Source organism: Rummeliibacillus sp. TYF005 (assembly GCF_003844195.1).
Lineage (GTDB): Bacteria > Bacillota > Bacilli > Bacillales_A > Planococcaceae > Rummeliibacillus.
The window spans coordinates 1-57,671 of record NZ_ML122558.1 but is presented as its reverse complement, the minus strand read 5'-3'; the positions used below and the strand labels follow the sequence as shown (position 1 = coordinate 57,671).

The 57,671-nt window shown below is 35.3% G+C and carries 58 protein-coding genes, 1 pseudogene and 1 riboswitch; of the genes and pseudogenes, 12 read left to right on the top strand and 47 right to left on the bottom strand.

Going from position 1 to position 57,671, the window contains the following annotated elements; all coding sequences use genetic code 11:
• Nucleotides 1-11: 11 nt before the first annotated feature.
• Nucleotides 12-1,556: an L-glutamate gamma-semialdehyde dehydrogenase gene (pruA, locus tag CW357_RS10205; protein WP_119416887.1), complete on the bottom strand. Its 1,545-nt coding sequence runs from the start codon at nt 1,554-1,556 to the stop codon at nt 12-14.
• A 137-nt stretch (nt 1,557-1,693) separates the two neighbouring features.
• On the opposite strand from pruA, the gene CW357_RS10200 reads away from it, so the two are divergent.
• Entirely contained in the window at nt 1,694-3,001 is a 1,308-nt protein-coding gene (locus tag CW357_RS10200; RefSeq protein WP_124217960.1) for an AAA-type ATPase lid domain-containing protein, read from the top strand.
• 44 nt (nt 3,002-3,045) lie between these two features.
• Here CW357_RS10200 and yugI read toward each other — a convergent pair whose 3' ends face one another.
• Nucleotides 3,046-3,423 (bottom strand): S1 domain-containing post-transcriptional regulator GSP13, encoded by a 378-nt coding sequence (gene yugI, locus CW357_RS10195; RefSeq protein WP_119416885.1) that lies wholly within the window; start codon nt 3,421-3,423, stop codon nt 3,046-3,048.
• A 344-nt stretch (nt 3,424-3,767) separates the two neighbouring features.
• Here yugI and CW357_RS10190 point away from each other — a divergent pair, with 344 nt between their 5' ends.
• Nucleotides 3,768-4,007 (top strand): helix-turn-helix domain-containing protein, encoded by a 240-nt coding sequence (locus CW357_RS10190; protein ID WP_367269470.1) that lies wholly within the window; start codon nt 3,768-3,770, stop codon nt 4,005-4,007.
• A gap of 172 nt (nt 4,008-4,179) precedes the next feature.
• Here CW357_RS10190 and CW357_RS10185 read toward each other — a convergent pair whose 3' ends face one another.
• Nucleotides 4,180-4,440 (bottom strand): DUF1871 family protein, encoded by a 261-nt coding sequence (locus tag CW357_RS10185; protein ID WP_119416884.1) that lies wholly within the window; start codon nt 4,438-4,440, stop codon nt 4,180-4,182.
• 81 nt (nt 4,441-4,521) lie between these two features.
• Between CW357_RS10185 and CW357_RS10180 the strand changes: the two genes are divergently transcribed.
• A complete protein-coding gene (locus tag CW357_RS10180) occupies nt 4,522-5,703 on the top strand; it encodes a MalY/PatB family protein (RefSeq protein ID WP_124217959.1) in 1,182 nt (393 codons plus the stop codon).
• A gap of 170 nt (nt 5,704-5,873) precedes the next feature.
• Here the strand turns inward: CW357_RS10180 and CW357_RS10175 are convergent, their stop codons facing one another.
• Together CW357_RS10175 and CW357_RS10170 are read right to left on the bottom strand one after the other, a co-directional pair.
• Nucleotides 5,874-6,077 (bottom strand): hypothetical protein, encoded by a 204-nt coding sequence (locus CW357_RS10175; protein WP_124217958.1) that lies wholly within the window; start codon nt 6,075-6,077, stop codon nt 5,874-5,876.
• A gap of 15 nt (nt 6,078-6,092) precedes the next feature.
• On the bottom strand, nt 6,093-6,683 hold the full coding sequence (locus CW357_RS10170) for a peptidylprolyl isomerase (protein WP_119416881.1): 591 nt from the start codon (nt 6,681-6,683) through the stop codon (nt 6,093-6,095).
• Between the two features lie 408 nt (nt 6,684-7,091).
• On the opposite strand from CW357_RS10170, the gene CW357_RS10165 reads away from it, so the two are divergent.
• On the top strand, nt 7,092-8,948 hold the full coding sequence (locus CW357_RS10165) for a transglycosylase domain-containing protein (RefSeq protein WP_124217957.1): 1,857 nt from the start codon (nt 7,092-7,094) through the stop codon (nt 8,946-8,948).
• 48 nt (nt 8,949-8,996) lie between these two features.
• Here the strand turns inward: CW357_RS10165 and CW357_RS10160 are convergent, their stop codons facing one another.
• The 3 genes from CW357_RS10160 to CW357_RS10150 form a co-directional block, all read right to left on the bottom strand.
• Nucleotides 8,997-9,557, bottom strand: coding sequence for a DUF5366 family protein (locus CW357_RS10160; protein WP_124217956.1), 561 nt, complete (start codon nt 9,555-9,557; stop codon nt 8,997-8,999).
• Nucleotides 9,558-9,733: 176 nt separating this feature from the next.
• Nucleotides 9,734-9,916 (bottom strand): hypothetical protein, encoded by a 183-nt coding sequence (locus CW357_RS10155; protein ID WP_369973817.1) that lies wholly within the window; start codon nt 9,914-9,916, stop codon nt 9,734-9,736.
• A 61-nt stretch (nt 9,917-9,977) separates the two neighbouring features.
• The gene (locus CW357_RS10150) at nt 9,978-11,489 is read right to left on the bottom strand and encodes a leucyl aminopeptidase (RefSeq protein ID WP_119416877.1); all 1,512 of its coding nucleotides are present in this window, start codon (nt 11,487-11,489) and stop codon (nt 9,978-9,980) included.
• Between the two features lie 335 nt (nt 11,490-11,824).
• On the opposite strand from CW357_RS10150, the gene CW357_RS10145 reads away from it, so the two are divergent.
• Nucleotides 11,825-12,295: a divergent PAP2 family protein gene (locus CW357_RS10145; RefSeq protein WP_124217955.1), complete on the top strand. Its 471-nt coding sequence runs from the start codon at nt 11,825-11,827 to the stop codon at nt 12,293-12,295.
• A 61-nt stretch (nt 12,296-12,356) separates the two neighbouring features.
• Here CW357_RS10145 and CW357_RS10140 read toward each other — a convergent pair whose 3' ends face one another.
• From CW357_RS10140 to CW357_RS10125, 4 genes are all read right to left on the bottom strand, one after another.
• Nucleotides 12,357-12,686: a YuiB family protein gene (locus CW357_RS10140; protein ID WP_124217954.1), complete on the bottom strand. Its 330-nt coding sequence runs from the start codon at nt 12,684-12,686 to the stop codon at nt 12,357-12,359.
• A gap of 102 nt (nt 12,687-12,788) precedes the next feature.
• The gene (locus CW357_RS10135; protein ID WP_119416874.1) at nt 12,789-13,280 is read right to left on the bottom strand and encodes an NUDIX domain-containing protein; all 492 of its coding nucleotides are present in this window, start codon (nt 13,278-13,280) and stop codon (nt 12,789-12,791) included.
• 145 nt (nt 13,281-13,425) lie between these two features.
• Nucleotides 13,426-14,646 (bottom strand): NAD(P)/FAD-dependent oxidoreductase, encoded by a 1,221-nt coding sequence (locus CW357_RS10130; RefSeq protein ID WP_124217953.1) that lies wholly within the window; start codon nt 14,644-14,646, stop codon nt 13,426-13,428.
• A 264-nt stretch (nt 14,647-14,910) separates the two neighbouring features.
• Nucleotides 14,911-15,273, bottom strand: coding sequence for a HesB/IscA family protein (locus CW357_RS10125; protein WP_119417430.1), 363 nt, complete (start codon nt 15,271-15,273; stop codon nt 14,911-14,913).
• Nucleotides 15,274-15,417: 144 nt separating this feature from the next.
• On the opposite strand from CW357_RS10125, the gene CW357_RS10120 reads away from it, so the two are divergent.
• Complete coding sequence (locus CW357_RS10120) at nt 15,418-16,101, top strand: DUF2225 domain-containing protein (protein ID WP_119417429.1); 684 nt, start codon at nt 15,418-15,420, stop codon at nt 16,099-16,101.
• A 106-nt stretch (nt 16,102-16,207) separates the two neighbouring features.
• On the opposite strand, the pseudogene CW357_RS10115 reads toward CW357_RS10120, so the two are convergent.
• A pseudogene (locus CW357_RS10115) lies at nt 16,208-16,506 on the bottom strand (NifU family protein).
• A 25-nt stretch (nt 16,507-16,531) separates the two neighbouring features.
• On the opposite strand from CW357_RS10115, the gene CW357_RS10110 reads away from it, so the two are divergent.
• Nucleotides 16,532-16,858 (top strand): YuzD family protein, encoded by a 327-nt coding sequence (locus CW357_RS10110; protein WP_124217952.1) that lies wholly within the window; start codon nt 16,532-16,534, stop codon nt 16,856-16,858.
• A 36-nt stretch (nt 16,859-16,894) separates the two neighbouring features.
• Here the strand turns inward: CW357_RS10110 and CW357_RS10105 are convergent, their stop codons facing one another.
• The 4 genes from CW357_RS10105 to CW357_RS10090 all read right to left on the bottom strand — a co-directional run bounded on the left by CW357_RS10105 (nt 16,895) and on the right by CW357_RS10090 (nt 20,961).
• Complete coding sequence (locus CW357_RS10105) at nt 16,895-17,629, bottom strand: ABC transporter ATP-binding protein (protein ID WP_124217951.1); 735 nt, start codon at nt 17,627-17,629, stop codon at nt 16,895-16,897.
• A gap of 3 nt (nt 17,630-17,632) precedes the next feature.
• Entirely contained in the window at nt 17,633-18,475 is an 843-nt protein-coding gene (locus CW357_RS10100) for an ABC transporter permease (protein WP_124217950.1), read from the bottom strand.
• Between the two features lie 13 nt (nt 18,476-18,488).
• Complete coding sequence (locus CW357_RS10095) at nt 18,489-19,475, bottom strand: aliphatic sulfonate ABC transporter substrate-binding protein (RefSeq protein ID WP_119417413.1); 987 nt, start codon at nt 19,473-19,475, stop codon at nt 18,489-18,491.
• 421 nt (nt 19,476-19,896) lie between these two features.
• Complete coding sequence (locus CW357_RS10090) at nt 19,897-20,961, bottom strand: NAD(P)/FAD-dependent oxidoreductase (protein ID WP_124217949.1); 1,065 nt, start codon at nt 20,959-20,961, stop codon at nt 19,897-19,899.
• 186 nt (nt 20,962-21,147) lie between these two features.
• Here CW357_RS10090 and CW357_RS10085 point away from each other — a divergent pair, with 186 nt between their 5' ends.
• Complete coding sequence (locus tag CW357_RS10085; RefSeq protein ID WP_124217948.1) at nt 21,148-21,384, top strand: YuzB family protein; 237 nt, start codon at nt 21,148-21,150, stop codon at nt 21,382-21,384.
• A 48-nt stretch (nt 21,385-21,432) separates the two neighbouring features.
• Here the strand turns inward: CW357_RS10085 and CW357_RS10080 are convergent, their stop codons facing one another.
• Together CW357_RS10080 and CW357_RS10075 are read right to left on the bottom strand one after the other, a co-directional pair.
• Nucleotides 21,433-22,197 carry a TIGR01457 family HAD-type hydrolase gene (locus CW357_RS10080; RefSeq protein ID WP_119416371.1) on the bottom strand — a complete coding sequence of 255 codons (765 nt, stop codon included), beginning with the start codon at nt 22,195-22,197 and terminating at the stop codon, nt 21,433-21,435.
• Nucleotides 22,197-22,646 (bottom strand): type VII toxin-antitoxin system HepT family RNase toxin, encoded by a 450-nt coding sequence (locus CW357_RS10075; protein ID WP_119416370.1) that lies wholly within the window; start codon nt 22,644-22,646, stop codon nt 22,197-22,199. Before CW357_RS10075 ends, CW357_RS10080 begins: the two co-directional genes overlap by 1 nt.
• A gap of 88 nt (nt 22,647-22,734) precedes the next feature.
• On the opposite strand from CW357_RS10075, the gene CW357_RS10070 reads away from it, so the two are divergent.
• The gene (locus CW357_RS10070) at nt 22,735-23,001 is read left to right on the top strand and encodes a DUF3055 domain-containing protein (RefSeq protein ID WP_119416369.1); all 267 of its coding nucleotides are present in this window, start codon (nt 22,735-22,737) and stop codon (nt 22,999-23,001) included.
• A 93-nt stretch (nt 23,002-23,094) separates the two neighbouring features.
• Here the strand turns inward: CW357_RS10070 and CW357_RS10065 are convergent, their stop codons facing one another.
• The 15 genes from CW357_RS10065 to gltB form a co-directional block, all read right to left on the bottom strand.
• The gene (locus tag CW357_RS10065; protein WP_124217961.1) at nt 23,095-23,520 is read right to left on the bottom strand and encodes a YutD family protein; all 426 of its coding nucleotides are present in this window, start codon (nt 23,518-23,520) and stop codon (nt 23,095-23,097) included.
• A gap of 28 nt (nt 23,521-23,548) precedes the next feature.
• Complete coding sequence (lipA, locus tag CW357_RS10060; RefSeq protein ID WP_119416368.1) at nt 23,549-24,466, bottom strand: lipoyl synthase; 918 nt, start codon at nt 24,464-24,466, stop codon at nt 23,549-23,551.
• A gap of 110 nt (nt 24,467-24,576) precedes the next feature.
• Entirely contained in the window at nt 24,577-25,389 is an 813-nt protein-coding gene (gene yunB, locus CW357_RS10055) for a sporulation protein YunB (RefSeq protein WP_119416374.1), read from the bottom strand.
• Nucleotides 25,390-25,439: 50 nt separating this feature from the next.
• Nucleotides 25,440-26,543 carry an HD-GYP domain-containing protein gene (locus CW357_RS10050; protein ID WP_124217947.1) on the bottom strand — a complete coding sequence of 368 codons (1,104 nt, stop codon included), beginning with the start codon at nt 26,541-26,543 and terminating at the stop codon, nt 25,440-25,442.
• Nucleotides 26,544-26,587: 44 nt separating this feature from the next.
• Nucleotides 26,588-27,946, bottom strand: coding sequence for a bifunctional metallophosphatase/5'-nucleotidase (locus CW357_RS10045; RefSeq protein WP_124217946.1), 1,359 nt, complete (start codon nt 27,944-27,946; stop codon nt 26,588-26,590).
• A gap of 18 nt (nt 27,947-27,964) precedes the next feature.
• Nucleotides 27,965-28,789: a sulfite exporter TauE/SafE family protein gene (locus CW357_RS10040; protein WP_119416365.1), complete on the bottom strand. Its 825-nt coding sequence runs from the start codon at nt 28,787-28,789 to the stop codon at nt 27,965-27,967.
• Nucleotides 28,790-28,791: 2 nt separating this feature from the next.
• On the bottom strand, nt 28,792-29,640 hold the full coding sequence (locus tag CW357_RS10035) for a DUF72 domain-containing protein (RefSeq protein ID WP_119416364.1): 849 nt from the start codon (nt 29,638-29,640) through the stop codon (nt 28,792-28,794).
• Between the two features lie 204 nt (nt 29,641-29,844).
• A complete protein-coding gene (locus CW357_RS10030; RefSeq protein WP_119416363.1) occupies nt 29,845-30,216 on the bottom strand; it encodes a VOC family protein in 372 nt (123 codons plus the stop codon).
• Between the two features lie 362 nt (nt 30,217-30,578).
• Entirely contained in the window at nt 30,579-31,976 is a 1,398-nt protein-coding gene (sufB, locus tag CW357_RS10025; RefSeq protein ID WP_119416362.1) for a Fe-S cluster assembly protein SufB, read from the bottom strand.
• 32 nt (nt 31,977-32,008) lie between these two features.
• Nucleotides 32,009-32,446, bottom strand: a complete 438-nt coding sequence (gene sufU, locus CW357_RS10020) for a Fe-S cluster assembly sulfur transfer protein SufU (RefSeq protein WP_199670748.1) — start codon at nt 32,444-32,446, stop codon at nt 32,009-32,011.
• Nucleotides 32,433-33,665 (bottom strand): cysteine desulfurase, encoded by a 1,233-nt coding sequence (locus CW357_RS10015; RefSeq protein ID WP_119416361.1) that lies wholly within the window; start codon nt 33,663-33,665, stop codon nt 32,433-32,435. The genes sufU and CW357_RS10015 overlap by 14 nt, the downstream gene beginning before the upstream one ends.
• Nucleotides 33,665-34,972, bottom strand: coding sequence for a Fe-S cluster assembly protein SufD (gene sufD / locus CW357_RS10010; RefSeq protein WP_119416360.1), 1,308 nt, complete (start codon nt 34,970-34,972; stop codon nt 33,665-33,667). The genes CW357_RS10015 and sufD overlap by 1 nt, the downstream gene beginning before the upstream one ends.
• 18 nt (nt 34,973-34,990) lie before the next feature.
• On the bottom strand, nt 34,991-35,782 hold the full coding sequence (gene sufC / locus CW357_RS10005; RefSeq protein ID WP_299513711.1) for a Fe-S cluster assembly ATPase SufC: 792 nt from the start codon (nt 35,780-35,782) through the stop codon (nt 34,991-34,993).
• 504 nt (nt 35,783-36,286) lie between these two features.
• Nucleotides 36,287-37,768 (bottom strand): glutamate synthase subunit beta, encoded by a 1,482-nt coding sequence (locus CW357_RS10000; RefSeq protein ID WP_124217945.1) that lies wholly within the window; start codon nt 37,766-37,768, stop codon nt 36,287-36,289.
• 13 nt (nt 37,769-37,781) lie between these two features.
• Nucleotides 37,782-42,302, bottom strand: coding sequence for a glutamate synthase large subunit (gene gltB, locus CW357_RS09995; RefSeq protein ID WP_124217944.1), 4,521 nt, complete (start codon nt 42,300-42,302; stop codon nt 37,782-37,784).
• Between the two features lie 123 nt (nt 42,303-42,425).
• On the opposite strand from gltB, the gene CW357_RS09990 reads away from it, so the two are divergent.
• Nucleotides 42,426-43,328: a LysR family transcriptional regulator gene (locus CW357_RS09990; protein WP_119416356.1), complete on the top strand. Its 903-nt coding sequence runs from the start codon at nt 42,426-42,428 to the stop codon at nt 43,326-43,328.
• Between the two features lie 122 nt (nt 43,329-43,450).
• Here CW357_RS09990 and CW357_RS09985 read toward each other — a convergent pair whose 3' ends face one another.
• From CW357_RS09985 to CW357_RS09940, 10 genes are all read right to left on the bottom strand, one after another.
• Entirely contained in the window at nt 43,451-44,281 is an 831-nt protein-coding gene (locus CW357_RS09985) for a MetQ/NlpA family ABC transporter substrate-binding protein (RefSeq protein ID WP_119416355.1), read from the bottom strand.
• A gap of 53 nt (nt 44,282-44,334) precedes the next feature.
• Nucleotides 44,335-45,003: a methionine ABC transporter permease gene (locus CW357_RS09980; RefSeq protein WP_119416354.1), complete on the bottom strand. Its 669-nt coding sequence runs from the start codon at nt 45,001-45,003 to the stop codon at nt 44,335-44,337.
• Complete coding sequence (locus CW357_RS09975) at nt 44,996-46,021, bottom strand: methionine ABC transporter ATP-binding protein (protein ID WP_124217943.1); 1,026 nt, start codon at nt 46,019-46,021, stop codon at nt 44,996-44,998. The genes CW357_RS09980 and CW357_RS09975 overlap by 8 nt, the downstream gene beginning before the upstream one ends.
• A 124-nt stretch (nt 46,022-46,145) precedes the next feature.
• Nucleotides 46,146-46,249: riboswitch (SAM riboswitch) on the bottom strand.
• A 57-nt stretch (nt 46,250-46,306) separates the two neighbouring features.
• The gene (locus tag CW357_RS09970) at nt 46,307-46,615 is read right to left on the bottom strand and encodes a thioredoxin family protein (protein WP_119416352.1); all 309 of its coding nucleotides are present in this window, start codon (nt 46,613-46,615) and stop codon (nt 46,307-46,309) included.
• Nucleotides 46,616-46,627: 12 nt separating this feature from the next.
• A complete protein-coding gene (locus tag CW357_RS09965) occupies nt 46,628-46,969 on the bottom strand; it encodes a toprim domain-containing protein (RefSeq protein WP_119416351.1) in 342 nt (113 codons plus the stop codon).
• Between the two features lie 123 nt (nt 46,970-47,092).
• Nucleotides 47,093-47,473 (bottom strand): glycine cleavage system protein GcvH, encoded by a 381-nt coding sequence (gcvH, locus tag CW357_RS09960; RefSeq protein ID WP_119416350.1) that lies wholly within the window; start codon nt 47,471-47,473, stop codon nt 47,093-47,095.
• Nucleotides 47,474-47,550: 77 nt separating this feature from the next.
• Nucleotides 47,551-47,907, bottom strand: a complete 357-nt coding sequence (locus CW357_RS09955) for an arsenate reductase family protein (RefSeq protein ID WP_119416349.1) — start codon at nt 47,905-47,907, stop codon at nt 47,551-47,553.
• Between the two features lie 140 nt (nt 47,908-48,047).
• Nucleotides 48,048-49,832 carry an acyl-CoA dehydrogenase family protein gene (locus tag CW357_RS09950; protein ID WP_124217942.1) on the bottom strand — a complete coding sequence of 595 codons (1,785 nt, stop codon included), beginning with the start codon at nt 49,830-49,832 and terminating at the stop codon, nt 48,048-48,050.
• A 57-nt stretch (nt 49,833-49,889) separates the two neighbouring features.
• The gene (locus CW357_RS09945) at nt 49,890-51,062 is read right to left on the bottom strand and encodes an acetyl-CoA C-acetyltransferase (protein ID WP_119416347.1); all 1,173 of its coding nucleotides are present in this window, start codon (nt 51,060-51,062) and stop codon (nt 49,890-49,892) included.
• 29 nt (nt 51,063-51,091) lie between these two features.
• Nucleotides 51,092-53,479, bottom strand: coding sequence for a 3-hydroxyacyl-CoA dehydrogenase/enoyl-CoA hydratase family protein (locus tag CW357_RS09940; RefSeq protein WP_124217941.1), 2,388 nt, complete (start codon nt 53,477-53,479; stop codon nt 51,092-51,094).
• A 267-nt stretch (nt 53,480-53,746) separates the two neighbouring features.
• Between CW357_RS09940 and CW357_RS09935 the strand changes: the two genes are divergently transcribed.
• Both CW357_RS09935 and CW357_RS18255 read left to right on the top strand, forming a co-directional pair.
• Nucleotides 53,747-54,064, top strand: a complete 318-nt coding sequence (locus tag CW357_RS09935) for a thioredoxin family protein (RefSeq protein WP_119416345.1) — start codon at nt 53,747-53,749, stop codon at nt 54,062-54,064.
• Nucleotides 54,065-54,207: 143 nt separating this feature from the next.
• Complete coding sequence (locus tag CW357_RS18255) at nt 54,208-54,375, top strand: hypothetical protein (protein ID WP_164489578.1); 168 nt, start codon at nt 54,208-54,210, stop codon at nt 54,373-54,375.
• A 91-nt stretch (nt 54,376-54,466) separates the two neighbouring features.
• Here CW357_RS18255 and CW357_RS09930 read toward each other — a convergent pair whose 3' ends face one another.
• The 3 genes from CW357_RS09930 to CW357_RS09920 form a co-directional block, all read right to left on the bottom strand.
• Nucleotides 54,467-55,324: a 5'-3' exonuclease gene (locus tag CW357_RS09930; RefSeq protein ID WP_241155072.1), complete on the bottom strand. Its 858-nt coding sequence runs from the start codon at nt 55,322-55,324 to the stop codon at nt 54,467-54,469.
• 181 nt (nt 55,325-55,505) lie between these two features.
• The gene (gene hutH, locus CW357_RS09925) at nt 55,506-56,984 is read right to left on the bottom strand and encodes a histidine ammonia-lyase (protein ID WP_124217939.1); all 1,479 of its coding nucleotides are present in this window, start codon (nt 56,982-56,984) and stop codon (nt 55,506-55,508) included.
• Nucleotides 56,985-57,137: 153 nt separating this feature from the next.
• Nucleotides 57,138-57,635: a CarD family transcriptional regulator gene (locus CW357_RS09920; RefSeq protein WP_119416342.1), complete on the bottom strand. Its 498-nt coding sequence runs from the start codon at nt 57,633-57,635 to the stop codon at nt 57,138-57,140.
• Between the last annotated feature and the right edge of the window lie 36 nt (nt 57,636-57,671).

Below are 57,671 nucleotides of genomic sequence, written 5' to 3'. Positions count from 1 at the left end.
ATGCTAGTCTATTAAAGTGTTTCCGATACTGATTTAGCCTGCATGTGTAAAGTTAAGAAATCTGGTCCACCTGCTTTTGAGCAAGTCCCCGACATATTGTAACCACCAAATGGTTGATACCCTACAATGGCCCCTGTGCAACCTCTATTAATATAAAGATTTCCAACAAAGAATTCCTCACGTGCTTTCTCAATATGATTACGATTTGTGGAAATTACAGCACCTGTTAAACCGTACTCTGTATTATTTGCAACTTCAATTGCTTCATCGAAATCTTTTACTTTAGAAATGGCTACAATTGGTCCAAAAATCTCCTCTTGCATCAACCTTGCATTAGGTGCAACATCTATCACTACAGTTGGATTGACGAAGTAGCCCACTGAATCATCAGCAGTCCCCCCTGCTACAATACGCCCTTCCTCATTGGCAACTTCAAAGTAGCTCGTTACCTTTTTATATGCAGCCTCATCAATGACTGTTGCCATGAAGTGATTATAATCTGTTGGGTCTCCAACTTTTAATGCATTTGTCAATTCGACTACACGCTCAACAACCTGATCATAAACATCCTCTACAATTACTGCACGGGAACATGCTGAACATTTTTGACCACTAAAGCCAAAAGCAGATTTAACAATAGATTGAGCAGCTAATTCAAGATCTGCCTCTTTATCTACAACAATCGTATCTTTTCCACCCATTTCAGCAATTACTCGTTTTATCCATAGTTGCCCTTTGTTTTGAACAGCTGCACGTTCGTTAATACGAAGACCTACATCGCGCGATCCTGTAAAACTGATAAAACGTGTACGAGGATGGTCTACTAAATAATCCCCCACTTCCGAACCGGAACCTGGTATGTAGTTTACAACCCCCGTCGGTAACCCTGCTTCTTCGAGAATTTTCATAAATTTATACGCAATAATTGGTGTTGTAGATGCCGGTTTCAATAAAACCGTATTTCCCGTTACCAAAGCTGCTACAGTCGTACCAGCCATAATTGCAAAAGGAAAATTCCAAGGTGAAATAACTACGCCTACCCCTAATGGTATATATCTATACTTATTATATTCACCAGGACGACTTTGAACTGGTTTCCCATCTTTAAGTTCCAGCATTTGACGACCATAGTATTCCATAAAATCAATAGCTTCTGCTGTATCTGCGTCTGCTTCAGTCCATGGTTTTCCAGCTTCAATTGTCATCCACGCTGACATTTCATGACGTCGACGTTTCGTAATAGCAGCTGCTTTGAAAAGAATATCTGCACGTACTTCTGGTTCTACTTTACTCCATGTTTTAAATGCCTCATCAGCCACCTTCATGGCTTTTTCAGCAAGCTCCTGGTTTGCTTTCGACACGTTTCCTACAACCTGATTTTTCTTTGCAGGATTATAAGATACAATTTTATCCTCTGTTGTTATGCGTTCCCCACCGATGATTAAAGGATAGTCTTTACCAAGCTCACTTTGTACTTTTTTTAATGCCTCTTGGTACGCTTGTCGATTTTCCTCAACGGAAAAATCAGTTAATGGTTCTGTTGTGTACGGAATCATTTCATATCCTCCTTTGTGAATAAAGGTGCAAAAAATATTTGCATTACTTTGTAGTTTACACTTATAATAATGCAAAATATTATTGCGTTTTTCAAGTGATATTTATCAAAATAATCTAAATTTTTTCAGGTGATAAAATGGATAAAAACAAAGAGGAATTATTGACCTTTTACAAATTTGCTACTGAACATGCATCTGTTGGAATACATGCTATCGATACAATGGGTAAAACCATTATTTACAATAAAAAAATGAAGGACATCGAAGGACTTCATCTAACAGATATTCGAGATCGTTCAATTTTGGAAATTTTCCAATTTGAAAAGGAAGACAGTACTTTACTGAAAGTATTGCAAACAATGAAACCAATTTTCAATATTAAACAAACCTATTGGAATCATAATGGACAAGAGATTACAACGATTAATGACACTTATCCCATAATAAAAGACGATCAACTAATTGGTGCGGTAGAAATAACGCGTGATATTACTACATTAGAAAAACTTTTATACCAACCTCTTAGACGCTATGGAGAACCTATTACATTTAATGTAATCACTGCAGTTTCCGAAGCAATGCAAGAAGTAATCGAAACAGCAAAAAAGGCTGCAACTACTAGACTACCTGTACTACTAATAGGTGAATCCGGTACTGGAAAAGATTTAATCGCAGAGGCTATGCATTACTTTACAACTTCCAATACTGAAAACTTTAAGACATTCTTTTGCCATCGCTCAGATAAAGCTATCATTGAACGATTAAAAGGACAATTGAATGTAAATGACAACAGTACAATCTTTTGTGAAAGAATAGAGTATTTGTCACTTGAACTGCAAAAAGATTGTCTAGCATTACTGGAAGAACATCGACAAAGTTCACATCTTTTTATCGCAAGTATCGGCGGAGATCCAATTGACTTAATAGCCTCTGGAGAATTATTGAAAGAGCTATACTATTTCTTCGCTTCTGTTTCAATAAATGTTCCACCACTTCGCAATCGGAAAGAAGATATACAGCCATTTGTAGATGATTATTTAACACGATATGCACATCGTTTTGGGATAAGATTAGAGGGATTATCAAAGGAAGTTAAGCAATTATTTATGAATTATGAATGGCCAGGAAATTTAAAGGAATTAGAAATTTTACTGGATGATATTATGTCTATGGTGACAAATGAAGAACAAATAACATATGAACTATTACCAATTCATTTTAAATGGAAAATGCAATCATATAAATCTTCTACAAAAAGCCCTGAAGATTTTGTTTTTCAGAGTCATAAGGAACTGTTGCCACTCGATGACTATTTAAGAGAAGCAGAAGAATATTATTTAAATAAAGTTCTTGATAAGTACAATCATAACGTCACAAAGGCTGCAGAAGCACTTGGCATGAGCCGACAAAACTTACAATATCGGATTAGAAAAATAAGAAAGTAAAAACAAAAGCTATTTCGCTCAGATTTGCGAAATAGCTTTTGTTTTTACTTAATACCTGATTCTTCAATCCAATCGCGCAACTTGATTTTCAAAGAATTAAATCCAACAGAATCTTTTTCATCTACACGATCTTGCAGGGATTTTCGAGGTGGTAAATCTTTTCTTTTCATTGGCGGGCGTTCTTGTAAAGCACGAATCGATAAACTTATTTTTTTAGCGTCTTCATCTACTTCAAGCACCTTCACTTGAACTTCATCGCCAATCTTCATAAAATCAGTGATGTTCTTTACAAAACCATACGTAATTTCAGAAATATGCACTAGACCTTGAATGTTCTCATCTAATGCAACAAACGCGCCATATGGCTGGATACCAGTTACTTTTCCAGTAAGGACATCTCCTACTTCGAATTTTTTTACCATTTGCCCTTCCTACTTTCCATTGCTACTATATACGTGTTTTCACGGTAATTATAGCATAGTCCCATACTACGGGCAAAAATTCCAGAATATAAAATATAATGAATAACAGAGATAGCTCTATAAACGATTAGAAAATTTTAAAAATTTAATCAAGCATTCACCTCAACAACAAATCGTTCATAATTAAAATAATAAAAATATTCTAATTTTTGTCACTAGTACTTAATTTTTCTGTTCTAAAACATGATATAATGTACTTCACAATACTACTTATTTTAAAGCGGTGTACCGTGCTTCTTATGTATGAAAATACATTAATCATTAAATTAAAGGGGTGCTTTATTATGATGAAAGAGAATCTTCAGACTCAACTAAAGATGCTACGAAAAGAGCGCAATCTTACTTTAGATGAGTTATCATTAAAAGCTCGTGTAGGGGTAGAAAAACTGGCCCGCTACGAAACAGGCGAAGATATACCTTCAGAACAAACATTATTAAAGCTTTCAAATGCCCTTGAAGTGCCAGTTTCAAATTTAATAGATGGAATTCCAAAAAAGGCAGGTAATCATCACGATATAGTCTAACTATGTATTGATGTTTCTATTAAATTTCATATTACCCTAATATAATATCTCGGCGATAAGCACCTTGGTACGAACTGAAGATGCCTATCGCTTCTTTTATTTAATTTGATAGTTTGATACAGAAATAAAGACAATTCTAAATACGCAAAATATTCTATAAAAATTATTTATATTACAATATGCATTTAGCTTCGAACTTGATAGCTAATAATTTATAAGATATATCTATGCATTTTTCAATAGGTATCCATTGATCAAAAGATTGTTCATATATATTTTGTATGAATTTACCCAATTCTGAAGGATCATCTATATACTGTAACGCTGCTACTACGTCTGCCGCTTCTGTATCATAACTAAAATCAGTTAAATTAAAAGGATTCCAATTTTCTAAAGTGCGTATGGCATTTCTATTCATCTCAATATTTTCCATCGAATTCACCTTATTTGCTTTCCTATTATATTCGTTATGATAACATAATTGAAAAAGATAAAAAAGAAAAGAGGGATTCGATTGAATAATTTTGATCATGTAGAAAATAGATTAAATACAAATTCTATTAAATGGGATAAAATTTCGACTGTTTTCCACCTAGAAGATGCAACTAATGTACTCCCCATGTGGGTTGCGGATATGGACTTTGCCGCTCCACCAGTACTTATTAATGCGCTTAAAAAACGATTAGATCATCCTGTATTTGGCTACTCCTTTGAAAGTAAATCTTGTACAAATGCATTCACTAATTGGATGGAAAAGCGTCATAATCTGCATGTAGAACCAAAATGGGTTTTATATCATGAAGGAGTCGTACCAGCAATTGCTTCCATCATTGAAACCTTTACTATGGAAAGTGATGCTATTCTCGTAACACCACCTATTTACCCTCCTTTCTTCACGGTGCCTAAAAGGTTAAATCGTATTGTAAAAGAATGTCCTTTGCTAGAAAAAGAGGGGGATTATTCTTTTGATTTTGAAAAATTTGAGAAAATCACACAAGAGGCAGATGTAAAACTATTCATCTTATGCCATCCTCACAATCCTGGTGGCATTGAGTGGTCAGAACATACTCTAAAGAAAATAATCCAAATCTGTGTCAAAAATGATGTCCTTATTTTATCTGATGAAATCCATGCAGATTTAATGCTTGATGGTCAAAAACATACCCCCCTTGCAAAAGTTGCAGGAGAATTGCAAAATCACATCATTACTTGTTGCGCTCCTACTAAAACATTTAATATTGCAGGAATTCAGGCTGCTATGATAATTGTTCCAGATCAACAAAAAAGGCTACAATTGAAAAAAAATGCAGCTAAACATGCAAGAATGGGATTGTCAATCTTTGCAGCAACTGCAGTAGAAGCTGTCTATTCAGATGAAGGTGAACAATGGCTAGATCAACTTTTGGAATATATCTCATCGAATATGGATTTAGTCATTCAAAGTTTAACCGCAGCAATTCCAGGCATTAAAATTCAAAAGCCACAAGCGACATATTTATTGTGGATAGACTATCGAAATACTGGTCTAACGGAAGAAGAAGCGATGAATCGATTACTTACAATCGGGAAATTAGCACTTGAGCCCGGCACAAAATATGGTGAACAAGGCAAGGGTTTTTTACGTATGAACGTAGGATGTGCCCGTTCAGTCGTAGAAGATGGAATAAGTCGTTTTATAAAAGCGTTCAAAGCATAGTAGAATGTGACTTTAAAAAATTGTTTAAGCCGAACATCATCTGCTACAAGTAGAGAAAAAACAAAGCCATGAAAATTTTACTGATTGTAAAATCTCATGGCTTTTCATTTTAGTTTTTTAATGTTAATGGAAGAAAATATTCTAAACAGAATTAGATCGATGGAATAGATTCACTTATGAGAAGAATTTTTTTCTTTAAAAATTTTTTCTTCAATTTCTCTTGTTTTTTCTAAATCTCTTTTTGCTTTCTTTCTAAAAAAATTAAAAACAAGGATACATAAAATAAGAATAATTGCCATTTCTAGTACTGCAGGAATATATTCTGCTTTATTGTCCGGAAAGTATAAGAATTCATTTAAAATCCAAAGATTCATAATTCATACGTCTCCTTATTTTTCAATAACTTTAATAGACTCAATAACAACATCTTCCAATGGTTTATCTTGGAAACCTTTTTCAACATTAGCGATTTTATCAACAGTATCCATGCCTTCTACTACTTGACCGAATACAGTGTGTTTTCCGTCTAACCATGGAGTACCACCATGTTCTTTATATGCATTAATCACTTCTTCTGGGAAACCTGCATCTTGCATTTGTCCAATCATATTCGCAGGAACTTCAGACATTTGAACGATAAAGAATTGACTACCATTTGTATTTGGACCAGCGTTTGCCATAGATAGTGCTCCGCGAAGATTCATCAATTCCGGTGCAAATTCATCTTCAAAAGAATGACCATAAATACTTTCACCGCCCATACCAGTACCAGTAGGGTCGCCGCCTTGAATCATGAAATCTTTTATAACACGGTGGAAAATGATTCCTTCATAATAGCCATTTTTTGCATGTGTTAAGAAGTTTTCAACTGTTTTTGGTGCTTGTTCAGGGAATAACTTGATTTTGATGGCACCAAGTGTTGTTTTCATTTCTACTAATACTTCATTTTCGGCTACTTCAGATGATAATTGTGGATACATAATTACATCTCCTTTAAATTTTATATTATTTAATTTAGCTAATTTCATAAATAGATTTTTATTTTAAATACGAATTATTTCAAGTTTCGCTGCAGCCAGCTTCCACAGGCCTGGTATTGATGTAAAATTGCATTATGAAATTAACTTAATTGTATCGAAAAGTAAAGATATATGGTTTCAGAAGGTTATTTAAACAAGATATCCATTCTTTTCATAACTACATCTCGTCCTAGTCTAACATAAACGAAAGCTTTTTTCATTTTCGAGACTTAAGACAGTTATGCTCGTTAAATTGAAATCACCTCATTCGCTGTTAAAAATTCCTTTTTTTCTCACCATCCAAATAAAAATGTGCTATTCTGTTAGTTGATGATGAAATATACATAGAAATGAATGAGGAGGATACTTTTGAGAAAAGTAGTAGGTAGCCTTATTATAATTTGTAGTCTTCCTCTGCTATTTTTTCTTTTTGGAAAAATTTCAACTGAATTACAAACCGCCAAAGCTTTTGAAAAACAATTTACAGCAAACATTCAATTAGATGCTCCTAATGTGTTAGTTCCAACAATTCTTAAGGATCGCAATCGAAAAGTCTTTTCTGAAGAATATACAGAATGGAGAAAACCATTAAAACTTGCCGATATACCTGAATTTGCTCAGAAATTATTTATCTATAGTGAAGATGAAGATTTTTATCAACATATTGGTTTTGACCTGACTGCTATAGCTCGAGCATTTATGGCCAATAATGCAAGCGGAGAATCATCTCAAGGTGGTAGTACAATTACGCAACAACTTGTTCGTATGCGATATCTATCTTCAGAAAAAACATATGAACGTAAAATGCTTGAAATTTTTTATGCTTATGAACTTGAGCGTAAGACTACTAAAGATGAAATTTTGAACATGTATTTAAATGAAATGTATTTTAGTAATGGCACTTATGGTATAAATGGCGCTGCTACTTATTATTTCAACAAACCAGTTGCTCAATTATCTAAAGCACAAATGGCCTTTTTAGCCGCCATTCCTAATAATCCATCACTCTATGATCCATTGAGACATTTCAAATATACGAAAAAAAGACAAGAGCGTTTGATTGATAAACTAGTAGAAAAAAGTGTTTTATCAAAAAATGAAGCTGAGACTATTAAAAAAGAAAAAATTGTTATCAAATTGAAGAAGAAAAAACAACTGTACCCTGCTTATAGCACATATGTAATGAACGAATTCCGTTCACTTGTTGCATCAAAAGAAGGCTATACTAGACAGTTGCAATCTGCAAAAACTTCACAACTAAGAAAAGCTATTAATACAAAACTTACAAAACGAGTTAACACTTTACTAAGTGAAGGTCTTACGATTGAAACAGCATTGTCACCAACTAAACAAGCTATCGATACATCAAATATCGATCGTATTTTGGCAAACAGAGGGAATTTGCAAGCTTCTGCTGTTGTCATTGATAATGAAAAGCGTGAAATTATAAGCATCTATGCTGGTAAAGGCTATAAAAAATATGATTATAACCGATCGTTCCAAGGAGCTCGTCAGCCCGGCTCATCTTTTAAACCACTGATCGACTATGCACCTTATTTTGAAGAAACAAAGGCTACACCCTATACATATGTTAGTGGTGCTCCTTTCTGCAAAGGAACCTATTGTCCTCAAAACTATGGTGGACAAATTCTTGGAAATGTAACAATTCAACAAGGTTTCCGTAACAGTTATAATACGGTTGCTATGCGATTATTTGATACAATCGGCTTAAATAGAGCCTTCTCTTATTTAAAGCCATTCCAATTTGATTCTTTAACAAAACAAGATCGTACTTATGCTGCTGCAATTGGAGGATTAACACATGGTGTTACATCAGCAGAATTAGCTGATGCTTATACTAGTTTTATCGATGGAGATTATTATCCTACACACACGATTCGTAGCGTAAAAGATAGAAACGGTAACGTTCTATATAAATGGGGTAAACATTCTCGACAAGTTTGGTCCCCTAGTACAGTTTCACATATTAGATTTTTAATGTCTGATGTTGTTCAACATGGTACAGGTGTTGGCATTCACGTTAACGCACCATATGTTGGCGCTAAGACAGGAACAACCAATGACTATCGGGACTTTTGGTTAGCAGGATTAACAGATCGTTATACATCTGCTGTTTGGATTGGTTTTGACCGACCGCAAAATATGCAAGGACTTGAAAATGCAAAAATTCATCATCGTATTTTTTCAAGTATCATGAATGATTAATAAATATAAAAAGCTATTCGAACTAATAATTCGAATAGCTTTTTATTGTTATGAAAATGGTAAGCTCGATACAATGCCGTTATACAATTTAAATACGACATAAATGATTAACGTTAAAAAGACAAACCATATGACAATTTCGAATAGCATAACACCTACTGTAGCACCAAAAGTCATATAATTACTTAGTTTATAAATAACATATACAAAGTAAATAAACGTTGTGGCAATAAAAATTATTAGCAAGATCCAAAATGACTGAATGCCAATCGCTGAAGCTAATGCTCCAAAGAAAAAGATGACATTCCCACCACGAGCTTCATGAACAGTTTTTCCCTCTAAATCTTTTGAGAAAAAGAGCATAGCTAGCTCATGAATAGTCTCTCCTATTAATTTTAATGCTGAGAATAACATAAAATAACATAATGCAAAAACTATTAACAAAAAGATACGCATTTGAATTTCAGATAAAAATTCTCGCATTCCTGAATATACGCCGATAGATTTGAACAACACAATAGACTCTGTCACGGTAAATAGGCCAAATGTTAAACTAAACAGAATAATTGTGATGAGCGGCAAATATCCGTAAAGATATGGATTTTTCATTGCTTTGTTTCCTCTTTTTTATGTATTTCATTCCTATACCATAATAGCTAAAAACTAGGCTAACTATCAAGAGCAACTAAGGAATATTTCTAGTAAAATAGCTCATCTCATGACATAATCTCCTCTAAGATAAAAAGCTCTTACCCACTAAGCGAGAGTAGGTAAAAGCTTTTTTATTACCAATAAGGTCTATAAGGTCGGAACGGTCTTCTATAATATGGTGGATAGAATGGCCCTCTATTATAATAATAAGGGGGGTATGGACGAAATGCTGATCCGACTAATCCTCCTAAAAAGCCGCCAAAAAATGGTCCACCAAAACCTCCGAAGCCTCCACCATATGGATAAAATGGATACATTGTCATCCTCCTCTCGCTCTATCCTATGTATGAATAGGCGAGAAAGCTAGGACGTTGCCTATTATTTCAAATCTTCTTGTGCTAGACGTTCAACAAAGGTAGCAAGTGTACGTACCATAACCCCTGTTCCACCTTTTGGTCCCAAGTCGTATTCACTTAAAGCGTCAGAAGTACCTGCAATATCCAAGTGAATCCATGGAGTATCTCCCGCAAATTCTCCGATAAATCCACCACCAAAAATCATATGCCCATCTCTACCTGGGGAATTATTCAAATCAGCTACATCACTTTTGCGTATACGTTTTTTGTCGTTTTCTGTTAATGGTAATTGCCATACAAACTCGCCCGTTTCAATAGATGCCTCTAAGAATGCATCAAAGAATGCTTTGTTATTTGTAAGAGCACCAGTTTTATCGTAACCAAGAGCTGTAATAACTCCACCTGTTAATGTAGCCAAGTCAATTAAATAATTTGCCCCTTGTTGTTTAGCATAAGCAACAGCATCCGCAAGGACTAAGCGTCCTTCTGCATCAGTATTTAAGATTTCAACTGTTTTTCCACTAAATGTTGTGATCACATCATCAGGTTTAAATGCATCACCAGAAATCATATTATCCGTTGATCCTATTACACCAATTACATTTTTGTTTGGTCGTAATTCACCAATGATACGCATTGCACCTAAAACTGCAGCTGCTCCACCCATATCACCTTTCATACCTACTAAACCAGCTTTAGATTTGATGGAATAACCTCCAGTATCAAAGGTAACTCCTTTCCCAACAAATCCTATAACATCTTCCCATTTTTCTGTAGCTTTATATTTGAGCGTAATCATACGTGGCTCTTCTTTAGAACCCTTATTGACAGCAAGAATAGCACCCATTCCAAGTTCTTCAAGCTGTGCTTTATCCAAAATTTCAACTTCAAAGCCGTATTGCTCTGCAAGTTCAACAGCATAGTCAGCTAATTTAGCAGAAGTAAGCATATTTCCAGGTTTATTGATCAATGTACGAGCTTCGTTTACTGCAGATGCATAAATTTCTCCAACTTCAAAACCTGCTACAATTTCATCGATATCCTTGTCAGTGATGAAAGATACATTTTCTAAAGCAACATCTACAGCATTGGATGTTGTTTTGTAATTTTCTACTTTATAAGAACCCATTAGAATACCTTCTGCTGCCATAATCACTGCATCAGAAGCTGGGATTTCATCTGTCTCGAAGGAATCCACCCAGATATTCATAGAGCTTACTTTCAATTTACTTAGTGCTTTCCCTACATGTCCAAATGCTTCACGTAATACTTCAGGTGTTAATGTTTTGCGATTTCCTAAACCAACGAAAATAAAACGTTTTACTTTGGTGTTTGATGTAAATACCGGAATCTTGGTAATCGCCTTTTCACTTGTTTGAATGTCACCATCTTTAATCCATTGTTCAATTGGTTGACCAAAGAATTCAACAAATTTATCCCAATTAGATATGTTGTTTTGATTTTTAGATACACCAACAATTAATACTTCTGCATCAGCAGATTCAAAACTTTTGACACTTTTATCGATAAGCATTTTTTTACCTCTTTCCCGTATTATTATTTATATTATACCAAACTAATTCGGCATTCGAAATATTTGTTATTAGAAAATTCAACGATTTCTTAAAATAGATTTGAACAGTTTCCTCTCAATCCTAATCATTATCATCTATTCTTTGAAATATAATTCGTTTTTCTCTCCAGGGTAACTCAGTTCACTAAAACTTTGCTACCTTCAAAAATGATTACAAATTATTTAAAAGATGAACCATCATTTCCTCTATGCTATATTAAATGCAAGTAACAGTTCTGATAGTAAATACAATTGCTTAATCGTTTTAAAAGTAAAAGCTGAAAGGTGCTGATATTATGGAACTTCTACACAACACCCCTTTGCTAGCTGCACTATTCGGTATTTTAATTGCACAGTTTGTGAAAATCCCAATTCATTTTATCGCTACTAAAGAAATGGATTGGGGACTCTTTACCTCAACAGGTGGTATGCCAAGCTCTCATTCAGCAGCCGTATCTGCGCTAACAACAAGCATTGGCTTTGAGTATGGACTTTCGTCTCCACTGTTTGCTATATGTGTTATTTTTTCTGTTATTGTCATGTTTGATGCAACAGGTATTCGTTACCAAGCAGGTCAGCAAGCCGTTGTGATCAATCAAATGCGTAAAGACTTTCAAACGTTTATCATAAAATCTAAGGAATCCCCTGATAAAAACCCCGTTCAAAAGATTGAAGATTTAAAAACTTTACTTGGTCATCGTCCAATCGAATTTTTTTTTGGTTGCTTAACTGGTATACTAATTTCCATCATCATATATACAGTTTGAAACTCTATTCCCTACTCATAAGAAAAAAGCAGTGAGCCAAATAAATGCCCACTGCTTTATGTTAAAACATTTGATAACCCATTCTACGTAAAATTTTCATTACAACACCAGAAATAATCGCTCCCACTAGACCGCTAGCAAGAATAAGTATATCTGCAGGTTGCAATGAAATTAGTTTATGTCCTAAAGCTGAAAATGCTGTACCAGCTTTAAAGAAATAATCTAAGAAACTAACATCATCCACAATGAAAATTACGACGATTGGATATAGAATAGCCATAAACCAAGTTGATCGAAGTAACATATTTAATAAGAATCCAATTCCAAAGAACATAACTAAGAAAATTAGCATGGATAGGATTAATTGGATAATAGAAAATCCACCTGTCATATGTTTGAAACCTCCATATTCTCTCACATTAGTGTAACTGATTGAGACAAGGCTTTCAATGACTAGGTATGTTTTTCTATGACTTTGTCAAAAATCTGTAAATTAGAAGAATAGTTTGTAGTCAGTATATCCAAATACATTTTCTCTATCTATTCCTTCCATCGTAGCAGGTAAAGCTCTTAGTGGAAAATCTACTATCTGCATTAACATAAGTGACGTACGTTTATCATTCTTTAAAGCTTGTGGTGTCATCCAACAAGCTTCGTATAATTCATCTAATTGCACTTTAATCTGTTGCTCTTGTGTATTAGCAGTTAGATAAAACACAGCCATCGTATCACTTATATCATTATGAATAACACCTGTTCGTAATCCTACTAACCCTTGCATCGATGCCTTGATGCCCGTTTCCTCTTGTAATTCACGATGGCAGGCTTGATCGATTGTTTCGCCTGGTTTTACAAACCCTGCTGGTAATGACCACATTCCATCTAATCCGCCATAGCGCTTCATCACAACAAGCCATTCACCATTTTCATTTTCAACTAATCCAGCTACACCAAGCCAGACTCGTGAGCGATCTTTACTGTTCATATACATCACCTCTTACCAGTTCATCCTTCAACAAAGTAAGAAAGTTAAAGAATCTACGTCAATTTTAAGGATTGACCTGCTTTCTTAACTTGCTCATTTAACCTTTCCAACGTCATCCTATCCGACGAAAATATAAACCATACAATTATTTAAAGGGATTCAATTTCCCCTTTTTTAAAACTAAACCTAAACCGCCTATTAAATATAATGCACGATTATCAATTACTTTTTTCATAATATAAGCAGTTTTACCCGTAATTTCTTTGCCAAATGCATTGCTAATTGCATCGCTACCACCTAGTGAACATACAGTTCCTTTTAAATCTGGTATAAATGGTTTTGTTTCTTTGCCTTTAACTAAAGCCACTAGATTTCTTGCGACTGTATTGGCTTGTTGCACTGCAATTTGAGCAGTTGGCGGATATGGGCGTTCTGTCTCTCTATTGACCAAAAATGCACAATCCCCAACCATAAATATGTGTTGATAACCTGGTACACTTAAATCTTCTTCAACCGCGACTCGAGCACGCCTTGAAGGTAAGTCTGATTCTTCTACAACCCTTGGTCCTCTTACGCCAGCTGCCCATACAACAGTACCCGCCTTGATGAAATCAAATTGGTTGGGGCCTTTCTTAATCTTGACTCCCTCTTTTGTCGCTTGTACAACAGGTGTACCCACTGAAAATTCAATGCCTTTATCTGTTAGTACATCTACCGCGTAATTTACAAGTGTTTCTGAAAACATTGGCAATATCGAAGGAGCTGCTTCCACACATATAATACGGACTTTTTCTCTTGGAACATCGTATTCTCTACATAATTCTGGTACTTTATTTGCTAGTTCACCTATAAATTCGATCCCGGTAAAACCGGCGCCACCAACAACAATCGTCAATAAAGCATCATCTTTTTCAAATAATTCTTGAGATGCCCATTCCGCAAATTGTGTATGAATATGATCCCGAATTTTACGAGCATCATTAACATTTGTTATACCAAAAGTATATTTGTCCAATCCATCGATTCCAAACGTTTCTCCTTCAAAGCCAAGTGCTACTACTAAATAATCATAATATAATTCACCTTGATTGGTTTGAACACTTTTATAATGGATATCAATTTTTTCTACAGTTGCTTGTTTGAATATTATTTTTTTATGTAAAACGTCTTTTATTTCATAACGTACTTGTTCCGGTTTTAAATTCCCGGCAGATGCTTCATGTAACCATGTAGTTTCATAATGATAGGAATTTTTATTGACAAGCGTAATTTCTGCATCCCTAGATCGAAGTCTTTTCTGCAAATTTATAGCCGTCATTAAACCTCCGTACCCAGCACCCAATATCAAAATTTTTGGCTTAATCACAAAAAATCAAAACCACCTTTTAATTTTTAATAGGCAGAATATATTTTAAACCTATAGTATTATGTATGTTTTTTCTCCATCGCCTATGAAATAATCTATAAATCAACAAAATTATCTATTTATATACTATCTTTTTTATCGCTTTAGTTCAAATTAATCTTTGAATACATTAATTTTCAAAGAAAAAACCCCTTTGAAAAAGTCAGATTTTAAAATTGACTTTACAAAGGGGCTTACATTTCTTTGTCACCTAGTTTTTTTAAATTAACATTCTTCCGGTGTACCAGCATTCTTCGCTGTTCTAAAAGAACTTCCACAACCGCATGAGGCAATTGCATTCGGATTGTCAATCGTGAAGCCACCGCCCATTAGGGACTGTTTAAAATCTATTTTTGTTCCTTTAAGAATTGGAGCATCTTCTTTTGAAACAATAATTTGTAAACCATGTTCTTCAAATTGCTCATCATTCTCTTTTTTTTCTTGTTCAAAACCCATTGCATATGAAAGACCGCTACAACCGCCACCTTTTACGGCAACACGCAAATAAGCGCCTTCTTCTCCATTATTACGCATCATTTCTGTTATATGAAATGCTGCTGCTTCTGTAATATCAACAACTTGTGTCATCCGAGTCACCTCTTTCCTATATTCATCATATCAAATTTATCAATGCTGAGTAAAATAACAAACGCTCACAAAAATATCGAATTTATCATTAAATTAATATGATATAATTTACCTACAATTATTGTAGTAAATGGAGCTGTTATAATGGAAATTACCCCCTACTATGAAAAGCAACTAGAATGTATTCATTGTAAAAAGAAATTTAAGTCAACGAAAACAAGGGCAAACTTTGTCAAAGTAAAAGAAACTGAAAGTGATTTCCATCCTATTTATGAAAATGATATAAATCCTTTGTTTTATAATGTATTTGTTTGTGAACATTGTGGTTTTTCATTTACAGAAGATTTTTCAAAATACTTTGCTCCAGGATTAAAGGAAATAATAGATGAAAAAATATCTTCACATTGGAAAGCACATAATTTTTCAGGTGAAAGAACTATAGAAGATGCCTTACAAGCTTACCAACTTGGACTTGTATGTGGAAGTTTAAAAAAGGAAAAACATATTACGTTAGCTGGTCTAGCACTCCGCACTGCCTGGTTATATCGCTCCATCAAAAACGAAGTACAAGAAAAGCGATTTATGGAAATTTCACGAGATCAATATATTGAATCATTTTCCACAGAAGATTATACAGGAACTTCAATGACTGAAATTCGAGTAATCTATTTAATCGCTGAATTATCTCGTAGAATTGATGATCGTGATAAAGCAATACGTTACTTCTCAAAAGTAATAGAAATGCAACGAAATTCAAATGAAGTGAAAATTATTGAAATGGCAAAAGATCAGTGGCAACAAATGCGAGAAGAAAATGTTAACCAGTAGACCACTATTAAATAGAAATTTATTAGCTTCATTTTTTTCAATCGCAAAAAAAGGTCGGCCTTAAAATTGCTTATTTAGCAACTATAGGTCAACCCTTTTCTATAGATTAAAAGACTTGTTCTACTTCTACTACTCCAGGTACTTCTTCTAAAAGTGCACGTTCAATACCAGCTTTTAGAGTGATTGTTGAACTTGGGCAGCTACCACATGCACCTAGTAAACGTAGTTTAACAACACCATCTTCAACATCTACTAAATCGCAATCTCCTCCATCACGAAGAAGGAATGGGCGTAATTTATCTAATACTTCTTGTACTTGTTCTTTCATATCTGAAACATGTTCTGTCATAACTATCGACTCCTTTCCTTAAAATCATTATAATGTGTATAAGATAAAAAATCCATTATTGAAATGCGAGGTTAATTGATCATGACCAATAATTCAATTTCAATTGAGATATTTGGAGCTAGTGTACAGTGTGCAAGCTGTGTAAATGCGCCATCTTCAAAAGATACATTCGAGTGGTTAAAAGCTGCAATTGATCGTAAATATCCCAATAACCCTTATAATATTAGTTATATCGATATTAAGCAGCCAATTGAGAATGACCGGCATGCAAAATGGGCACAACGAGTAATGGATGATGAATTCTTTTATCCACTAGTACTTATTAATAACGAAGTAATTGGAGAAGGTTATATTCAACTAAAACCAATTTATCAAGAACTCGAAAAATTAGGCTTCCTACCAGCGTAAACTGGGGAAGCCTTTTTTATTTTTTTAAATAGCGATTTATATTCGTACTGATTCAATTTGAAGACTTTGAAGAATTTCTTTTTTCATATGAGCTAACCGCTCACTCCCACGGTCGCGCGGAAATGGTTCATTAATGACAAATTCACGTTCTACTTCACCAGGTTTTCCTGATAAAACTATGATTCGATTACATAAATATAATGCCTCCTCAATATCATGAGTAACAATAATAGATGTCACTTTTTCTGCACGCCATATATCAAGCATTAAATCTTGAAGTTGCATTTTTGTGAAGGCATCAAGAGCACTAAACGGTTCGTCCATTAATAATAATCCTGGTTTTGCTACAATAGCACGCGCTATCGATACACGTTGTGCCATCCCTCCAGATAATTCTTTTATATATAAATTTTCTGCACCTTCAAGTCCAACTTGTTTTAAAAGTTTTCTTGCAAACTTATTATTGGTTTCTTCATTGCCTTTTAACGTAAAAGTTACATTTTCCAAAACAGTTAACCAAGGAAATAATCTAGCTTCTTGAAAAACTACACCTACTTTAGGGTGTGGTCCATCTATACTTTCACCTGAAATCAAGACTTCTCCCGTATAGCCATTGTCTAACCCTGCAATTGCACGTAATATTGTACTTTTCCCTGAACCGCTCTTTCCTAATAATCCAATGGTTTCCCCTTCTCGAGCATCAAAGGATACGTTTTTTAAGCCATTTTGGTTATCAAAAATACGGGTTAATTGATTTACTTCCAATACCATTTGTTAACCTCCTATCATACTGTTGTCTCGCCATTTCAACATACGATTCTCAACAAGTTTAATAAGCCAATCTGTTAACTTTCCAACAAAAGCAAACAGAATTATGCTACCAATGATTAAATCAGGTGAAGATGAATTTTGACCAATCACCAAGAGATATCCTAATCCTTGGCTTGCCCCCATAAGCTCAGCGGCCACAACAAACATCCACCCTAAGCCTAAACCACTACGAACACCTGTAAAGAAAGAAGGCAAACTCGCTGGAAAAATAATACGCCTTACTAACTCAAAATGGCTAAACCCTGCAACTTTTCCAACCTCTATTAGTTTACGATCCACATTTAAAATGCCACTTACAACATTTAAGTACACTGGAAAGAACACCCCAACAGCTATTAAGCTGATTTTTGAAGGTTCACCAATGCCCATCCAAAGGATAAACAATGGTACCCAAGCTAGTGATGGAATCGATTTAAATGCTTGAATCATTGGATCAAAAATACGCTCTGCTTTATTGTAAAAACCAACAATCGAACCCAATAATACGGCTAAGAAAGTTCCAATTAATGAACCAACCAGTACGCGATAGACTGTTATTCCTAAATGTCCCCAAAGCGTCCCGTCTAATGCTAAACCTTGGATTGTATAAATCACAGCTAATGGAGATGGTAGCTGATATGAAGATAATATTCCTGTGTCTGTTACAAAAATCCATAGAGCTAAAAGAAGCAATGGAAGAAATAAACTAAGGACTATCTTTGAAGCCTTAGCTCTTTTTATTTTATTTATAGACGGCTCTTTCCCATATTCTATGGATGATGGAAACTCTGCAATTTTCTTCGCCATACAAACCCTCTCTTTACTTAATAATTTTTTTTGCAAAAGATGGTTCAACAAGATTATTTGTTGTTTTTTCTACATCTACATTTGATTTGATAACTTTTGCTTTCTGTAATACTTCTCCAGCAGCATTTAAAGCCGTCACTTGTTGCTCACCAGGAATTGGTTGATCAAAATTTGTACGTTCAAGTTGAATTTTTGCAGTATTCAAATCTATTTTTGCTTCCTTTGAAATGATTTCTGCAGCCTCATCAGGATGAGTTATAATCCATTTACGTGCTTTCTCATAGGATTTAATGACTTTTTCGACTGCTTCAGGATATGCCTTTTCAAAATCTTCTCTTACATTCAAAAAATTATAGGTATTAAACTCGCTATTACGATAGAATAATTTTGCATTTGCTTCTTGCTCTGCTGTTGCCATAATCGGATCAAGACCTGCCCATGCTGCTACATCACCTTTAACTAATGCTTGATAACCGTCATTATGTTGTAAATTTACAAATTTAATATCCTTTTCACTTAACCCTTCTTCATTTAATGCACGAAGTAAGAAAATATAAGGGTCCGTTCCATATGTAGCAGCTACTTTTTTTCCTTTTAAATCGTTAATAGACTTAATAGAATTATCTAATGATACTAAAGCGGTCCATTCTGGTTGAGATAATACATAGACATTCTGTATAGGAACTTCCTTAGATTTTGTGATTAAACTTGCTGCCCCTGCCGCTGAGCCAAAATCGATACTGTTACTTGTTAAAAATTCTAAAGCCTTATTACTTCCTTGACTTAATGTCCATTCTACCTTCACATCATCTTTTTTAAATTCTTCCTCTAACCAACCAAATTTCTTCAGAACTAAACTTGTAGGGGAATAATATGCATAATCTAATCGAACTGTTTTTAATACATCATTTCCAGATGCTTTACTATTGCCACATGCTTGTAACACACCTATTACGAGCAATAATGAGAATATTAACATGAACAAAGCGGATTTCTTCATCCTTCTACCTCCTTTAGTTGAAAACAACTTTCATATAAAATTTTAACTTTTCTAAATTTTTAATATAGTCATAATATTATTATTATAATTCCTATTTGTCAACTATGTTTTATATGTATGTGATCTATTCTCTAAATTTAATTCACTTTTTTATAAATAAAAAAGCACTATCATTTGAAATGCACCTCCAATTGTTAGTTCGGTTCTTTAAAAGTAGAGGCTCATTTTAGATAGTACTTATTGTTTCTTTTATCCAATCATTTTTATTATTTATGCTTTTAGGGCTTCAACACTTGCAGGATTAATGTTTGACTTCTAAAAAAACGAGTCCTTGATAATAGCATTTTTCAAGGACGTTGTGATAGTAATTGGATATAAAAAAACCAGAAACGATAATCTAATTATCATTTCTGGCACTTGATTAACCATTATGACGTTTGTACATCCATAGCAATCCAGATTTCATCAGACGTGCTATACGTCCAGTAACAGTTGTATCTGCTAGATATACGAAACCTTGTTTTTTACCAAGAGCTCCCATAAAGCCTTTTAGCTTAATTTCAGGCATTTTTTCTGGTAGTGGTTGGTTGCTCCAACGTAATTTCAATACTTTTACAATATGTTCTGCTTGTTCTTCAGCAAGCTGAGCACTTGGACCGAATTGAGAAGCTGCACAGTCACCAACTACATACACAGATTCATCGCTTGGAACATTCATATATTGTGTAACTTCAATACGACCACGGTTCAATTCTAGCCCTGTATCGCGTGCTACTTTTACTGGTTGAATACCAGCTGTCCATACGACTGCATCCACTTCGATTTTTTCTTCATGATTATAAAGAATTTTATCTTCAACTTTTGTAATATTTGATTTTGCAATAACTTCAACGTCATGGCTATCAAACCATTTTTTCACGTATTTACTTAAACGTTCTGGGAAGTCTTTTAAAATACGTGGTCCACGGTCAAATAGTTTAATCTTAAGATCTGCACGACTCTCACGTAATTCACTTGCTAATTCGATACCACTTAATCCAGCTCCAACAATTGCAACTGTTGAACCTGATGGTAATCCTGCTAATGCATTGTACGTAATACGAGACTTAGCCATAGTTTGGATACTGTAAGTATATTCTGCTGCTCCTGGTACATTATGATAATTATCTTCACAACCAAGTCCAATAACTAAATCGTCATATTCAACTTTTTTACCATCTTCAAGAAGAACTACTTTATTTTCTAAATCGATGCGTTCAATTTCTCCGTATACAGCTGAAAGTCTGTTGTTCTCTGGGAATTTAACTCGAATATCCTTTTCAGGTGTTGTTCCTGCAGCCAAAGCATAAAATTCAGTTTTTAAACTATGGAATGGTGCACGATCTACGAGAGTAATTTGTACATCTTCTGGAAAATTATTTGGCAATAAGCGAAGTAAAATACGCATGTTGCCATAGCCACCGCCTAATAATACTAATCGTTTCATAATAATCTCCCTTATTAACAATTTTGTCACATTTAAATCTGTCCTTAACGAGTATAGCTGATTGTGATAACTTTCACAATATCTTTGTGATAACTTTCACAATTCAAGTAGAAAAACGAACTAAGTAGAAAAATTGACGAATAAAAAAAATAATAGTAGCATTCGAAGGGTGAGGTGACGTGTTATATGAATCCACTTGTTGAATTTTGCGTCAGCAATTTGGCTAACGGCTCCCAAGAAACATATGAAGTGCTAGAACAAGATCCAAATGTAGATGTGCTTGAATATGGTTGTCTAAGCTATTGTACAAGATGTTCTGAAAAATTATATGCACTTGTCAATGGAGAATTGGTTGAAGCCGAAACACCAGAGGAATTAACGAAAAAAATTTATCAATTTATAGAGGAAAATCCTTTATTTTAAGGAAATGGGACCTACTAAGTCTTTTATGATTTAATAGGTCCTTCATTTCTATTCTATACATTCTAACAATGTTTTAACCGTGTATGTTGCTGTTTTTTCTTTATTTTGAACATCTTCTGTACGCGTTACTCCTGTATTGACATGTAATGTGTCAATTCCAAAACGAATCCCTGCAAGGATATCCGTATCATAGTTGTCCCCAATCATTAACATATCTTCTTTTTGTAAATTAAATTCTTGGCGAATAATTTCAAGCATATGTGTAGCTGGTTTACCAATATAAATAGGTGCAACATCTGTTACATTATGAATCATTTCTGCTATAGCGCCATTACCAGGTGCAAATCCATACTCGCTTGGAAATTTCACATCACCATTTGTTGCTATGAATACTGCACCATTTTGTATAGCATAGCAAGCCTCTGCCAACATTTGATAAGTTAGTTCCGTATTCATACCTTGCACAAAAACGTCTGGATTATTCGAAACAACTTCCATACCTGTATCAAGAATAGCTTGCTTTAACCCATCTCCACCTAAAACCTTGACCGTCTTATTAGGAAAATGCTTAGCAATATACTTGGTAGTAGCCATTGCAGAAGTCATAATATGATCTTTTTTTGCTTCAATCCCCATATTGAGTAATTTGCTTTGTAGTTGTTCACCAGTCATTTTCGCATTATTTGTAACGAAGAAGGGTTCAATTCCCTGTTGCTTTAAATAATTTATAAAATCTTTTGCCTCTGATATAGGTTCAGATCCTTTATAGACCGTTCCATCTAGATCAAAGCAATAAGCTTTATACTTTCTCATTATTGTTCCTCAGGGATAAATGCAGTAACTGGTCCTAACTCATTGATCAAGTATTTATTTACGCATGGTGAAAACGCTTTAATAACATTTAAATGCTCATTTAGAACTTTAATAACTTCTTGGTCATCTACTTCTAAAATATCGCGTACAAGCCCTCTACGAAGACCGATTAACGCTTTAAGTGGTTGTTCCATATCAGCAGTGATTACTTTTTCGTCTACTAAAATATCGATGATGTCTTCATAACTGCCCGGATCTCTCATGATAAAACCATCAATCATTGAGTTTCCAACATCTATAATAGCTTCAATTAAAACGTTTGCAATACGTTCTACAGCTAGTTTATGCACATCATCCATTAACCAATTTTCTGTTTGTTGAAAAGTATTCATAATAGAATCCATATATTCAAGATTATTTGTAATTTTTTTTCGATCAACAAAATACATTTTGCTTCCTCCATTCAAATAGTAAAGGTTGATACCTTATTCTCTTCTATAGTAACATAACTTTAGAACCGGAAGGGGTTATGAATAAATGGAAAGATTTTTTTTATATGATGATATAGAAGAGAATAAGACAAGATTTGTTAGCTTCATGGGTGAAAACCAACGATATGATTTGGCAATAATGCAAAGCAACCGTTTCTATGGAAAAGTTCTTGTTTTAGATATGCAACATAATCGATTTGCTATTATCGGATCTGATGATTTAGACGAACCAGGCTACCTAGAAGACGTATACAAAAGATCGCCAGAGGAAGCTCAGGAGATTCGAGAATATTTGTATGAACTAATTGGTTAAGATGACTTTATTCTATAGGGATAGTGTGTTCAAAAAGTAAGCATAAAAATCAGTTGAATTTTATTTAACTGCATAAAAAAACATCGAGAGGGTTTAAAATTGCCCTTGCTCGATGTTTTTTTGTTGTTCTAAATCATTCTCTAAATTACTTTCATCCAATTGAGGTGTATCCGTTTCTTCGATCAAGATAATATCTTCCTCTACTGCTTCAATCATCTCTTTAGATGAATCCACCAATTGAGGTGCTTTCCCTATTTTTTTTAATACAAAATAGGGACAGCCAAAATTACAATATTCGTATAAATAATCTTGTAGCGTGCTAATTCGTGTATCAAAAGTAGCCTTTTGGTTTTTATCTTCATAGAAGCCTTTTAAACGAAGTTGACCATAGCCCCAGTCTCCAACAATATAATCATACTTCGATAAAATATCACTATAACGGCCATTAAAATCTTCTTGTTTAAATCCTTCTTTTACATTTTCAATGATTTCATACATTGATTGATCTGCAATAATCATTTTATCACCATCCATTTTTTAAAGATGATTACGCATTTTCTCCAAGCGCATGTTTATGTTTTGCAGCTTCATTTACTTGTTCATCTGCATGATAACTACTACGAACTAAAGGACCTGCCTCACAATGGCTAAAGCCTTTAGACATGGCTATTTTACGAAGCTTTCCAAACTCCAATGGAGAATAGTATTTCTTCACTGGTAAATGCTTTTTCGTTGGTTGAAGATACTGACCTATTGTCATAATATCTACATTATTTGCGCGTAAGTCATCCATTACTTCAATAATTTCTTCTTCTGTTTCCCCAAGACCAATCATTAAAGATGACTTTGTAGGAATATCTGGTTGCATTTCTTTCGCGCGCTTTAAAAACTCTAAAGAACGATCATATGTTGCACGTGCACGAACTCTTGGTGTTAACCGTCTTACTGTCTCTATATTATGATTCAAAATATCTGGTTTTGCATCCATTAATATTTGTAAATTTTCTTTTACTCCTCCCATATCAGAAGGCAATACTTCGATGGAAGTAAACGGACATTTGCGACGGATTGCTCGAACTGTTTCAGCAAGGACGCTTGCTCCTCCATCTTTTAAATCATCACGTGCCACAACAGTAATGACAACATGCTTTAAATTCATAAGCTGTACGGAATCTGCTACACGTTCAGGTTCTGCTAAATCCAGTTCAGTAGGAAGACCTGTCTTAACTGCACAAAATCGACATGCACGCGTACATATATCACCTAAAATCATAAATGTGGCTGTACGGCGTTCACCCCAACATTCGTGAATGTTAGGACACTTTGCCTCCTCACAAACCGTATGTAAATTTTTCTCCCTCATTAGCTTTTTTAAACCTTTATATTCTTCGTTTGTATTTAGTTTAATTTTGAGCCAATCTGGTTTTCGAATATATTCTCCCTTTGTTGGTTTACATGATGTCACGATAAGTCAGCTCCCATCGATTAAGTAAATGTAAAAATCCCTTACTGTTGTCAATTTAACATATTAAAGGTTTTCTCTCAACCTTGGGTTACTCTTAAATGGTATTTATTCTAATTATTATCTGATGCAGGTGGCGCTGTTGGAGATGGTGCATTTGTTGAAGAATTTGGTGGTGTAGCAGGTAATGGCACTTCAATAGCCGGTTGGGTTGATGAAGCATCACTAGAATAAATATACGGAACATTCCCTTTTAACAAAGTGATTGCTACAGGTATTTTTTGTTCCACTGTTGCTGACATACTATCAAAAGGAACAATTATTTGGACATTAACTGTTGTACGCACACTGTATTTGACAGCAGCGTTGTTAATACCGAACTCTTGAATTTCTTGTTCCATATTAACCTGAACATTCCCTATCACATGGAAACGGATAGGGATTTTCGGACCTAGATTTCCGAGTAACGGCAAACCTGTGGCAAGTCCAATTGGTACGTAAAATACAATTCCGCCATCTCTCTGCATGGATTCCTCATCATATTCGATATCTTCATATTTTGGTAAATGATCTAAATTTCCTTTTTCCGCTTCTTCTAAATGTGATTGAACTAATGTTTGTGTTTCCGCCATAATTCGAGTAATCACTTCTGTATTCAACTTTGAATCGACTAGCCCCTGATTTTCTCCTTCTCCTACACTTTCAATTACTTCATTGCTATCAAGTACATTTGAAGTTCTTGATGTTATAGCCTTACTAATTACATAAGATGCGATTTTATTGGTTTCAACTTCAGCATACCGCATAAATGTGGGCATAAGTTGAGCATTAATGTAATAAAAAAATAGCAATACGCAACCTAAAAGACTAACCAATACCATTGGGAATAGACGTGATCGCCTGAATAGTTGCTTTCTCTTTTTCATCAATCGCACAAAAATACCTCCTAATCAATAATATGAATAGGAGGTTGCCATTATTCGACTTGTGATAAATATTCAACTTCAACCTTTTTGACGGATAGGTCTACTTCATCAGCTAATAAAATTTCATATGTAGCTTTAAGTATTTCGTTATTTTCCTCGAATATCCGAACCCATGGTCTCTCTGTGTTTTCTTTATTTTGCTTACAAACAATCCCTCTACGACCATCAGATAATAATAGGACAGTTCCATTAGGATAATATGATACACAACGTCTTAAGGCATTTACTACCTTTTCATCGTATAATGTACCACTACCTTCTTTAATAATATCCATTCCTAGAGAAGGAAGCATTTTTTTCCGATACACTCGATTTGAAGTTACTGCATCAAATACATCTGCTACTGCAATAATTTTTGCATATGGATGGATTTCGAAATCCAGCAATCCTCTTGGATAACCACTGCCATCTAATCGTTCATGATGTTGAAATGCACAATGTGCAGATAATAGGGAAATCGTATGTAAATTTCTCAAAATGTCAAAACCGTACTTAGTATGCTGTTTCATGATTTCGTATTCTTCGTTTGTTAATCTTCCTGGTTTTTTAAGTATTTCCTGAGGAATCATCATCTTTCCGATATCATGTAGTATAGCACCTATTCCTATTTGACGAATTTCAACCGCATTATATTTCATTTCCTTTGCAATCGCAATCGAGTAAACCGCTACTTGCAAGGAATGCTGATAGATATAGTTATCATAAAGAAAAGCATCACTTAGAATGGTTAAAATTTCTTTGTTATTCATAATATTATTCAACAAATCATCAATAATTAATGTAAATTGCTTCGATTGACGGTCCAGACAATATGTAACATCTTTTCCTTTCAGCATTTTTAACTGATTAAAAGATGACGTTATTTGCTGTACCGCATGTTGTCTTACTGTTCTAGGTATGGCTTCTTTTACTTCGATATCTTTTGATATACTATCGTCAATGTATACATATTGTATATTCAATTCTTGTAATCGTTTGATAATCAGATCTGATACTTTTACACCCTTTTGTAATAATGGTCTACCAATCTCATTCCAAATTGTCCTACCTATTACCATGCCCGTTTGTAATACTTCCGTTGATATCAACCGCATGCTGTTCTTCCCCAATCATCTCAAAAATCAGTATATTAAAACAACTATGATTTATTTCTATATGACATCAGAATATCACGTAGAAATTCTGGTAACAAGTAGGTTTTTGGTAATTTTTTTAACTCTGGGAAGAAATAACCGAAAGTAAACATATCTAACGTCACTAACTTATAAACGTTAGTATCACTTGTTTTCTTTCCATTTACCAATAGTTCTCCATCAGAATTAAGCGAAAATCCATATGTCAAAATTTTGCCAAGAATTACCCCTCTAAAGCCCAATCCTTTTAACTCTGTTCTTGACCAATCTAATGATTTCTGTGCAAGCTCTAAAACTTCTTTAAGTTTTTCACCTGTCATTTCAATGACACAAGCATTGATGGGATGAGGTAGACATTGATGGATGTCAAAGGCTGTAACTGTCCCTTTGGGAATATCCCTTAAAAATATTCCGGCATTGAACATCGCACAATCTGCTTTTGAAAATTGTAATAATTCCTTGGCAAAAAAGCGAGATAATGTTGAGTGATGATACCATTCTTTATTTAAATAATGATCTGCCTCAAATACCGGATAATTTAAGAGTTCCTTTCCTTTTTGTATTAACGATTGATCAAATTGTTCCTCATCCTTAACTGGTGGTAAATCTGACGTTCTATATAACTCTGTCTTTTTCTGAACAATTTTATCCAATTCATCGTCAAATTGAATTTCTGTATGCCCTACAAAAAAGCCAAATTTGCCTCCACCTGTTAATAATGTATTTCCAACTATTTTACCTTCATGCAATACATGATGAGTATGAGAACCGAAAATCACATCTATTTGCGGACATTGTATAGCTAATTGTTCATCCATTTGAATACCTAAATGAGACATACAAAGTAAGATATCGACTAAAGGGTGTATTTCATTTACAATATCCTGCAATACAGGTAATGGGTCTTCAATCGTCCATCCTAATGGCTCATAATAAGTTCGGAATTCTGCAGTTGCAGCAATAACACCAATTTTTGTCCCCTGTGCAGTCTTAAAAATTTTAAACGGTTTCGCCCACTTTGGCACTTTATTTTCCGTTTTTAAATTACCTACTATCACATCAAATTTTGCATCATCATACAATTTGTTTAAATCAGCTTTTGACAATGTAATTCCTTCATTATTTCCAATCGTCACTGCATCATATAGCCCATCATTTAATAGCTCAATATTTCCTTTTCCTAGAGTTGCCTCTGTATAAATATGTGATCGGTCAATAAAATCTCCGATATCAAAAATATAACAACTATCTTCCATTTCGTTATGCCATTTTTTTCGATCAGTTAGTAACTTTTGAATACGTGGCCAATATCCAAAATGGCTATGAACATCATTCGTATGATATAAATGAATCGTTTCTAACATGGTGACACCTCTCTATGCTTAGAACAATCCCTCATAAATAGAGCGTATTCCAAGTAACAATAATATTATTCGTAAAGCAAATACTAATGTATTTGAATTTATTTTTTTATTCACAGCAGCACCCAACTTGGCTCCAATATAAGCACCTGGCACTACTGGAAGTGTATATAACCAAGGTACATGTCCCAGGTAAATATGACTTGCTGAGTTAATAATGGATGATAAAAACACCATGAACATAGACGTTGCCACTGCAACATGTGGTGGAAATGCAAACAAAATAATCATTGCTGGTACAATCATCGATCCACCACCGATACCAAATAGGCCTGATGCCATCCCAATTAGAAATGTTAATAGTATAGCAAACCAAATTGGATACCCATACACATACTCTTTATCGTCTTTTAAATCCGAGAATGTTTGTTTCATTCCACGGTTTACAAACCAATCAATTGGTTTTAGATAGTCACGAATAAGTAGTATGATTGCTAAAATAATAAGTAATATACCAAAGTATAAGTTAAAAGAAGGCAAATCTATTCCCTTATTAATATAGGCACCTAAAATTGTACCTGGCGCACTCCCTATAAAGAATATCAACCCACTCTTATAATCCACCAATTTTGATTTCATATACGACAGTGTAGAAGCTAATCCTGTCGCGATCATCATAATAACAGATAGGCCTACAACTTTTTGTGGTGTTAAATCAGGAATCATTCCAAGTGTAGTACCAATATATAACGTAGCCGGTACAAGAATGGCTCCACCACCAAGCCCAACAAGTGCACCAATTATTCCTGAACACACACCTATTACAGCTAGTAAAATATATACCATTACTACTCTCCTTCAAATAAATCTAATTGTTTTGGGGATAGATTGTGATACTCAACACCAAGCATTTTCTGTAATGTCTTTGCGTTTGAAGCTGCGTGATGACCTGAATTATTATTAAATAATACATACACTTCTTTTGCAGACTGTTGCAATTTTTCTACAACTTCTTTTAAATATATTAGTTCTTCGTTTGTATAATCATATAAAAATCGAACTTTTCTCCATTGTTCGTTATTACCTGGATTTCGCCATCCGTGTACATTTCGTCCATGTATTCGAAGTAACACCTTGTCACCTGTCACAACCGGCACTAAAGGTACTGACCCTTCTCCAGCTTGTGGCTCATCACAAACTGTATGAAAGAGCTGCTGACCCCTTAAAAAGCTCAATGTTCCATCCATAAATTTCTCACTATACCAAGTGCGATTTCGGAATTCTATAGCTATAGGGAAATCGTTAAGTTGCTGTTTAATATAACGTATATACTGAACATTCTTTTGTTGACAATCAAACCATGGTGGAAATTGCACAAGTACAAGTGCCAATTTTCCGGTTTCTTGGAATTTATGTATAGATTCTTTAAAAACATTAAACATCTCATCTACCGTTCCATAGGGATTATCATCTCGTAAATGTCCGGTCATTCCTTGATAGGCTTTCACCACAAACTGAAAGTGATTAGGCGTTTCAGCAATCCATTTTTGTACATTTGCAATAGAAGGAATGGAATAGAAAGAAGTATCTAATTCTACTATTGGAAAATGACCGCTATAATCAAATAACTTATCTTTTGATAAAGAACGATATAGACTTGGATGATCGCCCCATCCAGTTAATCCGATGTGTATCATAGGTCTCCCTCCTATTGGTTAAGTATATTCATCATATCATAGCATCAATCAGAAACCATATTAAATCCATTGAAATTATATTAATTGTAACAATGCTCTTCTTTCATCTTGTTTAATATTTTTTATAATAATGCAGATTATGAGATAAACAAAAAGAGATATAACCGCAAATTTAACATTGCTGTGTATATCTCTCCAACATATTTATCTTTCAATCGCTAGCCCAAATCCGATTAAATAACCATCTAAATCACGAATAGCAAACTCTTTTAGTTTTTCGTCCCCTATTTCTCTTATTTTTGGATAATAGGCAAAAAGAGCGCCATGAGCTTTTGCTTCATGAAACAATTTATCTAATCTTTCTTCATCTTCGACATAACTAAACACATTCCACAGATTTCGATTTGGTTTTACATCCTCTATTTTTTCAGCTTGTACTAACTTTATAGCTAGTCCACAATCTCTGCGAAAAAGAATTCCATCGACCTCATGACAACTTAATACAGTTTGATAAAAAAGTCTTGCTAATTCAATATCAGACACGAGTAGTACACTTACAGATGAAAGTAAATGCATAAAAAATACTACACCCCATTATAAAGAGTTTGTTATCTAGTTCTGAATAATCAGAACATTTTTCAACTATTACATCATATCACGTTTTTCTTGCTAAATATACAATTTTTTGTGAAAAAACTTATAATCAGCAGACACGAGTTATCCTTATTTTTAGTAGGGTTTGAACGATATGACTTTACTTCTGACTTTACTGTAATACTTTTCTCATAATTAGATCAGAAATTTATAAAAAAGAGTAGAAATCATCTCATTCAATCATATTGAATTAGATGATTTCTACCCATATTTAATACTAAATTCGATTTTCGTGTGCAGGGAATTATTTCAATTCCTTTTAAAGCACCTTATACACTAAAGGATTAGCCGATTGAACCTTCCATCTCGAATTTGATCAGACGGTTCATTTCTACTGCGTATTCCATTGGAAGTTCTTTTGTGAATGGTTCGATGAAGCCCATAACGATCATTTCTGTTGCTTCTTGTTCAGAAACACCACGGCTCATCAAGTAGAATAATTGTTCTTCAGACACTTTAGAAACTTTTGCTTCATGCTCTAGAGCAATTTGGTCATTCATGACTTCGTTATATGGAATTGTATCAGAAGTAGATTGGTTATCCATGATTAATGTATCACATTCAACATTTGCACGTGCATTTGTTGCCTTTTTACCAAATTTCACTTGACCACGGTATGTTACGTTACCACCATGTTTTGAAATTGATTTAGAAACAATAGTTGAAGATGTATTTGGTGCTAAGTGAATCATTTTGGCACCTGTATCTTGGTTTTGACCACGACCTGCGATAGCAATTGATAATGTCATACCACGAGCGCCTTCACCTTTTAAGATACAAGCTGGATATTTCATCGTAAGTTTAGAACCAATGTTACCATCAATCCATTCCATTGTAGCATGTTCTTCACATGTAGCACGTTTTGTAACTAAGTTATAAACGTTGTTTGCCCAGTTTTGGATTGTTGTATAACGGCAATAAGCATCTTTTTTGATGAAGATTTCTACAACAGCACTATGAAGAGAACTTGTTGTGTAAACTGGTGCAGTACATCCTTCTACATAATGTACACTTGCACCTTCATCAACGATAATTAAAGTACGTTCAAATTGTCCCATATTTTCAGAGTTAATACGGAAGTAAGCTTGTAGCGGTGTTTCAAGAACAACGCCTTTTGGTACATAGATGAATGATCCACCAGACCAAACAGCTGAGTTAAGAGCTGCAAATTTGTTATCGTTAGGTGGGATTGCTTTACCAAAGTATTCTTTGAAGATATCTTCGTTTTCACGAAGAGCTGAGTCAGTATCTTTGAAGATAACACCCATACTTTCAAGTTCTTCTTTCATATTGTGGTAAACAACTTCTGATTCATATTGTGCAGATACACCTGCAAGGTATTTTTGTTCTGCTTCTGGAATACCAAGTTTATCGAATGTTGCTTTGATTTCTGCTGGTACTTCATCCCAAGATTTTTGAGTAGCTTCAGATGGTTTTACATAGTACGTAATTTCATCGAAGTTTAGTGCAGATAAATCGCCACCCCATTGTGGCATTGGTTTTGAATAGAACACATCCAATGATTTTAGACGGAAATCTAACATCCATTGTGGCTCATTTTTCATTTTAGAGATTTCTTTAACGATTTCAGGAGTTAGCCCACGTTCTGTACGGAAAATGGATACGTCTTTATCATGGAAGCCGTACTCGTAATCGCCAATTTCAGGCATTTTTTTAGCCATTTTTTCTCCTCCGTTCTGTAATTTCATCTATTTTATAAGTTCGCTTCTTTTATGCCCTTTTCCATAGCTTTCCAAGAAAGTGTTGCACATTTAATACGTGCAGGGAATTGTGATACACCAGATAACGCTTCAACATCACCAAGGTCTAGTGAATCATCGTGATCATGGCCTAACATCATTTCTGAGAAGACTTGTGCTAATTTAACAGCTTCTTCAGTAGTTTTACCTTTAATCGCTTGTGTCATCATTGAAGCAGAAGACATTGAAATTGAACAACCTTCTCCTTCAAATTTAGCATCTACGACAATACCATCTTCTACTTTTATAGATAAGTGTATGCGATCTCCACAAGTTGGGTTATTCATATCGATTGATACATTAGAATCATCAATTACACCTTTGTTACGAGGTTTTTTATAATGATCCATAATAACAGAACGATATAGTTGATCTAGTTTATTCATTGACATCAGCAAAATACTCCTTCGCATTACGCAACCCTTCAACAAGTCGGTCAATGTCAGCTTCTGTATTGTAAATATAGAAGCTTGCACGAGCTGTTGCTGAACATTCAAGCCATTTCATCAATGGTTGAGCACAGTGGTGTCCTGCACGAACAGCAATACCTTCCATATCAAGTACTGTTGCAACATCATGTGGATGTACGCCATCTAAGTTAAATGTAACAAGACCAGAACGTTTTGCTGCATCTTGTGGACCATAGATAGAAACTCCTTCGATTGCGCTAAGTTGCTCAATTGCATAACGAGTTAATCTTTGTTCGTGTTCAATGATGTTGTCCATACCTATTTCTTCTAAGAAATCGATTGCAGCACCTAAACCAATAGCTCCAGCTATATTAGGGGTACCACCTTCAAATTTCCAAGGAAGGTCAGCCCAAGTTGACTCATACAAACCAACAATACTAATCATTTCCCCACCAAAATCGATTGGGTTCATGGCTTCCAGGTGCTCTTTTTTACCATATAATACACCAATACCTGTTGGTCCGCACATCTTATGACCAGAAAATGCTAAGAAGTCACAATCTAAATCTTGAACATCTGTTTTAAAATGTGGTACACCTTGTGCGCCATCAACGACCATCACTGCACCATGTGCATGTGCTACTGCTGCAATTTCTTTTACTGGGTTCAGAGTACCAAGAACATTTGATGCATATGCAATAGCGACGATCTTTGTACGATCTGTAATAGCCTCTTTGACTTTGTCCATTGACAATGTACCATCTGGATTCATATCAATATATTTTAAAGTTGCATTTTTTTCTTTCGCTAATTGTTGCCATGGAATCAGGTTTGAATGGTGTTCCATATAAGTGATGACGATTTCATCGCCTTCACCAACATTTGCACGGCCGTAACTTAAAGCAACCATATTCAATGAGTTTGTAGTACCTTTTGTAAAAATAATTTCTTCAGTTGAATTTGCATTGATAAACTTACGAACTTTTTCACGTGCACCTTCATAAGCATCTGTTGCACGATTTCCTAATGTATGCACGCCACGGTGAACATTAGAATTTTCGAATTCGTAGTAATGTTTTACAGCTTCCAAAACCTGAATAGGTTTTTGTGTAGTAGCTGCACTATCTAGATAAACTAGAGGGTGTCCATTGACTTCTTGATCTAAAATTGGAAAATAGCCTCGAATATTAGTTTTTATCATTAGCGAACTTTCCTTTCAATAACCTCCGTCAGTTGTTTTTTTACTCCGTCAATAGGGAGCTTATTAACAACTGGTGCAAGGAATCCGTGGATTACTAAACGTTCAGCTTCTGCTTTAGAAATCCCACGACTCATTAAATAATATAGTTGTACGGGATCTACGCGACCTACAGAAGCAGCGTGACCTGCTGTTACATCATCTTCATCGATTAATAGAATTGGGTTTGCATCCCCACGTGCGTCTTTGTTTAACATAAGGACACGTGATTCTTGTTCTGCATCAGCTTTAGTAGCACCGTGTTCAATTTTACCAATACCATTGAAAATACCACGTGAAGAATCTTTCATAACACCATGAATTAGGATATAACCATTTGAAGCTTTACCCCAGTGTCTAACTTCAGTAGTAAAGTTTTGGCTTTGATCTCCACGACCGACAACTACAGATTTAGTATCAGCATATGAACCGTCACCTTTTAGGTACGTAACATTTTCTGAAATTGTATCACTATCATTCATTAAGCCTAAAGCCCAATCCACTTTTGCATCACGATGTAGAATAGCACGACGATTCACATAAGTAGTAAAGCCTTTAGCAAGAACATCAACAGCACCATAAGTAACAGAAGCATTATCATTTACGATTACTTCTGAAATAATATTTGCTTGTCCTTTAGCTTCTTCTACTGTAGAAAGATAATTTTCTACGTAAGTAATAGAACTATTTGCTTCAGCCACAACTAATACATGGTTGTATAATGATGCATCCGCATTATCATGAAGGAATACAGCTTGGATAGGTTCTTCTACGATAACATCTTTAGGAACATATACAAATACACCGCCATTTACTAAAGCTGCATGTAAAGCTGTTAGCTTATGTTGGTCTATTTTTACGCCTTCAGTCATAAAATATTTTTGAACTAGATCGCCATGTTCGCGAGCTGCTGTTAAAATATCTGTTAAAATAACACCTTTTGAAGCTAATTCTTCAGAAACTTTTAAATAAGCTGGTGTATTATTGTGTTGAATATAAACATTTTGTTGACCTTCAGCATCAACAATTGCCTTTACTTCTTCTGGAAGTTCTTCAAGACTAGCATATGTTGTACTTTCAACTGTATGTGTAGGAAATTCTGTAAAGTTCCATTTTTCAACATTTGTTTTATCTGGTTTTACCATTGGCAGTGTTTCTACATCCGCTAATGCACGTTCACGAAGCTCAGTCAACCAGCTAGGTTCATTGTTAGCTTCAGAGAAAGAGCGTACATCTTGAGCGGTTACTGATAATTTTGTTTCAACCGTCATGTTTGCTCGCCCTCCCTATTATGCTTCTTGTCCTGTTGTTTCTTCTTCGTCTTCGATACCTAATTCTTTTTTGATCCAGTCATAACCTTCTGCTTCAAGTTTTTCTGCTAATTCAGCACCACCAGAACGAACTACTTTACCTTGCATCATAATATGAATATGATCAGGAGTAATATAGTTAAGTAAACGTTGGTAGTGAGTGATCATTACGCAACCAAAACCTTCACCGCGCATAGCGTTGATACCTTTTGATACGACTTTTAGAGCATCGATATCAAGACCAGAGTCGATTTCATCTAGGATTGCAAATTTAGGTTTAATCATCATTAATTGAAGAATTTCGTTACGTTTCTTTTCACCGCCAGAGAAACCTTCGTTTAAATAACGTTGTCCCATTTCTTCAGGCATTTCTAAGAAATCCATTTTTTCATCTAATTCACGGATGAATTTCATAAGTGAAACTTCGTTACCTTCACCACGACGAGCATTAATAGCAGAACGTAAGAAATCTGCATTTGTAACACCTGAAATTTCAGATGGATATTGCATTGCTAGGAATAGACCAGCTTTTGCACGTTCGTCTACTTCCATTTCAAGAACATTTTCACCATCTAAAGTGATAGAACCTGAAGTAACCTCATATTTTGGGTGACCCATAATAGCAGAAGCTAAAGTAGATTTACCTGTACCATTTGGCCCCATGATTGCATGAATTTCGTTTGTATTGAGTGATAAGTTAACACCCTTTAAAATCTCTTTACCATCGATAGCGACGTGAAGATCTTTAATGACTAATGTTGACATTCTAATACCTCCATATAATCTCAATGAATGAAATGTATAATGCATTTCTAATTTAATATCATTCTAATTTTAGCCTAAAAAAAAGTGCTTTGCAAATCATTTGAAAATGTTTCTCAATTTAATCTAAGAAGGTTGGTATATATCTATTCTGAAACCTATTAGACAAGCAATTCCAGCTGTTTATTGAAAATAGACTGATTTTCAATAAACAGTTTTTAATTGAGAATGGATTTCACTACGCACACCGTAATAACATAAATTCTCAGTAGATTTATAACCTTTTTCTACAACATGGCTTTTGATATATCCATTTAAATATAGCGAATGTATATAGCTAAATTACTATCACGAAATACATTTTCTCACCTTATATAAGATACTTTTCCGTTGATACAAATTATCTTTTCAAGATTAAATCACTAAAAAAGCTAACTCCCTTCATTTAAAATGTTCCTTAAAGGCAACATTTTAAACCGGAGTTAGCTTTTCTTCTTAATTTTAATGAAATTATTATTGTGCTATTGCTTGGGTGCGAAGAAATGAGTTAACACTTTCTGCTACATTTCTTCCTTCATTGATAGCCCATACAACTAAACTTTGACCACGTCTTGCATCACCCGCTGCAAATATACCTTCTACATTTGTAGCATAGTTCGTTACTTTTGCGGCAATACGATTGTTTGTCACTTTCACACCAAATTGTTCAGCGACACCACTATCGGTACCTTCAAAGCCTATTGCAACAAACACATAGTCTGCTGGCCAAACTTTTTCAGTCCCCGGAAGTTCGTTAAAATATACATACCCTTCATCACTAATCACTTTTTCCATTTGAATAGTATGCAATTCTTTTATATGACCATTGCTATCTGCAACGATTTTCTTTGTTTGAATACAATATTCGCGAGGATCTCTACCATACTTTGCATCTGCTTCAGCATAGGCATAATCCAATTTATACACTTGTGGATTAGTTGGCCAAGGATTATCAACTGCACGATGTTCTGGCAACTGTGGATGTTTACCAAATTGATAGACTGACTTACAATTTTGGCGAATAGCTGTTGCGACACAGTCAGCACCTGTATCACCACCACCAATAACGATGACATTCTTGCCTTTCATGTCTAAATATTGACCATCCTCAAAATTTGAATCTAGTAAACTTTTTGTAGTAGAAGTTAAATAATCCATCGCCAAGACGACACCTTCAGAATCGCTACCTTCAATGCGTAAATGTCTTTGTTTTGTTGCTCCGGTACAAAGAATTACAGCATCAAATTCTTTTTTTAGTTCATCTGCAGTTACGCCTTTTCCAATTTCTGTATTTAATATAAAGTGAACACCTTCGTCTGAAAGTAATTGTACACGTCTTTCTACAACATCTTTGTCTAACTTCATGTTAGGAATACCGTAAGTAAGTAAGCCGCCTGCACGGTCAGATCTTTCATATACTGTTACAGAATGACCTAGCTGATTTAGTTGGTCTGCAGCTGCTAAGCCTGCAGGACCTGATCCAACAATAGCAACTTTTTTGCCAGTTCGATGTACAGGAATACGAGGGGTAATCCATCCATTTTCAAATCCTTTATCGATAATTGCACGTTCGATACTTTTAATCGCAACTGCAGGATCTGAAATAGCTAGTGTACAAGATCCTTCACAAGGGGCAGGGCAAACTCTACCTGTAAATTCCGGGAAATTATTCGTTAATAGAAGGCGTTCAAGAGCTTCCTTCCATTTTCCATGGTAGACTAAATCATTCCATTCAGGAATTACATTATGAATTGGGCAACCCGCAGCAGAGCCACGGATCTCCATACCCATATGACAAAATGGTGTACCACAATCCATACAACGTGCACCTTGGATTTGAAGTGCTTCGTCTGTTAGCCGTGAAGCATATTCTTTCCAATTTTTTATACGCTCTAGTGGTGGCTGTTCTTTCCCTTTTTCTCGACTATATTCCATAAAACCAGTTTTCTTCCCCAACTAGAACACCTCCTTATTTATTGGAAAGCACTAAATCCTTTTTTTTAGATGAATTTGCTAAAAATGCTTTCATCGTTGCTTGTTCTTCTGATAACCCTTGAGCTTCAAATTCGTCAATACGATCTAACATTTTCTTATAATCTGTAGGAACCACTTTGATAAAACGCCCTACATAATCTGACCAATTTGTTAAAATCTTTTTCGCTTTAGTACTTTCCGTATAGTGAACATGTTGTTCTAAAAGTTGATGGAGAATAGCCTCATCTTCTTTAGATTGAACACCTTCAAAACTTATCATTTCTTGGTTACATTTCTTTTTAAAATCTTGGATATCCTGCGGTAATACATAAGCAATACCACCAGACATACCTGCTCCGAAGTTTTTGCCGACATCACCTAAGATTACTACTCGGCCACCAGTCATATATTCACAACCATGATCACCAATGCCTTCAACGACTACATTAGCGCCACTATTACGTACTGCGAAGCGTTCTCCTGCACGACCGTTAATATACGCCTCTCCGCTTGTTGCACCGTATAAACAAACGTTTCCTGCAATAACATTCGTTTCTGCTTGTCCTCGTACTGGTGAGCTAACAACCACTTTACCGCCGGACAATCCTTTACCAAAGTAATCATTTGCATCGCCCTCAACATGCATTAACATGCCTCTTGGGATAAACGCGCCAAAGCTTTGACCAGCTGATCCAGTAAAGTTTAATGTAATCATATCGTCTGGTAGACCCCTCGCACCATAACGTTTTGAGATTTCACTACCAACGATTGTTCCAACTACTCTGTCGGTATTTTTAATAGGATAATGTAACGAAATTGCTTTTTCCTCTATAATAGAATCCTTGACTTTATCTAAAATTTCTCTTAGATCCAATGACTCATCTAATTTATGATTTTGTTGAACTTGTTTTGTTCTTGGTCCTTCCACTTTGTAAAGGATTGCTTCTAAATCTAGCTGACCTGCTTTCCAATGATTTTTCGCACGGTCACTTACTTCTAAAACATCTGTGCGGCCAACCATTTCATCAAAAGTTCTGAAACCAAGCATTGCCATATATTCTCGAACTTCTTCTGCTACAAACATCATGAAATTCACAACATGCTCAGCTGTTCCCATGAATTTTTTACGTAATTCAGGGTTTTGTGTAGCAATACCAACTGGACACGTATCTAAATGACAAGCACGCATCATGACACATCCAAGTACGATTAAAGGTGCTGTCGCAAAACCAAATTCCTCTGCACCTAAGAGCGCTGCCATTACAACGTCTTTCCCAGTCATTAACTTACCATCCGTCTCAAGTGTTACACGATCGCGAAGTCTATTTAACATCAATGTTTGATGTGCTTCTGACAATCCCAATTCCCAAGGAAGACCTGTGTGTTTAATACTTGTTTTTGGTGAAGCTCCTGTACCTCCATCATAACCACTGATGACGATTACATCAGCTGCACCTTTTGCTACACCAGCTGCAATAGTACCTACCCCTGATTTCGCTACAAGTTTTACACTAATTCGCGCATCACGGTTAGCGTTTTTCAAATCATGTATTAACTCCGCCATATCTTCAATTGAGTAAATATCATGATGTGGAGGTGGTGAAATAAGTCCGACACCAGTTGTTGATCCACGAACATCCGCTACCCACGGGTAAACCTTATTGCCTGGTAATTGACCACCTTCACCAGGTTTTGCACCTTGAGCCATCTTTATTTGTAACTCAGAAGCATTTACTAAATAGTGACTTTTAACACCAAAACGTCCAGAAGCAATTTGCTTAATCGAACTTCTACGGTTATCTCCATTTTCATCTAAAACATAGCGACTTGGGTGTTCTCCACCTTCACCACTATTACTTTTACCGCCAATTCGATTCATAGCGATTGCTAATGTTTCATGCGCTTCTTGGCTAATTGAACCGTAAGACATAGCCCCTGTTTTAAAACGTTTTACGATAGATTCAGCTGACTCTACTTCGTCTAAAGATATTTTATATTCTGATTTTTTGAACGATAATAAATTTCTTAAGAAACCAATTTGTTCTTCATTTGCCATTTCGGAGAACTGATGGAACAATCCAAAATCGCCTTTACGAGTTGCTTGTTGCAACGTGTGGATAGTTTTTGGATTGAAGGCATGATGTTCACCCGAACTTCTCCATTGGAAATCACTACCCGCTGGTAATACACGATCAATCGATTGAACTGCCTCTTGATGTTTTTTCAATGCTTCTTTTGCAATTGTCGGTAAATCGATACCACCCAATTTTGATACTGTTCCAGTGAAGTATTTTTCAATTACTTCTTTACTAATACCAACAGCTTCGAAGATTTGTGCTCCACGATAACTTTGGACTGTTGAAATTCCCACCTTCGACATTACTTTTACGACACCTTCTGAAGCTGCCTTTGCATAACGTCTAATTGCCTCTTCATAACTATAATTGATATGCCCATCTTCAATTGCTTTTGCTAAAGTAGCAAATGCTAGATATGGATATATAGCATCTACACCGTAACCGATTAATGTAGCGAAATGGTGGACTTCTCTTGTTTCACCAGTTTCAACAATGATACTTACTTTTGTACGTTGACCTGTTTTTACAAGATGTTGGTGAACGCTACTAGCCGCAAGTAAAATTGGAATCATTGGTGTTTCAACATTTAGAGCTTTGTCTGATAAAACAAGCAACTGAACGCCATTTGCAATTGCTTCATCAGCTTCTTTTGCTAATCTCGCTAAATCTCTTTCTAAATCTTCTGACATTGAAAGATCGATAACAGCCATATCAAATTGGTCCTGTGTTTGCAACTCTACGAATTGACTATTCGTCAACACAGGTGTTTCTAAATAGAGTCGATGACAATTTTCTGCAGTTGGATGTAATAAGTCGCCTTCTGCACCAAGAATAGTCATCGTCGAAGTCACGATATGCTCACGAATGGAATCAATTGGTGGGTTAGTAACTTGTGCAAATAATTGTTTAAAATAATTAAATAACGATTGTGGTTTATCAGATAAGACTGCTAGTGGTGCATCATTCCCCATTGAACCAAGCGGGTCTTTTCCTCCTGCCACCATCGGTACAATATACTTCTGTACGTCTTCATGTGTATAACCAAAAACTTTTTGTCTAAACAAAAGATCGTCTATCTTTTCTGGTTTTTCTTCTGTTGGCTTCACCACTGCTAAGTTTTCTTCTAACCATTTAGCATATGGTTTTGCCTTTGCAACTTCAGATTTTAACTCATCATCTGAAATAATCCGTCCCTGTTCTAAATCTACAAGCAACATTTTCCCCGGACTTAGTCGTTCTTTATAAACAATATTCTCCTCTTCAATATCAACTACACCAACTTCTGATGAGAAGATAATATAATCATCCTTTGTGACATAATAGCGTGCAGGTCGTAAACCATTACGATCTAATATCGCGCCAATTTGTTTTCCATCTGTGAAACAAATAGCTGTTGGTCCATCCCAAGGTTCCATTAAACAGCTTTGATATTTATAAAAAGCTTTCTTTTCAGCTGAGATATGCGGATTTTCTGACCAAGGTTCTGGAATCATCATCATCGCCGTTTGTGCAGGAGTACGTCCCGCTAAAACAAAAAATTCAAATGCATTATCTAGCATTGATGAGTCACTACCGTTTTGGTCTACAATCGGCAACACTTTATCGAGGTCTTCCCCAAATGCCTCGGAGATAAACTGTTGCTCACGCGCTTTCATCCAGTTAATATTACCTCGTAGGGTGTTAATCTCACCATTGTGGATAATGTAACGGTTTGGATGCGCGCGTTCCCAAGAAGGAAATGTATTCGTACTATAACGTGAATGAACCATCGAAAAAGCTGATGTGAAATGTTCATCTTGTAGGTCTAGGTAAAATTCTACTACTTCTTCAGGTGCTAACAAGCCTTTAAATACCATTGTTCTGCTTGACATGCTTGCACAGTAAAAATCTTTGCCATTATTTCGAGCCCATAATTCTGTTTGTTTACGAATCAAATATAATTTTCTTTCAAAAGCTAAAGAATCATTTACGTCTTTCGCTTTGATAAACACTTGTCGAACAACCGGGGCTGTTTTTTTAGCAATCTCACTTAGTGGTTCTGGATTAGTAGGTACTGTACGCCAACCAATCAATTCTTGCCCTTCTGCTTCGATGAAATTATTTAATCTATTTTCGATTTCCTGTTGCGCTTGACTGTCTTTATCAAAAAATAACATTCCTACTCCATAATTTCCTACAGCAGGTAATGTCCAATCTATACAAACTTCGCGGAAGAAGGCATCTGGAATTTGGACCATCAATCCTGATCCATCTCCTGTTTTCCCATCACTACCGCGACCGGCTCTATGATCTAATCTACATAACATTTCTAAGCCTTTCAAAACAATGTCATGTGTTGGCTTGCCTTGCAATTGTGCGTAAAGACCAATACCACATGCATCATGCTCAAATTGTGGAGAGTATAAACCTTGCGCTGTTGGAATTTGGTGAAATGTCATACGATTCCCTCCTTTATATATATAACGGGTCTTAAGTATATTTTAGTTTTTCAAATTCATATAAACAATATATAATTTGGATAGGATTAATCTAAAAAATAGATAAGTAGGAGATGACATGATATGGAATTAAGACAACTGAGGTATTTTGTAGCAGTTGCAGAAAGGGAACATATCTCTGAAGCCGCAGAAGTTTTACATGTCGCACAATCAGCTGTTAGCCGTCAAATTGCCAATTTAGAAGAAGAGTTGGGTATTGAATTATTTGAACGTGTAGGGCGTAACGTAAAACTTACACCAATTGGAAGAACATTCCTTGAACATACAGTTGCAGCTCTTCAAGCAATCGATTTTGCAAAAAGACAGGTTGATGAGTATTTAAACCCTGAAGAAGGAACGATTAAAATTGGATTTCCAACAAGTCTAGCAAGCTTTCTTCTACCAACAGTTATTTCTGCATTCAAAAAAGAACATCCAAATGTTTCGTTTCATTTAAGACAAGGTTCTTACAAATATCTTATTAAAGCTGTAAAGGAACGTGAACTGAATTTAGCCTTTTTAGGACCTGTCCCCGGTAAGGATGACAGTATCGATCAAAAAATCCTGTTTACAGAAAATATCGCAGCACTTGTCCCTTCATCACATCGTCTAGCCAAAAAAGATCAGATCCAATTAACAGAATTACGTAATGAAGGATTTGCATTATTTCCAGAAGGATTTATATTAAACAAAGTAGCGGTAGAAGCATGTAAATCAGTTGGATTTACACCAAAGATTAGTTCTGAAGGTGAAGATATGGATGCATTAAAAGGATTAGTAGCAGCAGGTATCGGAGTTACCCTATTACCTGAAAGTGCGTTCTATGACGCTACCCCTCGTCGAACAAAAAAACTAGCATTGGTGGAACCTCCATTTACACGTAATGTCGGTGTTATTTATCCTATAAACCGCGAGCTAGCACCTTCGGAACAAATTTTCTTAGACTTTGTAAGTAACTTCTTCTCTAGATTGACGCAGTTTAAATAATTTCTCAGAATAGATTATAAGATTGATAATTTTATATTTTGGAGTTAAATATCGAAAACTATTTCAATATACACAAAAAGACGCTAGAACGAAATTCGCTCTAACGTCTTTTTTCATCTTTATTATTCAGATACAGGAACTACTGAACCTTTCCATTCTTCATTGATGAAGTCTTGAATTTCTTTTGAATGTAGGACATCCACTAATTTTTTCACAGCTTTATTGTCTTTGTTTTCTTTCTTCACTGCAATAACGTTTACATATGGTGAATCTTTGTCTTCAAGAGCAATTGCATCTTTTGTTGGTGTTAAACCTGCATCGATTGCAAAGTTAGAATTGATAACTACTGCATCTCCTTCTTCGTTTTTATACATTTGCACTAACATTTCAGGAGCAGTTTTTGCATCGATTTTTAATTTTTTTGGATTTTTCGCAATATCTTTGATTTCTGCTGAAGCTTTATCTATGCCTTCTTTTAATGTGATTAAGCCTTTAGCTTCTAGTAATGTTAGAATACGACCTTGGTCAGCTACAGAGTTACTGATTAAAATTGTCGCTCCTTTTGGAAGTTGATCTAGTTTTTTATATTTTTTAGAGTAAATACCGATTGGTTCGATATGAATACCACCAGCGTTTACAAAGTCGTAACCATTATCTTTGATTTGTTGTTCTAGGTATGGAATGTGTTGGAAATAGTTCGCATCTAAATCGCCGGAATCTAAATCCTTATTAGGCAATACATAATCTTGATATTTTTGAATATCTAATTCTACGCCTTCTTTTTCAAGAATTGGTTTTGCCTTTTCTAAAATTTCTGCGTGAGGTACATTAGAAGCACCTACTACTAATTTTGTTTCTTTTGAATCACCAGATGATGCTTTTTCGTCTGATCCGCAAGCTGCTAAGCTTAACGCTAATGATGCTGTTAGAATTCCTGCTACAAGTTTCTTCATGTTTTTTCCCCTTTTCTTTTCAAATATGTGAACGTTAATACGTATACACCAAACTATCGTTTATCTGTTTTGGATGTAATAAAATCACCTATAAATTGAATGATAAATACAATCACTAACACTAATACAGTTGCGACAAATGTTACATCGTTACGACTTCGTTGGAAGCCATCCATAAACGCTAAGTTTCCTAAACCACCAGCACCGATTACACCTGCCATTGCAGTGTAACCAACTAATGCTACTGCTGTTACGGTAATACCTGATATTAAAGCGGGTAATGACTCTGGGATTAAAACCTTATAAATGATTGTCCAAGTTTTAGCTCCCATAGAACGTGCCGCTTCAATTACACCTTTATCAATTTCACGTAAAGCGATCAAAACCATTCGAGCATAGAATGGTGCAGCTCCTATGATTAAAGCTGGTAACGCTGCATTGGCTCCACGAATTGTTCCTAGTAAAAAGTTTGTAAATGGAATTAAAAGAATAACTAAAATGATAAATGGAATTGATCGGAAAATATTCACAACAGAGCCCGTTAGTAAGTTGACAACTTTGTTCGCCCAAAGTTGTGTTGGACTTGTAAGGAATAACAGAATCCCAAGAACTAAACCAATTATGAATGTAAGAACTGTTGAAACAGCCGTCATGTAAATGGTTTCTCTTGTAGCTTCCCACATGATTTCCCAATCGACATTCGGAAAGAGATCATTAAGCATTCTTGATCACCTCCGTTTTAATACCTTGTTCATCTAAATATTGAATCGCATTTGATACGTCGCTATCATTTCCAACAATTCGGACGATTAACGTACCATATGGACCACTCTTTGTCGGAGATATATTGCCATGCACAATATTCACATCGATACCAAACTCTCGTATCAAATAAGAGATTACAGGTTGCTCAGTTTTAGAACCAACAAAGAATAACTTTATCAACTGATCATTCGGGTAATCATCCAACATTTGTGAAATGGACTCTTTGTGCCCAGCTGTTTCAGTAACTTGAGAAACGAATTTCTTTGTTACAGTTGCTTTTGGAGATTGGAAAACTTCTAGAACATTTCCTTGCTCAACAACTTTCCCAGCTTCCATCACTGCTACACGATGACAAATTTTTCGGATGACATGCATCTCATGTGTGATTAAAACAATTGTTAGTCCAAGTTTTTCATTGATACTTACAAGTAAGTCTAAGATTGCATCCGTTGTTTCTGGGTCAAGGGCTGAGGTTGCTTCATCACAAAGTAACACTTCTGGATTATTTGCTAGCGCTCTAGCAATACCTACACGTTGCTTTTGTCCACCTGATAGTTGGGAAGGATATGCTTTTTCTCTTCCTTTCAAGCCGACTAACTCTACTAGTTCAAGTACACGTTTCTGACGTTCTGCTTTACTAATACCAGCAATCTCTAATGGAAATGCTATATTCTCTTCGACTGTTCTCGACCATAATAAGTTGAAGTGTTGGAAAATCATACTTATTTTATGGCGTGCATTTCGAAGTTCTTTCCCTTTAATCGATGAAATATTCTGTCCATTTACTGTGACTTTACCTGATGTAGGCTTTTCTAAGCCATTGAGTAAACGGATCATTGTGCTTTTACCAGCACCACTATAACCGATAATGCCAAAAATCTCACCATCATTTATTGATAGGTTAACATCATTAACTGCAGTTAGAGATCCATTAGCGGTTTTGTATTTTTTTACGACATTTTCTAGTTGAATCATACTCAAAACCACCTTTTATATTTACGTCATTGTCGCTCGGGTCTGAACAGCCTCTTTCGCTTTTAATATAAAAGACCCTTCTGTAAGATTAACAGAAGGGTCCACGTAATATACGAAAACCGTTCTCTCATCTTCCAAAGTTCTCACTTTGCGTGAATTGGCACCGTGTCACATTGTGACGGTTGCCGGGCTTCATAGGGCACTTCCCTCCACCTCTCTAAATAAGAGTAACGTAAATAATTATTTAATTTATGTTTGTTACTTTACCACTCTATGTTAACATCGTCAATCTTTTTTCTGAATTTTTTCAAATAAGTATGAAACAGATTGAAATGCATAGATTTTATCTCTTACTTTTCCATTTTCAGTAATTAGTAAACATGGGACACTTTCAATTTTATAGTCTATGGCTAATTGTTCCACATAATTGATATTAGCCTTTCCCATTGGAATGTCTGGAAAGGTTGCTTCCATAATCTCCATCATTTTAGAAGCTACTTGGCACGTTCCACACATTGAAGTGTATAAATAGAAAGTACATTGTTCTTTACTTTCCTTCATATTCTCCCATTCTTCAATTGACCATTCTTGCATAACTTGTCATTCCTATTCTATAAGATAAGCTGGATTTACTTTAAAATCAGCAGCCAATAATATTCTAGCTAAATATTTTCTTGGCGTTACTTCCACTTGTTTATATAAAGAAAGGGTTCGTAAAAAATACGTCTCAGGATATTCTCTCTTCATCAAAGCACGAAGGCAATCGCCTGAATAATCTTCGTCAAAAAAAGCATATAAATCATATTCTTCATAGGGATAGATAAGTTCTTCTAAATTACTCGCACTAATCGTTCCATTCGTACATAGAATTGGAATATCTTCTGCTAATATGGGGTGAATTTGCAATTTATCCTGCCTACCTTCTACAATAAGCACTTTATCAGACAAGCTAATTCCTCCTTACAGTTTTATCCCGCATTGAGTGCAGTAAAAACCTTAACTTAATAGTGTGAACTGCTTGATGTACGTAAAAGCGCCAACACAAAAAGTGTGGCGCTTTTATTGGCAAGATTATTCTTCGATTAGTTCTTGGTATTTTTCTGGTGTAAGTAATTCTTCAATTTGTGATACGTCAGAAGGTTCAATCACAACCATCCATGCTTTTTCATATGGAGATTCGTTAACAAATTCTGGGCTATCTTCTAGTTCTTCATTAATTTCTACAACTTTACCTGAAATAGGTGCATAAAGTTCAGATACAGTTTTTACAGATTCAACACTACCAAATGGTTCATCTGCTACTAGATCGTCACCTACTTGTGGAAGTTCAACGAATACGATATCACCTAGTTCTGATTGTGCGAACTCTGTAATTCCGATGCGTACTTTTCCATCTTCTGCTTTTACCCATTCATGTTCTTCTGTATAACGTAAATCTGTTGGTATGCTCATCATTAACCCTCCAAATATGTATTTAAATTCACTTCAATTTTGACATATTCCGTATTTAAAAACAAGCAAATGTATAACTATTTCCATGTCTTTTCAAAGTCATCAATTTTAAAACCTAATGTGATTCTTTGACCATCGGTAACAATCGGTCTTTTAATGAGCATTCCATCTGATGCTAACAATTCAAGTTGCTCATCTTCAGACATTTCCTTTAAGCGATCTTTTAATTGTAGTTCGCGATATTTCATCCCAGAAGTATTAAAGAATTTTTTCAATGGCAGGCCACTCATTTTCAAAAAATTTGTTAATTCTTCTTTTGTAGGTGTTTGTTCAACTATATGTTGTAATTCAAACTCGATTCCATTTTCCTTTAACCAAGCTTGTGCTTTTTTACATGTTGTACATTTTGGGTATTGAATTAATCTGATCGTCATAAGAATGCTCCTTTTATATGTTTTATAACTACATCCCTTCTCTTCATTGTATTGTATGATGACTTTCTTATTCAAGAAAGAAATCCGATCACTCTATTAGGATGACCGGATTTCTCTACGTTATACAAATTCTTCAAATACTATACTGTATATTTCTCTGCAGCAATTAGTTTTACAGAAGCTTGACGTTTTTTAGCAATCAAATTATATGGAGTGAATCGTGTAAGTTTACGTAGAGCAGATAGTAACATGCGAGCATTGTCACCTTCTACAGAACCAATAATTGTTTCTTTTGCTTCTTTTTCAATTTCAGCAAATGCTTCTTGAACGAAAATTTCTGTGTATAAAACTTTTTGTGCAGCTTTATCGAATCCGTCACGAGCAAGTGCTTTTTCAGTACGAAGAACAACTGATTCCATCGCGAATAATTGGTTAGCGATATTAGCAATATTCACTAAAATCTCTTGTTCTTGCTCTAGTTTTGTACCGAAACGTTGAACTGCTGTTCCTGCTGCTAATAATGCAATTTTCTTTGCCATCTTCACTAAGTGTTTTTCTTGCGCTAATGGTTCGTCACCGATTTCTTCAGGGAACATTGATAGCAATTCAGATTGTAGGCTTTGTGCTTGTTGAAGAAGTGGTAGCTCACCTTTCATCGCCTTTTTCACGAAAGTTCCTGGTACAATTAGACGGTTAATTTCGTTTGTTCCTTCGAAAATACGGTTGATACGTGAATCACGATAGATACGCTCAACTTCATATTCCTGCATATAGCCATATCCGCCATGTAATTGAACTGCTTCGTCTGCGATATAGTCAAGTGTTTCAGAGCCGAATACTTTGTTGATAGAGCATTCAATTGCATATTCTGCTATTGAAGCTGCAACAGCTTTACCATCATTCTTTTCTTCTTCACTTAGTTGACTCATACGATCTTCGAAATATCCAACTGTACGATAGATTAAAGATTCAGATGCATACAATTTAGCAGCCATTGTAGATAGTTTTTCTTTAGTTAGGTTGAAAGATGAAATAGGTGTATTAAATTGTTGGCGTTGATTTGAATAAGAAATTGCTAATTCAAGTGCTCGTTTTGAAGCCCCGATTGCCCCAACACCCAATTTATAACGACCGATGTTAAGAATATTAAATGCGATGACATGACCGCGACCTACTTCACCTAATAAGTTTTCAACAGGTACAGGCACATCTTCTAAAATTAATGTACGTGTAGAAGAAGATTTAATACCCATTTTCTTTTCTTCAGCACCAGTTGATACACCTGGGAAACCACGTTCTACGATAAATGCTGAAAACTTATCGCCATCAATTTTCGCATAGACTACAAATACATCTGCGAAACCTGAGTTTGTAATCCATTGTTTCTCACCATTTAGAATATAGTGTGTTCCTTCTGCATTTAGCTTTGCAGTTGTTTTAGCACCTAATGCGTCAGACCCTGAACTAGGCTCTGTTAAAGCATAAGCTGCAATTAGTTCGCCAGATGCTAGTTTTGGTAGGTACTTTTGCTTTTGATCGTCATTACCAAATAATACGATTGGTAATGAACCAATGCCAACATGCGCACCATGTGTAATAGAAAAGCCCCCTGCTAAAGCCATTTTTTCAGTTATTAATGCTGAAGAAATTTTATCTAAGCCAAGACCATCATATTCTGCTGGTACATCAGCTGCTAGTAAGCCAAGCTCACCAGCTTTTTTCAATAGTCGAACAGAGTGTTCAAATTCATGATTTTCTAAATTATCGACAACTGGTAATACTTCAGTTTGTACATAATCTTCAGTTGTTTTTGCAATCATTTTTTGCTCATCAGTAAAATCCTCTGGTGTAAATACGCGTCCAGCGTCAATATCTTCCGTTAAAAAGCTACCGCCTTTAATAAGTTTTAAAGTATTTTCTGTCATATCAATTCTCCCCTTTGTTTGATAGGTTTTTCATCTAATACTTACGAATAATACTTCTTAAAGAATCTCAAATACGCCAGCAGCACCCATACCGCCACCGATGCACATTGTTACAACACCATATTTTTTGCCTTGACGTTTTAACTCATGGATTAGTTTTAACGTTAAGATGGTACCAGTTGCACCTAATGGATGTCCTAAAGCAATTGCACCACCATTGACGTTTACTTTTTCTAAATCTATACCTAATTCACGAACTACTTGAATAGATTGCGAAGCAAATGCCTCATTAATCTCCCATAGATCAATATCTTCAATTGATAATCCAGCGATTTTCAATGCTTTTGGAACAGCTACAATTGGTCCAATCCCCATCACTTCTGGAGGTACTCCACCTACTGCAAAACCTAGGAATTTCGCCATTGGTTGAAGGCCTTGCTTTTCAGCTTCTTCACGGTCCATTACTAGTACTGCACCTGCACCATCTGAAGTTTGTGAAGCGTTTCCTGCCGTTACACTACCTTTTACAGCGAAGGCTGGACGTAATTTTGCCAGTGTTTCCGTTGATGTACCAACTCGAACACCCTCATCCATAGCAAAAGTGAATTTTTTCACTTGTGGTTTGTTGTTTTCATCAACATAATGTTTTTCAACTTCCACAGGAACGATTTCATCTACAAATTTCCCTTCAGCGATTGCTTTAGCAGCACGTTCATGGGATCTTACAGCAAAAGCATCTTGTTCTTCACGACTTACTTCATATTTCTTAGCAACTTCTTCCGCTGTATGCCCCATACTCATGTAATATTGAGGAGCTTCTTCTGCAAGCTTCGCATTTGGACGAATCACATTTCCCATCATCGGTACCATACTCATCGATTCAATACCGCCAGCAATAATAGCTGTTGAGTGTCCAAGCATTACTCTCTCTGCTGCATAAGCAATCGATTGTAACCCTGATGAACAAAAACGATTGACAGTAATAGCCGGCGTTGTATCTGGTAAACCAGCTAATGCACCGATATTACGCGCAACATTCATACCTTGTTCTGCTTCTGGCATTGCACAACCTAAGATTAAATCATCTATTGGCCCTTCATATCCTGATCTTTTTAATGTTTCTTTTACAACTAATGCACCTAAATCATCAGGTCTCACAGTTGCTAAGGAACCTTTTTTGGCTCTTCCCACTGGTGTTCTAGCACCTGCTACGATTACAGCTTCACGCATATGATTTTCCCCCTTTCGCTACACAACCATTAGTTGCGTAGCGGTTTTCCTTTCATGAGCATGTGTTGCATTCTCGCTTGTGATTTTGGATGTTGTACAAGACTAATGAACGCTTCTCTTTCAAGATTTAAAAGATACTGTTCATCAACTAACGTACCGTATGGAACATTTCCACCTGCAATGACATATGCCAATTTTTTAGCAATGTGTAAATCATGTTCGCTTATATATCCTGATTGTAATAAGTTTTGAGCACCAAGTAACAATGTTGCATAACCTGGCTCACCTACTACTGGAACTTTTCCCCGTACTGGTGGTTTATAACCAGCAGCTGATAATGCTAATACTGCTTGTTTTGCATCATATAACTGATGGTCAGGGTTTACACTAACTCCATCTGCGAAGTCTAAGAAATTATTCTCTCTTGCTTCTTCCCCAGACGTTGAAACTTTTGCCATTGCAATCGATTCAAAAACTTTGTTGGCAACAGTTTGTAGGTCAACTTCAACTCCTGTAGGAAGGCCTTTTAAATGTTTCATATAGAGTTCTTTATTTCCGCCTCCACCAGGGATTAGTCCAACTCCTACTTCCACTAAACCTAAATAAGTTTCCATCGAAGCTTGAATATGTGCTGAAGGTAAGCAAACTTCTGCACCACCACCAAGTGTCATCGCAAAAGGAGCAGTTACAATTGGTTTATCAGAGTATTTAATACGTAATGTTCCTTGTTGGAATGTATTGACGATATGATCTAACTCAAAAATATTATCATCTTGTGCTTCCATTAGAATCATTGCTAAATTAGCACCAACTGAGAAGTTTTTACCTTGGTTTCCAATCACCATACCTTTGTAATCAGAAGTTTCAAGTAAATCTAAACCATAGTTTAGGATTTGCATAATATCTAGACCTAGGGCATTAGATTTTGAATGGAACTCTAATAATAGAACTTGATCACCAAAGTCTATTAAACTAGCACTTGAATTACTTTTTAGTACCCCATGTTTTTTCTTATATCGTTTTAGGTCAACTGCCTTTTCGTTGAATGGAACTGGTTTATATTCTGTTCCATCAAAGTAAGCTAACTCACCATCCACTTCTGAATAAAACGTTGAGTACCCATGATCCAATAATGCTTTTGTAAATGCAGGGATTTCATATCCTTCCGCTTGCATTTTTTCTACAGATTCTTTTACACCAATAGCATCCCAAATTTCAAATGGACCTTGTGCCCATCCAAAACCCCATTTCATCGCATTATCAATTGCGACAATATCATCTGCAATCTCACCCAACAACTGTGCAGAATAGATTAAGGTTGGTGCGAATATACTCCAAAGAAGTTCACCTGTACGGTCTTTTGCGTATGTTAACGTTTTCACTTTAGCTGCAAGACCTTTTTGTTGTTTAGCTATTTCAATAGATGGCGTTTTTAATTTTTTTAATGGCTCATATTCGAAAGTTTCTAGGTTTAACTCAGTAATTTCTTTTCCTTTTTTCAGGAAGAACCCTTGACCTGATTTTGCACCTAGCCATCCATTATCGACCATCTTTTGTAGATAATCTGGAACCTCAAATACTTTTTGTTCCTCTCCAGTTGTATGGTCATAAACGTTTTTAGCTACATGAACAAACGTATCTAAACCAACTACATCAAGAGTTCGAAGAGTTGCCGATTTTGGACGTCCAATAAGTGGCCCCGTTACAGAATCAACTTCACCCACTGAATATCCTTTTTCTTTCATAACTTGCAATGTAATGAGTAAACCGTATGTGCCTATACGATTTCCAACAAAGTTTGGAGTATCTTTTGCAAGCACTACCCCTTTGCCTAAGCGGTTTTCCCCAAATTTTTGCATAAATTCAACCACTTCAGGTAATGTATCTTGAGCCGGAATTACTTCCAACAGTTTTAAATAGCGTGGTGGATTAAAGAAATGTGTACCTAAGAAATGCTCTTTAAAATCTTCTGAACGCCCTTCAGCCATGGCATTAATACTAATACCTGAAGTATTAGAACTAACAATCGAACCTTGCTTACGTACTGCGTCAATTTTTTCATATAAACTTTTCTTAATATCTAAATTTTCTACAACCACTTCTATGATCCAGTCAACTTCTTTTAACTTTTCTAAATCGTCTTCTAAGTTACCGATTGATATAAGATTTAAACTTTTTTTCGTCGTTAATGGTGCTGGTTTTTGCTTTAATAACTTTTGTACTGCGCCAGCGGCAAAACGATTTCTCACACTAGGAGCTTCTAAAGTTAACCCCTTTGTTTCCTCTTCCTGTGTTAGCTCTCTAGGAACAATATCTAACAATAAAGTTGGAATTCCGATATTTGCTAAATGAGCGGCGATGCCAGAACCCATTACTCCTGAACCAATAACAGCTGCTTTTCTAATGTGATAAGCCATGAGCAAATCCTCCCTTTCCCTGTTTGAATGAATGCTCATTCATTTTATAATCAAAAAAATAAAACTTTCTTATCTGAAATTTATTTTAGACTATTTAGAGAATTTCCGCAAGAAAAAATCTGCTTTTTTACGAGAAAATGTTCAAAATAACTATGTTAATAGATATATTCGCTGGAATAAGACATACAGGCAATCTTGAGCAAACAATTTACTAGCATACAAGCCCATAATACGTGTAGACTAAAAATTATTAGGAGGGATTTTCATATGAAACCAATTTTATCTGAAGAACAATTTAACGAAGTAATCTCAGCTTCTGAACCAGTAATTGTTAAGTTTTTTGCTGGATGGTGCCCTGACTGTTCACGTATGAACATGTTCATCGATCCAATCATCGAAGAATATAACCAATATACATGGTACGAAATCAATCGTGATGATTTCCCTGAGATCTCAGACAAATATCAAGTAATGGGTATTCCAAGCCTTTTAATCTTCAAAGATGGCGAAAAACTTGCTCACTTGCATAGTGCAAACGCAAAATCTCCACAAGATGTTACAACTTTCTTAGATGCACAAAAATAGTTTTTCTTTTCTAGAGGCCTGCCAAACATTTTGGTAGGTCTTTTAATATAATTTAACATAATTTGAATGACATAAGAGGAATTCATTATACTCTTACATAATATGTATTTGTAGATACTAATATTTTGAGGAGGAGGCCTATTATGTCAAAAATAAAAATGCTTGTATGGATGGTGTTAGGTATTTTAGTAGGCTACTTTATAGCTTATTTCTTAATTAACGATTCAATATATTGGAGTACATTAATGGGAATGCTTGTTGGGGTAATCATCATGTTCTTTATTATGAATAGAAAAAAGGCATCGAATTAGTAAATTAACTTTAGCTCATTTTAATTAAAAGAGCACAGTTATTTTTCGCAACTGTGCTCTTCGTTAAGATGATATGAATTTAAAGATCAGATTATCTAATAGCAATCTCCATCAATGAACGAGCATGACGAGAGATTAATGAGTATCCTTCCATAGTTAACTGTTCAAGTTTTGTTCGGTCCCAAATTGGTAACTCACAATCATCAATAGTAGCATCAATTGGTATTTCTGTATTGATGCGTGCTAGTTGTAGTGATAGTTTTAACATCTCTTCATTTTCTTGGATTTTCGTACGTTGACCAGGTTTTAATTCGTTAAGAGATTGTAACACCCCATCAACTGAGCCGTAGGATTGTATTAGTTTCAATGCGGTTTTCGGTCCAATCCCTTTTACTCCAGGATAGCCATCACTTGAATCACCCATAAATGCTTTTACTTCTGCAAATAATGGTGGTTCAATCTCATATTCTTCTTTAAAACGTTGATCTGTATAGATATTATATTCTGTATAACCTTTTTTCGTTAAAGCGATCGTTGTTGAAGGATTTAATAGTTGCAGTAAATCTTTATCACCACTAACTACTGTGATTTTGGCTTCATCTTTCCACTTGCTAATAATGGAACCAATCGCGTCATCTGCTTCCATACCCTTTATACCAAAGTTTTTCCAGCCTATCATTTCAGATACTTCTCGTGCCATATCGAATTGAGGCTTTAACTCATCTGGTGGAGCTGGTCTATTCGCTTTATAACCATCGAAAAGCTCGTTACGGAATGTTTGAGCACCCATATCCCAGCAAACCGCTAAATGGGTTGGTCGATAAATTGACTGTGCACTTAATACATGTCTTGCAAATCCTTGTACGCCATTAGTTGGGGTACCATCTGCTTTTCTGAAAAATTGATGCATAGGCGCTGTTGCAAAAAATGAACGGAACAAAAGTGCCATACCATCAATTAGTAATATATGAGGTTGTTGATTTTCCAAGATAAAGTTCGCTCCATTCGTAAACTATTGGTCTCTATTATATCAAAAATAGTTTACAATGAAGCTTCCAATATTGCTCTATACTATTAAAGTGTAATGCATAAAATCCTCTTTTCCCCTTTTATGTTTCATAAAACAAAAACTATGGGCATAAGTAAGCAGCCATTTTTTCGATATCTTTGCTATATACTCGGTCTCTTTTAATACTTGGGACAACATTACGTACATCTTGCCATTTCCCACCTAATTTTGGCGCCATATATTCAACACCTCTAAATTCAACCGCTTGTGCAGCACAAATTGCTTCGATTGCCAGTACTTTTCGGCAGTTTTTGATAATTTGATACGCATGTCTAGCAGCAATTGTCCCCATACTTACATGATCTTCTTGATTCGCAGATGATGGGATAGAATCTACAGAAGCTGGATGAGCTAACGTCTTGTTTTCAGAAACAAGGCTTGCAGCAGTATATTGTAGGATCATGACACCTGATTGTAACCCTGGTTCTGAACTTAAAAATGGTGGCAATCCCTCATTCAAATGTGGATTCACTAATCTTTCAATTCTTCTTTCGGATACATTTGCTAATTCGGCTATCGCTACTTTCAAAAAATCCATCGCAAATGCAATTGGTTGACCATGAAAATTCCCACTCGAAATAACGGTTTGACCATCATCAAAAATAAGTGGGTTATCTGTTGCAGCATTCATCTCAATCTCTAGTGTTTCTTTCACATAGCTTAACACTTGCCAACTTGCTCCATGTATTTGCGGAATACATCTTAAAGAATATGCATCTTGTACTCGAAGTTCTCCTTGTTCAGTTGTGAGTTCACTATCCTTTAGCCACTCACGCATTCTTTTTGCTACATCTATTTGTTCTTTGTAACCTCTTGCTTCATGGACAGCTGGGTGAAAGGCATCTGTTATTCCACGTAATGCTTCAATCGTCATCGCTGCAATCCATTCACTATCGCATGCCAATTTCTCAGCCTCTATAAAATTTACGACACCTTGAGCTGTCATCGCTTGTGTACCGTTAATCAGAGCTAGACCTTCTTTCGCCTCCAATTCAATTGGTTGTAATTGGTGCTGTCGCCAAACTTCTGTTGAAGCGACTGATTGCTCATCTTGGCAAATGAAGCCTTCACCCACCAGAACTAATGCTAAATGTGAGAGAGCTGCAAGATCTCCAGATGCACCTAGTGAACCTTGTTGTGGAATGACAGGATGAATACAATGATTGACCATATAACAAAGTCGTTCCAATACATCTAAACGGATACCTGAGTACCCTTTTAATAATGCGTTTAAACGTAAAACAATCATGGCTCTTGAAACAATTTCACTAAAAGGTTCCCCTACTCCACATGCATGTGATCGAATTAGATGCAATTGCAATAATCGAGTATCCTCTCTAGGAATTTTCACATCACTGAATTTGCCAAACCCTGTATTTATGCCATATACCGTCTTTTTTTGTTTAACAATTTGCTCTACAGCTCTTCTACTTTTCTCTACTGCTGCTCGTGCTGATGGGGCTATTTCTATTTTTTCATCTTCATATAAGATTGCTTTCATATCTGCAACTGTTAGTCGATCGCCATCTAATTGAATCATGCATCTATCATCTCCTATAGATGTATTATTTCTTCTATAGCTATTTTGTATGCAAAACGAAAACTAATTACTCTTTGTATTTGGATAATTCTTAGGTAAATAAAAAAGAGATTCTGAACAAGTTTGTTCAAAGTCTCTTATTTTAATTATTCATTAGTGATTTTGGATTAATTGTTCTACTTCTTTTATCACAACTTCTACTGAAATATCTAAGCTAACTGCAAGCTCTTTGTATAATATTGGCAATACTTGATTAAGAAGTTGCTGATCTCCACTAGACAACTTTTTCTCTTGACTTTCTAATTCTATTTTCCTTCTTAAAATTGTATTAACCATTTTAGCTATCTGAATATGATTATTTGACTTTAGTATTTTCTGATAACTATGTTGTCGTTCTTGCATGCGTTCATTCCAAGGATCAGGTGGATTTTTAAATTGTTCTAAAATCAACTCAGCTTTCTTTTTAGAAACAATTTCAGTTAATTGCGACTGAGCTGTTTCTACAGGGTAATATAACTTTAAAGCTTCATTATGGGTGGAACGTAGAATATAATATAATTTCTTCTCTCCCCAAAAAGTTCGCTCTTGAATATCTTCAATGACACAAACTCCATTCGAACTATAAAAAACTGTATCTCCAACAGTAAACATTATATATCTCCTCGTATATTAGTAGTAAGAGCTCTT

Bases quoted from the DNA above. Each gene is read 5' to 3' on its own strand.
- pruA (WP_119416887.1), bottom strand. From the start codon at position 1,556: ATGATTCCGTACACAACAGAACCATTAACTGATTTTTCCGTTGAGGAA.
- CW357_RS10200 (WP_124217960.1), top strand. From the start codon at position 1,694: ATGGATAAAAACAAAGAGGAATTATTGACCTTTTACAAATTTGCTACT.
- yugI (WP_119416885.1), bottom strand. From the start codon at position 3,423: ATGGTAAAAAAATTCGAAGTAGGAGATGTCCTTACTGGAAAAGTAACT.
- CW357_RS10190 (WP_367269470.1), top strand. From the start codon at position 3,768: ATGATGAAAGAGAATCTTCAGACTCAACTAAAGATGCTACGAAAAGAG.
- CW357_RS10185 (WP_119416884.1), bottom strand. From the start codon at position 4,440: ATGGAAAATATTGAGATGAATAGAAATGCCATACGCACTTTAGAAAAT.
- CW357_RS10175 (WP_124217958.1), bottom strand. From the start codon at position 6,077: ATGAATCTTTGGATTTTAAATGAATTCTTATACTTTCCGGACAATAAA.
- CW357_RS10170 (WP_119416881.1), bottom strand. From the start codon at position 6,683: ATGTATCCACAATTATCATCTGAAGTAGCCGAAAATGAAGTATTAGTA.
- CW357_RS10160 (WP_124217956.1), bottom strand. From the start codon at position 9,557: ATGAAAAATCCATATCTTTACGGATATTTGCCGCTCATCACAATTATT.
- CW357_RS10155 (WP_369973817.1), bottom strand. From the start codon at position 9,916: ATGTATCCATTTTATCCATATGGTGGAGGCTTCGGAGGTTTTGGTGGA.
- CW357_RS10150 (WP_119416877.1), bottom strand. From the start codon at position 11,489: ATGCTTATCGATAAAAGTGTCAAAAGTTTTGAATCTGCTGATGCAGAA.
- CW357_RS10145 (WP_124217955.1), top strand. From the start codon at position 11,825: ATGGAACTTCTACACAACACCCCTTTGCTAGCTGCACTATTCGGTATT.
- CW357_RS10140 (WP_124217954.1), bottom strand. From the start codon at position 12,686: ATGACAGGTGGATTTTCTATTATCCAATTAATCCTATCCATGCTAATT.
- CW357_RS10135 (WP_119416874.1), bottom strand. From the start codon at position 13,280: ATGAACAGTAAAGATCGCTCACGAGTCTGGCTTGGTGTAGCTGGATTA.
- CW357_RS10125 (WP_119417430.1), bottom strand. From the start codon at position 15,273: ATGACACAAGTTGTTGATATTACAGAAGCAGCAGCATTTCATATAACA.
- CW357_RS10120 (WP_119417429.1), top strand. From the start codon at position 15,418: ATGGAAATTACCCCCTACTATGAAAAGCAACTAGAATGTATTCATTGT.
- CW357_RS10110 (WP_124217952.1), top strand. From the start codon at position 16,532: ATGACCAATAATTCAATTTCAATTGAGATATTTGGAGCTAGTGTACAG.
- CW357_RS10105 (WP_124217951.1), bottom strand. From the start codon at position 17,629: ATGGTATTGGAAGTAAATCAATTAACCCGTATTTTTGATAACCAAAAT.
- CW357_RS10100 (WP_124217950.1), bottom strand. From the start codon at position 18,475: ATGGCGAAGAAAATTGCAGAGTTTCCATCATCCATAGAATATGGGAAA.
- CW357_RS10095 (WP_119417413.1), bottom strand. From the start codon at position 19,475: ATGAAGAAATCCGCTTTGTTCATGTTAATATTCTCATTATTGCTCGTA.
- CW357_RS10090 (WP_124217949.1), bottom strand. From the start codon at position 20,961: ATGAAACGATTAGTATTATTAGGCGGTGGCTATGGCAACATGCGTATT.
- CW357_RS10085 (WP_124217948.1), top strand. From the start codon at position 21,148: ATGAATCCACTTGTTGAATTTTGCGTCAGCAATTTGGCTAACGGCTCC.
- CW357_RS10080 (WP_119416371.1), bottom strand. From the start codon at position 22,197: ATGAGAAAGTATAAAGCTTATTGCTTTGATCTAGATGGAACGGTCTAT.
- CW357_RS10075 (WP_119416370.1), bottom strand. From the start codon at position 22,646: ATGTATTTTGTTGATCGAAAAAAAATTACAAATAATCTTGAATATATG.
- CW357_RS10070 (WP_119416369.1), top strand. From the start codon at position 22,735: ATGGAAAGATTTTTTTTATATGATGATATAGAAGAGAATAAGACAAGA.
- CW357_RS10065 (WP_124217961.1), bottom strand. From the start codon at position 23,520: ATGATTATTGCAGATCAATCAATGTATGAAATCATTGAAAATGTAAAA.
- yunB (WP_119416374.1), bottom strand. From the start codon at position 25,389: ATGAAAAAGAGAAAGCAACTATTCAGGCGATCACGTCTATTCCCAATG.
- CW357_RS10050 (WP_124217947.1), bottom strand. From the start codon at position 26,543: ATGCGGTTGATATCAACGGAAGTATTACAAACGGGCATGGTAATAGGT.
- CW357_RS10045 (WP_124217946.1), bottom strand. From the start codon at position 27,946: ATGTTAGAAACGATTCATTTATATCATACGAATGATGTTCATAGCCAT.
- CW357_RS10040 (WP_119416365.1), bottom strand. From the start codon at position 28,789: ATGGTATATATTTTACTAGCTGTAATAGGTGTGTGTTCAGGAATAATT.
- CW357_RS10035 (WP_119416364.1), bottom strand. From the start codon at position 29,640: ATGATACACATCGGATTAACTGGATGGGGCGATCATCCAAGTCTATAT.
- CW357_RS10030 (WP_119416363.1), bottom strand. From the start codon at position 30,216: ATGCATTTACTTTCATCTGTAAGTGTACTACTCGTGTCTGATATTGAA.
- sufB (WP_119416362.1), bottom strand. From the start codon at position 31,976: ATGGCTAAAAAAATGCCTGAAATTGGCGATTACGAGTACGGCTTCCAT.
- sufU (WP_199670748.1), bottom strand. From the start codon at position 32,446: ATGTCAATGAATAAACTAGATCAACTATATCGTTCTGTTATTATGGAT.
- CW357_RS10015 (WP_119416361.1), bottom strand. From the start codon at position 33,665: ATGATAAAAACTAATATTCGAGGCTATTTTCCAATTTTAGATCAAGAA.
- sufD (WP_119416360.1), bottom strand. From the start codon at position 34,972: ATGACGGTTGAAACAAAATTATCAGTAACCGCTCAAGATGTACGCTCT.
- gltB (WP_124217944.1), bottom strand. From the start codon at position 42,302: ATGACATTTCACCAAATTCCAACAGCGCAAGGTTTATACTCTCCACAA.
- CW357_RS09990 (WP_119416356.1), top strand. From the start codon at position 42,426: ATGGAATTAAGACAACTGAGGTATTTTGTAGCAGTTGCAGAAAGGGAA.
- CW357_RS09985 (WP_119416355.1), bottom strand. From the start codon at position 44,281: ATGAAGAAACTTGTAGCAGGAATTCTAACAGCATCATTAGCGTTAAGC.
- CW357_RS09980 (WP_119416354.1), bottom strand. From the start codon at position 45,003: ATGCTTAATGATCTCTTTCCGAATGTCGATTGGGAAATCATGTGGGAA.
- CW357_RS09975 (WP_124217943.1), bottom strand. From the start codon at position 46,021: ATGATTCAACTAGAAAATGTCGTAAAAAAATACAAAACCGCTAATGGA.
- CW357_RS09970 (WP_119416352.1), bottom strand. From the start codon at position 46,615: ATGCAAGAATGGTCAATTGAAGAATGGGAGAATATGAAGGAAAGTAAA.
- gcvH (WP_119416350.1), bottom strand. From the start codon at position 47,473: ATGAGCATACCAACAGATTTACGTTATACAGAAGAACATGAATGGGTA.
- CW357_RS09955 (WP_119416349.1), bottom strand. From the start codon at position 47,907: ATGACGATCAGATTAATTCAATACCCAAAATGTACAACATGTAAAAAA.
- CW357_RS09950 (WP_124217942.1), bottom strand. From the start codon at position 49,832: ATGACAGAAAATACTTTAAAACTTATTAAAGGCGGTAGCTTTTTAACG.
- CW357_RS09945 (WP_119416347.1), bottom strand. From the start codon at position 51,062: ATGCGTGAAGCTGTAATCGTAGCAGGTGCTAGAACACCAGTGGGAAGA.
- CW357_RS09940 (WP_124217941.1), bottom strand. From the start codon at position 53,479: ATGGCTTATCACATTAGAAAAGCAGCTGTTATTGGTTCAGGAGTAATG.
- CW357_RS09935 (WP_119416345.1), top strand. From the start codon at position 53,747: ATGAAACCAATTTTATCTGAAGAACAATTTAACGAAGTAATCTCAGCT.
- CW357_RS18255 (WP_164489578.1), top strand. From the start codon at position 54,208: ATGTCAAAAATAAAAATGCTTGTATGGATGGTGTTAGGTATTTTAGTA.
- CW357_RS09930 (WP_241155072.1), bottom strand. From the start codon at position 55,324: ATGGCACTTTTGTTCCGTTCATTTTTTGCAACAGCGCCTATGCATCAA.
- hutH (WP_124217939.1), bottom strand. From the start codon at position 56,984: ATGATTCAATTAGATGGCGATCGACTAACAGTTGCAGATATGAAAGCA.
- CW357_RS09920 (WP_119416342.1), bottom strand. From the start codon at position 57,635: ATGTTTACTGTTGGAGATACAGTTTTTTATAGTTCGAATGGAGTTTGT.